This is a genomic window from Streptomyces sp. NPDC018026, assembly GCF_044327745.1.
GTDB lineage: Bacteria > Actinomycetota > Actinomycetes > Streptomycetales > Streptomycetaceae > Streptomyces > Streptomyces rubrogriseus.
Genome location: NZ_JBIRFY010000009.1, coordinates 112,707 through 167,975, shown reverse-complemented (window position 1 = coordinate 167,975; position 55,269 = coordinate 112,707). Strand labels below are relative to the sequence as shown.

50 protein-coding genes, 3 tRNA genes and 2 pseudogenes (2 of these 55 running past the window's edge) are annotated in these 55,269 nt (G+C 70.8%); 29 read left to right on the top strand and 26 right to left on the bottom strand.

All coding sequences use genetic code 11. The features are described from left to right. Together ACH4D3_RS26875 and ACH4D3_RS26870 are read left to right on the top strand one after the other, a co-directional pair. Window positions 1-585, top strand: partial view of an ABC transporter ATP-binding protein gene (locus ACH4D3_RS26875; protein ID WP_398326792.1) — the 3' portion only. The gene continues 327 nt to the left of window position 1, outside the view; the window shows 585 of its 912 coding nt (coding positions 328-912); its start codon lies beyond the left edge, outside the window; its stop codon occupies window positions 583-585. Window positions 586-596: 11 nt separating this feature from the next. After that, a complete protein-coding gene (locus tag ACH4D3_RS26870; protein ID WP_398326789.1) occupies window positions 597-1,316 on the top strand; it encodes an ABC transporter permease subunit in 720 nt (239 codons plus the stop codon). A gap of 219 nt (window positions 1,317-1,535) precedes the next feature. Here ACH4D3_RS26870 and ACH4D3_RS26865 read toward each other — a convergent pair whose 3' ends face one another. The 9 genes from ACH4D3_RS26865 to ACH4D3_RS26825 all read right to left on the bottom strand — a co-directional run bounded on the left by ACH4D3_RS26865 (window position 1,536) and on the right by ACH4D3_RS26825 (window position 11,639). Next, window positions 1,536-2,378: an HAD family hydrolase gene (locus ACH4D3_RS26865; RefSeq protein ID WP_398326786.1), complete on the bottom strand. Its 843-nt coding sequence runs from the start codon at window positions 2,376-2,378 to the stop codon at window positions 1,536-1,538. Further along, on the bottom strand, window positions 2,375-3,652 hold the full coding sequence (gene serS, locus ACH4D3_RS26860) for a serine--tRNA ligase (RefSeq protein WP_398326783.1): 1,278 nt from the start codon (window positions 3,650-3,652) through the stop codon (window positions 2,375-2,377). The genes ACH4D3_RS26865 and serS overlap by 4 nt, the downstream gene beginning before the upstream one ends. A 509-nt stretch (window positions 3,653-4,161) precedes the next feature. Further along, window positions 4,162-5,094: a prephenate dehydratase gene (gene pheA / locus ACH4D3_RS26855; protein WP_121716858.1), complete on the bottom strand. Its 933-nt coding sequence runs from the start codon at window positions 5,092-5,094 to the stop codon at window positions 4,162-4,164. Window positions 5,095-5,174: 80 nt separating this feature from the next. Beyond that, window positions 5,175-6,515 carry an iron uptake transporter deferrochelatase/peroxidase subunit gene (efeB, locus tag ACH4D3_RS26850; RefSeq protein ID WP_398326779.1) on the bottom strand — a complete coding sequence of 447 codons (1,341 nt, stop codon included), beginning with the start codon at window positions 6,513-6,515 and terminating at the stop codon, window positions 5,175-5,177. Between the two features lie 8 nt (window positions 6,516-6,523). Next, the gene (locus tag ACH4D3_RS26845) at window positions 6,524-8,587 is read right to left on the bottom strand and encodes a copper resistance CopC/CopD family protein (protein WP_398326776.1); all 2,064 of its coding nucleotides are present in this window, start codon (window positions 8,585-8,587) and stop codon (window positions 6,524-6,526) included. Between the two features lie 13 nt (window positions 8,588-8,600). Beyond that, a complete protein-coding gene (locus tag ACH4D3_RS26840; protein ID WP_398326773.1) occupies window positions 8,601-9,098 on the bottom strand; it encodes a copper chaperone PCu(A)C in 498 nt (165 codons plus the stop codon). A gap of 20 nt (window positions 9,099-9,118) precedes the next feature. Continuing rightward, complete coding sequence (locus tag ACH4D3_RS26835) at window positions 9,119-9,769, bottom strand: SCO family protein (RefSeq protein ID WP_398326770.1); 651 nt, start codon at window positions 9,767-9,769, stop codon at window positions 9,119-9,121. A gap of 132 nt (window positions 9,770-9,901) precedes the next feature. Further along, window positions 9,902-10,663, bottom strand: coding sequence for a YcnI family protein (locus ACH4D3_RS26830; protein WP_398326767.1), 762 nt, complete (start codon window positions 10,661-10,663; stop codon window positions 9,902-9,904). Between the two features lie 127 nt (window positions 10,664-10,790). Next, window positions 10,791-11,639: a hypothetical protein gene (locus ACH4D3_RS26825; RefSeq protein WP_398326764.1), complete on the bottom strand. Its 849-nt coding sequence runs from the start codon at window positions 11,637-11,639 to the stop codon at window positions 10,791-10,793. 242 nt (window positions 11,640-11,881) lie between these two features. Here ACH4D3_RS26825 and ACH4D3_RS26820 point away from each other — a divergent pair, with 242 nt between their 5' ends. Beyond that, window positions 11,882-12,346, top strand: a complete 465-nt coding sequence (locus ACH4D3_RS26820; protein WP_398326761.1) for an ATP-binding protein — start codon at window positions 11,882-11,884, stop codon at window positions 12,344-12,346. A gap of 85 nt (window positions 12,347-12,431) precedes the next feature. Here the strand turns inward: ACH4D3_RS26820 and ACH4D3_RS26815 are convergent, their stop codons facing one another. Both ACH4D3_RS26815 and ACH4D3_RS26810 read right to left on the bottom strand, forming a co-directional pair. Further along, the gene (locus ACH4D3_RS26815) at window positions 12,432-13,907 is read right to left on the bottom strand and encodes an aminopeptidase P family protein (RefSeq protein WP_398326758.1); all 1,476 of its coding nucleotides are present in this window, start codon (window positions 13,905-13,907) and stop codon (window positions 12,432-12,434) included. Between the two features lie 134 nt (window positions 13,908-14,041). After that, on the bottom strand, window positions 14,042-15,475 hold the full coding sequence (locus ACH4D3_RS26810) for a PP2C family protein-serine/threonine phosphatase (protein ID WP_398326755.1): 1,434 nt from the start codon (window positions 15,473-15,475) through the stop codon (window positions 14,042-14,044). Window positions 15,476-16,134: 659 nt separating this feature from the next. Here ACH4D3_RS26810 and ACH4D3_RS26805 point away from each other — a divergent pair. Both ACH4D3_RS26805 and ACH4D3_RS26800 read left to right on the top strand, forming a co-directional pair. Further along, the gene (locus ACH4D3_RS26805) at window positions 16,135-16,800 is read left to right on the top strand and encodes a bifunctional DNA primase/polymerase (RefSeq protein WP_398326752.1); all 666 of its coding nucleotides are present in this window, start codon (window positions 16,135-16,137) and stop codon (window positions 16,798-16,800) included. A 55-nt stretch (window positions 16,801-16,855) separates the two neighbouring features. Continuing rightward, entirely contained in the window at window positions 16,856-17,539 is a 684-nt protein-coding gene (locus tag ACH4D3_RS26800; RefSeq protein WP_398326749.1) for a hypothetical protein, read from the top strand. A gap of 245 nt (window positions 17,540-17,784) precedes the next feature. On the opposite strand, the gene ACH4D3_RS26795 is transcribed toward ACH4D3_RS26800, so the two are convergent. The 3 genes from ACH4D3_RS26795 to ACH4D3_RS26785 all read right to left on the bottom strand — a co-directional run bounded on the left by ACH4D3_RS26795 (window position 17,785) and on the right by ACH4D3_RS26785 (window position 20,730). Then, window positions 17,785-18,750: a DUF5926 family protein gene (locus ACH4D3_RS26795; protein ID WP_398326746.1), complete on the bottom strand. Its 966-nt coding sequence runs from the start codon at window positions 18,748-18,750 to the stop codon at window positions 17,785-17,787. A gap of 386 nt (window positions 18,751-19,136) precedes the next feature. Beyond that, window positions 19,137-19,775: an ATP-binding protein gene (locus tag ACH4D3_RS26790; protein WP_398326743.1), complete on the bottom strand. Its 639-nt coding sequence runs from the start codon at window positions 19,773-19,775 to the stop codon at window positions 19,137-19,139. 127 nt (window positions 19,776-19,902) lie between these two features. After that, window positions 19,903-20,730 (bottom strand): glycerophosphodiester phosphodiesterase, encoded by an 828-nt coding sequence (locus tag ACH4D3_RS26785; RefSeq protein WP_398326740.1) that lies wholly within the window; start codon window positions 20,728-20,730, stop codon window positions 19,903-19,905. 262 nt (window positions 20,731-20,992) lie between these two features. Between ACH4D3_RS26785 and ACH4D3_RS26780 the strand changes: the two genes are divergently transcribed. Further along, complete coding sequence (locus ACH4D3_RS26780) at window positions 20,993-22,501, top strand: S1C family serine protease (RefSeq protein WP_398326737.1); 1,509 nt, start codon at window positions 20,993-20,995, stop codon at window positions 22,499-22,501. Between the two features lie 132 nt (window positions 22,502-22,633). Here ACH4D3_RS26780 and ACH4D3_RS26775 read toward each other — a convergent pair whose 3' ends face one another. Continuing rightward, window positions 22,634-23,527, bottom strand: a complete 894-nt coding sequence (locus tag ACH4D3_RS26775; RefSeq protein WP_398326734.1) for an NADP-dependent oxidoreductase — start codon at window positions 23,525-23,527, stop codon at window positions 22,634-22,636. A 71-nt stretch (window positions 23,528-23,598) separates the two neighbouring features. Here ACH4D3_RS26775 and ACH4D3_RS26770 point away from each other — a divergent pair, with 71 nt between their 5' ends. Then, window positions 23,599-24,189: a TetR/AcrR family transcriptional regulator gene (locus tag ACH4D3_RS26770; RefSeq protein WP_398326731.1), complete on the top strand. Its 591-nt coding sequence runs from the start codon at window positions 23,599-23,601 to the stop codon at window positions 24,187-24,189. 63 nt (window positions 24,190-24,252) lie between these two features. Continuing rightward, window positions 24,253-24,337, top strand: a tRNA-Ser gene (locus ACH4D3_RS26765). Window positions 24,338-24,492: 155 nt separating this feature from the next. Here ACH4D3_RS26765 and ACH4D3_RS26760 read toward each other — a convergent pair. Further along, window positions 24,493-25,251, bottom strand: a complete 759-nt coding sequence (locus tag ACH4D3_RS26760; protein WP_398326728.1) for a GntR family transcriptional regulator — start codon at window positions 25,249-25,251, stop codon at window positions 24,493-24,495. A 79-nt stretch (window positions 25,252-25,330) separates the two neighbouring features. Here ACH4D3_RS26760 and ACH4D3_RS26755 point away from each other — a divergent pair, with 79 nt between their 5' ends. The 4 genes and pseudogenes from ACH4D3_RS26755 (at window position 25,331) to ACH4D3_RS26740 (ending at window position 27,393) form a co-directional block, all read left to right on the top strand. After that, on the top strand, window positions 25,331-25,612 hold the full coding sequence (locus tag ACH4D3_RS26755; RefSeq protein WP_398326726.1) for a hypothetical protein: 282 nt from the start codon (window positions 25,331-25,333) through the stop codon (window positions 25,610-25,612). Window positions 25,613-26,132: 520 nt separating this feature from the next. Then, window positions 26,133-26,357 (top strand): annotated as a pseudogene (locus ACH4D3_RS26750) (hypothetical protein). Window positions 26,358-26,365: 8 nt separating this feature from the next. Next, window positions 26,366-27,097: a GntR family transcriptional regulator gene (locus ACH4D3_RS26745; RefSeq protein ID WP_398326723.1), complete on the top strand. Its 732-nt coding sequence runs from the start codon at window positions 26,366-26,368 to the stop codon at window positions 27,095-27,097. Continuing rightward, window positions 27,094-27,393 carry a hypothetical protein gene (locus ACH4D3_RS26740; protein WP_398326720.1) on the top strand — a complete coding sequence of 100 codons (300 nt, stop codon included), beginning with the start codon at window positions 27,094-27,096 and terminating at the stop codon, window positions 27,391-27,393. The genes ACH4D3_RS26745 and ACH4D3_RS26740 overlap by 4 nt, the downstream gene beginning before the upstream one ends. Window positions 27,394-27,786: 393 nt before the next feature. Here the strand turns inward: ACH4D3_RS26740 and ACH4D3_RS26735 are convergent, their stop codons facing one another. Beyond that, window positions 27,787-28,143: a hypothetical protein gene (locus ACH4D3_RS26735; RefSeq protein ID WP_398326717.1), complete on the bottom strand. Its 357-nt coding sequence runs from the start codon at window positions 28,141-28,143 to the stop codon at window positions 27,787-27,789. Window positions 28,144-28,427: 284 nt separating this feature from the next. On the opposite strand from ACH4D3_RS26735, the gene ACH4D3_RS26730 reads away from it, so the two are divergent. Both ACH4D3_RS26730 and ACH4D3_RS26725 read left to right on the top strand, forming a co-directional pair. Beyond that, complete coding sequence (locus ACH4D3_RS26730; RefSeq protein WP_398326714.1) at window positions 28,428-29,120, top strand: hypothetical protein; 693 nt, start codon at window positions 28,428-28,430, stop codon at window positions 29,118-29,120. Window positions 29,121-29,592: 472 nt separating this feature from the next. After that, window positions 29,593-31,815 carry a restriction endonuclease gene (locus ACH4D3_RS26725; RefSeq protein ID WP_398326711.1) on the top strand — a complete coding sequence of 741 codons (2,223 nt, stop codon included), beginning with the start codon at window positions 29,593-29,595 and terminating at the stop codon, window positions 31,813-31,815. A gap of 156 nt (window positions 31,816-31,971) precedes the next feature. On the opposite strand, the gene ACH4D3_RS26720 is transcribed toward ACH4D3_RS26725, so the two are convergent. Beyond that, window positions 31,972-32,439: a MarR family winged helix-turn-helix transcriptional regulator gene (locus ACH4D3_RS26720; protein WP_398326708.1), complete on the bottom strand. Its 468-nt coding sequence runs from the start codon at window positions 32,437-32,439 to the stop codon at window positions 31,972-31,974. A 248-nt stretch (window positions 32,440-32,687) separates the two neighbouring features. Here ACH4D3_RS26720 and ACH4D3_RS26715 point away from each other — a divergent pair, with 248 nt between their 5' ends. Next, window positions 32,688-33,455 carry a transposase gene (locus tag ACH4D3_RS26715; protein ID WP_398326704.1) on the top strand — a complete coding sequence of 256 codons (768 nt, stop codon included), beginning with the start codon at window positions 32,688-32,690 and terminating at the stop codon, window positions 33,453-33,455. Window positions 33,456-33,883: 428 nt separating this feature from the next. Here ACH4D3_RS26715 and ACH4D3_RS26710 read toward each other — a convergent pair whose 3' ends face one another. Beyond that, window positions 33,884-34,309, bottom strand: a complete 426-nt coding sequence (locus ACH4D3_RS26710; protein WP_398326701.1) for a hypothetical protein — start codon at window positions 34,307-34,309, stop codon at window positions 33,884-33,886. Window positions 34,310-34,332: 23 nt separating this feature from the next. On the opposite strand from ACH4D3_RS26710, the pseudogene ACH4D3_RS26705 reads away from it, so the two are divergent. The 3 genes and pseudogenes from ACH4D3_RS26705 to ACH4D3_RS26695 all read left to right on the top strand — a co-directional run. Then, window positions 34,333-35,028: pseudogene (locus ACH4D3_RS26705) on the top strand (tyrosine-type recombinase/integrase); the annotation flags it as partial. A 142-nt stretch (window positions 35,029-35,170) separates the two neighbouring features. Then, window positions 35,171-35,656, top strand: a complete 486-nt coding sequence (locus ACH4D3_RS26700; RefSeq protein ID WP_398326698.1) for a hypothetical protein — start codon at window positions 35,171-35,173, stop codon at window positions 35,654-35,656. A gap of 170 nt (window positions 35,657-35,826) precedes the next feature. After that, complete coding sequence (locus ACH4D3_RS26695; protein WP_398326695.1) at window positions 35,827-36,921, top strand: DUF4232 domain-containing protein; 1,095 nt, start codon at window positions 35,827-35,829, stop codon at window positions 36,919-36,921. On the opposite strand, the gene ACH4D3_RS26690 is transcribed toward ACH4D3_RS26695, so the two are convergent. Both ACH4D3_RS26690 and ACH4D3_RS26685 read right to left on the bottom strand, forming a co-directional pair. Next, window positions 36,888-37,367 carry a hypothetical protein gene (locus ACH4D3_RS26690; RefSeq protein ID WP_398326692.1) on the bottom strand — a complete coding sequence of 160 codons (480 nt, stop codon included), beginning with the start codon at window positions 37,365-37,367 and terminating at the stop codon, window positions 36,888-36,890. The genes ACH4D3_RS26695 and ACH4D3_RS26690 overlap by 34 nt on opposite strands. Before the next feature lie 180 nt (window positions 37,368-37,547). Further along, window positions 37,548-38,423 (bottom strand): bifunctional DNA primase/polymerase, encoded by an 876-nt coding sequence (locus ACH4D3_RS26685; RefSeq protein ID WP_398326689.1) that lies wholly within the window; start codon window positions 38,421-38,423, stop codon window positions 37,548-37,550. Window positions 38,424-38,787: 364 nt separating this feature from the next. Here ACH4D3_RS26685 and ACH4D3_RS26680 point away from each other — a divergent pair, with 364 nt between their 5' ends. The 3 genes from ACH4D3_RS26680 to ACH4D3_RS26670 all read left to right on the top strand — a co-directional run bounded on the left by ACH4D3_RS26680 (window position 38,788) and on the right by ACH4D3_RS26670 (window position 41,922). Further along, window positions 38,788-39,114 (top strand): hypothetical protein, encoded by a 327-nt coding sequence (locus ACH4D3_RS26680; RefSeq protein ID WP_115743170.1) that lies wholly within the window; start codon window positions 38,788-38,790, stop codon window positions 39,112-39,114. A 397-nt stretch (window positions 39,115-39,511) separates the two neighbouring features. Continuing rightward, window positions 39,512-40,117: a SigE family RNA polymerase sigma factor gene (locus ACH4D3_RS26675; RefSeq protein WP_398326686.1), complete on the top strand. Its 606-nt coding sequence runs from the start codon at window positions 39,512-39,514 to the stop codon at window positions 40,115-40,117. A gap of 128 nt (window positions 40,118-40,245) precedes the next feature. Continuing rightward, window positions 40,246-41,922, top strand: coding sequence for a long-chain fatty acid--CoA ligase (locus tag ACH4D3_RS26670; protein WP_398326683.1), 1,677 nt, complete (start codon window positions 40,246-40,248; stop codon window positions 41,920-41,922). 73 nt (window positions 41,923-41,995) lie between these two features. On the opposite strand, the gene ACH4D3_RS26665 is transcribed toward ACH4D3_RS26670, so the two are convergent. Continuing rightward, the gene (locus ACH4D3_RS26665) at window positions 41,996-43,282 is read right to left on the bottom strand and encodes an MFS transporter (protein WP_398326680.1); all 1,287 of its coding nucleotides are present in this window, start codon (window positions 43,280-43,282) and stop codon (window positions 41,996-41,998) included. Between the two features lie 138 nt (window positions 43,283-43,420). On the opposite strand from ACH4D3_RS26665, the gene ACH4D3_RS26660 reads away from it, so the two are divergent. Beyond that, on the top strand, window positions 43,421-43,999 hold the full coding sequence (locus tag ACH4D3_RS26660; RefSeq protein ID WP_398326677.1) for a TetR family transcriptional regulator: 579 nt from the start codon (window positions 43,421-43,423) through the stop codon (window positions 43,997-43,999). 16 nt (window positions 44,000-44,015) lie between these two features. On the opposite strand, the gene ACH4D3_RS26655 is transcribed toward ACH4D3_RS26660, so the two are convergent. Both ACH4D3_RS26655 and ACH4D3_RS26650 read right to left on the bottom strand, forming a co-directional pair. Beyond that, the gene (locus ACH4D3_RS26655; RefSeq protein ID WP_398326674.1) at window positions 44,016-48,374 is read right to left on the bottom strand and encodes a PAS domain-containing protein; all 4,359 of its coding nucleotides are present in this window, start codon (window positions 48,372-48,374) and stop codon (window positions 44,016-44,018) included. 174 nt (window positions 48,375-48,548) lie between these two features. Further along, window positions 48,549-49,010, bottom strand: a complete 462-nt coding sequence (locus ACH4D3_RS26650; RefSeq protein ID WP_398326672.1) for an SSI family serine proteinase inhibitor — start codon at window positions 49,008-49,010, stop codon at window positions 48,549-48,551. A gap of 181 nt (window positions 49,011-49,191) precedes the next feature. On the opposite strand from ACH4D3_RS26650, the gene ACH4D3_RS26645 reads away from it, so the two are divergent. The 4 genes from ACH4D3_RS26645 to ACH4D3_RS26630 all read left to right on the top strand — a co-directional run bounded on the left by ACH4D3_RS26645 (window position 49,192) and on the right by ACH4D3_RS26630 (window position 50,820). Continuing rightward, a tRNA-Ser gene (locus ACH4D3_RS26645) sits at window positions 49,192-49,282 on the top strand. Window positions 49,283-49,473: 191 nt separating this feature from the next. After that, window positions 49,474-49,546, top strand: a tRNA-Arg gene (locus tag ACH4D3_RS26640). A 483-nt stretch (window positions 49,547-50,029) separates the two neighbouring features. Continuing rightward, complete coding sequence (locus tag ACH4D3_RS26635) at window positions 50,030-50,251, top strand: hypothetical protein (RefSeq protein WP_398326669.1); 222 nt, start codon at window positions 50,030-50,032, stop codon at window positions 50,249-50,251. A 131-nt stretch (window positions 50,252-50,382) separates the two neighbouring features. Next, window positions 50,383-50,820 (top strand): DUF6234 family protein, encoded by a 438-nt coding sequence (locus tag ACH4D3_RS26630; RefSeq protein WP_398326666.1) that lies wholly within the window; start codon window positions 50,383-50,385, stop codon window positions 50,818-50,820. On the opposite strand, the gene ACH4D3_RS26625 is transcribed toward ACH4D3_RS26630, so the two are convergent. After that, the gene (locus ACH4D3_RS26625; protein ID WP_398326663.1) at window positions 50,796-51,245 is read right to left on the bottom strand and encodes a DUF6010 family protein; all 450 of its coding nucleotides are present in this window, start codon (window positions 51,243-51,245) and stop codon (window positions 50,796-50,798) included. The genes ACH4D3_RS26630 and ACH4D3_RS26625 overlap by 25 nt on opposite strands. A gap of 228 nt (window positions 51,246-51,473) precedes the next feature. Here ACH4D3_RS26625 and ACH4D3_RS26620 point away from each other — a divergent pair, with 228 nt between their 5' ends. Further along, window positions 51,474-52,961: a peptidoglycan D,D-transpeptidase FtsI family protein gene (locus tag ACH4D3_RS26620; protein ID WP_398326660.1), complete on the top strand. Its 1,488-nt coding sequence runs from the start codon at window positions 51,474-51,476 to the stop codon at window positions 52,959-52,961. A 22-nt stretch (window positions 52,962-52,983) separates the two neighbouring features. On the opposite strand, the gene ACH4D3_RS26615 is transcribed toward ACH4D3_RS26620, so the two are convergent. After that, window positions 52,984-53,343, bottom strand: coding sequence for a winged helix-turn-helix transcriptional regulator (locus ACH4D3_RS26615; protein ID WP_398326657.1), 360 nt, complete (start codon window positions 53,341-53,343; stop codon window positions 52,984-52,986). Between the two features lie 76 nt (window positions 53,344-53,419). On the opposite strand from ACH4D3_RS26615, the gene ACH4D3_RS26610 reads away from it, so the two are divergent. Together ACH4D3_RS26610 and ACH4D3_RS26605 are read left to right on the top strand one after the other, a co-directional pair. Further along, complete coding sequence (locus ACH4D3_RS26610) at window positions 53,420-54,301, top strand: DUF2797 domain-containing protein (RefSeq protein ID WP_398326654.1); 882 nt, start codon at window positions 53,420-53,422, stop codon at window positions 54,299-54,301. Window positions 54,302-54,426: 125 nt separating this feature from the next. Next, window positions 54,427-55,269: the 5' portion of an amidohydrolase family protein gene (locus ACH4D3_RS26605; protein ID WP_398326651.1), read on the top strand. Its footprint extends 102 nt past the window's final position; 843 of the gene's 945 nt are visible here — the first part of the coding sequence; it begins with the start codon at window positions 54,427-54,429; the stop codon falls past the right edge of the window.

The following is a 55,269-nucleotide window of genomic DNA, read 5'->3' as shown; positions in this document are numbered from 1 at the left end:
GACGAGGCCCTCGCCACCGTGGAGATGGCCTACGCCCAGGACCGGAAGATCGCCACCTACTCCAAGGGCATGCGCCAGCGCGTGAAGATGGCGTCCGCCCTCGTCCACCAGCCGTCGCTGCTCCTGCTCGACGAGCCGTTCAACGGCATGGACCCGCGTCAGCGCATGCAGCTGATGGACCTGCTGCGGCGCATGGGCGACGAGGGCCGCACCGTGCTGTTCTCCTCGCACATCCTGGAAGAGGTCGAACAGCTCGCCTGGCACATCGAGGTCATCGTCGCCGGACGCCACGCGGCCAGCGGCGACTTCCGCAAGATCCGCCGCCTGATGACCGACCGGCCGCACCGCTACCTGGTGCGTTCCAGCGACGACCGGGCCCTCGCGGCCGCGCTGATCGCCGACCCGTCGACCTCCGGCATCGAGGTCGACCTCGCCGAGGGCGCCCTGCGCATCCAGGCCGTCGACTTCGGCCGGTTCACGGTCCTGCTGCCGAAGGTCGCCCGCGACCACGGCATCCGGCTGCTCACGGTCTCGCCGTCCGACGAGTCCCTCGAGTCCGTCTTCTCGTATCTCGTCGCGGCGTAGGAGGCCGAAGAATGTACGACCCCACAGTCGCCCGACTCACCTACCGGGCCCTGCTCGGCCGCCGCCGGGCCCTCATCCTGGGCGTTCTCCCCCTGCTGCTGCTCGTCATCGCCGTCGCGGTGCGCGCCCTCGCCGGAGCCGACGACCAGACCTCGGCCGACGTGCTGGGCGGGTTCGCCCTCGCCACCATGGTGCCGATCATCGGCGTCATCGCCGGTACCGGCGCCATCGGCCCGGAGATCGACGACGGCTCGGTCGTGTACCTGCTGTCCAAGCCGATCAAGCGGCCGACGATCATCTTCACCAAGCTGATCGTCGCCATAGCCGTGACGATGGTCTTCTCCGCCGTGCCCACGCTGCTCGCGGGCCTGATCCTCAACGGCAACGGCCAGCAGGTCGCCATCGCCTACACGATCGCCGCGCTGGTCGCCTCCATCGCCTACGCCGCGCTGTTCCTGCTGCTGGGCACGGTGTCCCGGCACGCGGTGGTCTTCGGGCTCGTCTACGCCCTCGTCTGGGAGGCACTGTTCGGCTCCCTGGTGGCGGGGGCCCGCACGCTGAGCGTCCAGCAGTGGTCGCTGGCGGTGGCCCAGAAGGTCGCCGACGGGAATCTGGTGACCTCCGACGTCGGTCTGCCGACCGCGACGGTGCTGCTCGCCGTGGTGACCGTGCTCGCCACCTGGTACGCCGGCCAGAAGCTGCGGTCGCTGACGCTCGCCGGGGAGGAGTGACCGCGACCCGTCGGGAACGCGGCGTACGTCCGCTTTAATCGGTGGCGCCCGGCTTCCCGTGGCGGCACTGTGGGGGATGCACGAGGACGGACGGCGCCGGCGCAACGGGAGGCCGCTTCGAGCACGCGGGTCACCCCGCGTGGGCCGACCGACGGGGACGCCGGCGCCGTCCGGACCGTGTGCCGGGGCCACGTCGAGGAGACGGGCCCCGCGTCGGCGTCAGGCCGACAGACGCTCCAGCACCACCGCGATGCCGTCCTCGTCGTTGGAGGACGTCACCTCGTCGGCCACCGCCTTCAGCTCCTCGTGCGCGTTGGCCATCGCCACACCCCAGGCCGCCCAGCCGAACATGGGGACGTCGTTGGGCATGTCGCCGAACGCGATCGTGTCCGACGCCTTCAGACCGAGCCGACGGGCCGCCAGCGACAGACCCGTGGCCTTGGACAGGCCCAAAGGCAACAGCTCGACGACGCCCGCCCCGGCCATGACGACCGTGACGAACCCGCCCGCGGCGCGGCGGGCGGTCTCGGCCAGCTCGTCGTCCGACAGGGTCGGATGCTGGATGTAGATCTTGTTCAGCGGCGCCGACCACAGGTCGGAGGCGTCGGTGAAGGGCACGGCCGGCAGGTCGCCCCCGACCGCGTAGCCCGGGCCGACCAGCACGTCGCCCTCCAGTCCGTCCCGGCTCGCCGCCAGGTACAGCGGACCGGTCTCCGCCTCGATCTTGGCCAGCGCCACCCCGGCCAGCTGCCGGTCCAGGGTCACGGAGGTCAGCAGCCGGTGCTCCCCGGCGTGGTAGACCTGCGCGCCCTGGCCGCAGACGGCGAGCCCCTCGTAACCGAGGTCGTCCAGGATGTGCCGGGTCCACGGCACCGCTCGCCCGGTGACCACGATGTGGGCCGCGCCCGCCGCGGTGGCCGCGGCGAGCGCGTCACGGGTGCGCCGCGAGACCGTGTCGTCGCCGCGCAGCAGCGTGCCGTCGAGGTCGGTGGCGATCAGCCGGTAGGGGAAGCCCCCGGTGGAACCGGTGCCGGGGACCGCGGCGGGGCCGGTGTCAGTCACTTGGCCACCGGCTCCAGGACCTCCCGGCCGCCCAGGTACGGGCGCAGCACCTCGGGAACGCGGACCGAGCCGTCGGCCTGCTGGTGGTTCTCCAGGATCGCCACGATGGTGCGCGGAACGGCGCACAGCGTGCCGTTGAGCGTGGCCAGCGGGCGCACCTTCTTGCCCTCGCGGACGCGGATCGACAGCCGGCGGGACTGGAACTCGGTGCAGTCCGAGGTCGAGGTCAGCTCGCGGTACTTGCCCTGGGTCGGGATCCACGCCTCGCAGTCGTACTTGCGCGCGGCCGAGGAGCCCAGGTCGGCCGAGGCCACGTCGATCACCCGGAACGGCAGCTCCAGCGACGTCAGCCACTGCTTCTCCCACTCCAGCAGGCGCTGGTGCTCGGCCTGCGAGTCCTCGGGAAGGACGTAGGAGAACATCTCGACCTTGTCGAACTGGTGCACGCGGAAGATGCCCCGGGTGTCCTTGCCGTGCGAGCCCGCCTCGCGACGGAAGCAGGGCGAGAAGCCGGCGTAGCGCAGCGGCAGGCGCTCGCCGTCCAGAATCTCGTCCATGTGGTACGCGGCGAGCGGCACCTCGGACGTGCCGACCAGGTACAGGTCGTCCTTGTCGAGGTGGTAGACGTCCTGGGCGGCCTGGCCGAGGAAGCCGGTGCCGGCCATCGACTGCGGGCGCACCAGTGCCGGGGTGAGCATCGGCGTGAAGCCGGCCGCCGTGGCCTGCGCGATCGCCGCGTTGACCAGCGCCAGCTCCAGGAGGGCGCCCACGCCGGTCAGGAAGTAGAAGCGCGAGCCGGAGACCTTGGCGCCGCGCTCCACGTCGATGGCGCCGAGCAGCTGGCCCAGCTCCAGGTGGTCCCTGGGCTCGAATCCCTCGGCGGCGAAGTCGCGGTGCGTGCCGTGCGTCTCCAGCGTGACGAAGTCCTCCTCGCCGCCGACGGGCACGTCGGGGTGGACGAGGTTGCCGAGCCGCTGGAGCAGTTCCTGGGTCTCGGCGTCGGCCGCGTCGCGCTCGGCGTCGGCGGCCTTGACGTCGGTCTTGAGCTGCTCGGCCCGCCTGAGCAGCTCGGCCTTCTCGTCTCCGGCGGCCTTGCCGATCAGCTTGCCGAGGCCCTTCTGCTCGGCGCGCAGCTCGTCGAAGCGGACGCCGGACGACCTGCGCCGTTCGTCGGCGGACAGGAGGGAGTCGACGAGCGCGACGTCCTCTCCACGGGCGCGCTGCGAGGCGCGCACACGGTCGGGGTCCTCACGGAGCAGGCGAAGGTCAATCACGCGGTCAAGGCTACCGGTGCGTGGTGTCGGGTCTCGACCCACTATTGCCGTACGCGGGCGGCACATCCCCTGCGGGGGGTCAATGAAGCGCTGCGGACTCCCCGGAACGAGGCGCCGCACGGGCGCCCGGTTGACCGGATTTCCTTGTGGAGAACGGGACTTGGGACGTGATTGTCCACAGGGATCCACAGTCCGGAAAAGTTATCCACAGGCTGTGCGAAAGATCTGTGGATGCACGGAAGTGATCATTCCTCATTCCTGGAGGCGGGCCGTCCAAACCCTCCAGGCCCCCACTTTCGAGTGGAAACGGGGCACCCGGTGTCACTCCGGAGAATGGGGTGCAAGAAACGAGTGGACGAAGGGTGACCTGGACCCCTGTGGGCGAAGCGGGGGACTGTAGGCGGATATGTCGACTGAATGCCGCTTCGTTGTCGACTTGTCCCCAGGTCGAGAAGCGGACCTGTGGATAACTTCTGTGGACAACGAAAATCAGCAGATAGGCCCGGCGGTCAGAACCGGCCGTCCTGGCAGCGCGCCACCCAGTCCGCCGCCGCCACGAACGCCTCGTCCGAGGTGCCCGGACGCAGTGCGTCCACATCCGCGGGCGTGACCTCCGCACGCGGGTACGACCCCAGATAGCGCACCTGGAGGCAGGACCGCTTCAGGCCCATCAGCGCGTCGGCCACCCGCCGGTCGGAGATGTGCCCCTCGGCGTCGATGCAGAAGCAGTAGTTGCCGATGCCCGCACCGGTGGGCCGGGACTGCAGCAGCATCAGGTTGACGCCCCGGGTGGCGAACTCGCCCAGCAGATCGCGCAGGCCGCCGGGGTGGTCGTCGCGCTGCCAGAGCACTACGGACGTCTTGTCCGCCCCGGTCGGTGCCGCGGGCCGGGCGGGCCGGCCCACCAGCACGAAGCGCGTCTGGGCGTTCTCCGCGTCGTGGATGTCGGCCTCCAGCACCTCGAGACCGTAGCGCTCCGCGGCGAACTCACCGGCGAAGGCGGCGTCGTACCGCCCCTCCTGCACCAGCCGGGCGCCGTCCGCGTTGGAGGCGGCCGACTCCCAGGCGACGTCTGGGAGGTGTGCCTTGATCCAGTTGCGGACCTGGGGCTGCGCGGCCGGGTGGGCGGTGACCGTCTTGATGTCCGACAGCTTGGTGCCGGGCCGGACCAGCAGCGCGAAGGTGATGGACAGCAGCACCTCGCGGTAGATCATCAGCGGCTGGCCGGCGACCAGCTCGTCGAGGGTGGTGGTGATGCCGCCCTCGACGGAGTTCTCGATCGGCACGAACGCGGCCTCGGCCTCGCCGGTGCGCACCGCGTCGAGCGCGGACTGCACGGAGACGTACGGGACCAGTTCCCGGGTCGCCGTCTCCGGGAGAGTGCGCAGGGCGACTTCGGTGAAGGTGCCTTCAGGGCCGAGATACGCGTAACTGGCTGGCATGTCCTCACCCTAATGGGCTCCGGGACACCCGGCTCACGCGTTTCGCACAAGCCCCTCCGCGGGGTGATGCGCCCCCGGATTCACCCCTCCAGCAGCAGCTGACCCACGTACTCTCCCTCCGACGCCCCGCCCGGCACCGCGTACAGGCCGCTCGCCTCGTGCCGGATGAACTTCGACAGCGCGTCGCCCCGGTCCAGCTTGCGCTGCACGGGCACGAAGCCCCGCAGCGGATCGGCCTGCCAGCAGATGAAGAGCAGGCCGGCGTCCGGGACGCCGTCGGTGTCGAAGCCGTCGTGGTACGAGAAGGGTCGGCGGACCATCGCCGCGCCGCCGTTCTGGTCGGGGCGGGTGATCCGGGCGTGGGCGTTGATCGGAACGACGAGCTCTCCGGACCCGTCCGTCTTCTCCAGGTCCATCTCCGTCGTCTCGGTGGCCCCGCTCCCTCCGGACAGCGGCGCCCCGTCGGACTTCCGGCGCCCGATGACGTCCTCCTGCGCCTTGAGCGACAGTTCCTCCCAGTCGTCGAGGAGCATGCGGATGCGGCGTACGACGACGTAGGAGCCGTTCGCCATCCAGGCCGGCCCGCGCTTCCCGGACTCGGGTTCCTCGGGAACGAAGATCCGCCGGTCGAAGTCGGTCTCGCCGGGCTTCGGGTTGCGGGTGCCGTCGACCTGGCCCATGAGGTTGCGGGCGGTCATGGGGTGGGCGGTGGCACCGGGGGAACGGTTGAAGCCGTTCATCTGCCAGCGGACGCGGGCGGCCGTCCCGGCGTCCCGCTGGATGGCGCGCAGGGCGTGAAAGGCCACCAGCGCGTCGTCGGCGCCGATCTGCACCCACAGGTCGCCGTTGCTGCGCTTCTTGTCGAGGTGGTCGGAGGAGAAGTCGGGAAGCGGGTCGAGCGCGACCGGGCGCTGCTTCTCCAGACCGGTCCGGCCGAAGAAGCTGTGCCCGAACCCGAAGGTGACGGTCAGCGAGGAGGGCCCCGCGTCCCGGGCCACGTCCGTGTCACGGCTGCCGGCCGGCTCGCCCGCCATCAGCCGCCGGGCCGTGTCGGACCAGCGGCGCAGCAGCGCGGCGGCCTCCTTGCGCCCGGCGCCCGCCGCGAGGTCGAAGGCGACGAGGTGCCCGCGGGCCTGCATGGGAGTGGTGATGCCGGGCTGATGTTTCCCGTGAAACATCGCCCGCTCGCTGCCGAGCGAGGTGAGGGGGGTGGCGGCGGACGAGGGTGCGGCGGCGTAGCCCGCGGCGGCGCCCGCCGCGCCGAGGACGAGCCCGGTGGCACCGGCGGTGGAGAGCAGCCGCCGGCGCGATACGCCCTCGGGGGCGGCGGTGGCGGCCCCGGCGTTGTCGGAGTCGGGCGGTCCGGGCGTCCCACGGGTCGCCTCGGGGTCTCGGGCCTGCGGAGTGGACTGGTCGGGCATGGTGCGGTTCAGCCGATCTGCGTGTTCTTGGAGATGGTGACCTGGTCGATGTCGGAGGTCCGCACGGTGACGGCGACTTCCCAGTCTCCGGCCATCGGGATCTGCACTCCGCTCGCCGACCAGTGGCCGGTGGTGATGTGGTCGGGGGCGACGGGCAGCGGCCCGATGTCCTTGGCCTTCTGGGTGAGGGCCACCTTCACCTCGGGAATGTCGAAGGCGGTCCCGTCCGGGCGCTCGACGTAGAGGTGCATGTCGTTGGCGCCGACCCGGGCGGGGTCGAGTTCGACCCGTACGACTCCCTTGCCGTTCTGGCTGCCGGTGTCGAAGGGGATGTCCAGCGTCACCGCGCCGGTGGAGGGGGCGGAGGCGGCCGCGGAGGATCCGCCGGCGGCCTTGGCCTCCTCCTCGGTGCGGCCCGGTTCGGTCTGGGTCAGGACGGTGGTCACCACCAGCAGGACGACCGCGATGCCCGCCTCGGCGAGCACGGAGCGGCGCAGCCCGAAGCGGTTCGGATCGGCGTCCCGTTGCCGCTTCTGCCGGGCGGCGTCCACGGCCGCGCGCTGCCGGGCGAGCTGTTCGGCACGCTGGGAGCCGCCCGAGCCCTTCGCCGAGCCCGAACCCGAGCCCTTCGCCGAGCCCGAACCCGAGCCCTTCGCCGAGCCCGAGCCCTTAGCTGTGCCGGAGGCCTTCGCCGTGCCGGATGCCTTCTCGGCGACCTTCGCGTTCCCCGACGTCTTCGTGCCCGCCTTCGCGGAGGCGTTCCCGGACCCCTGCGCGGTGCCGGACGTCTTCCCGGCCTCCTTCTCCGCGCGCCGTGCGGCCGGAAGCCCGGCGACGGCGGGTGCCGCCGCCAGCTGTGCCGTCCACCGCCGCGAGAAGTAGGCGACGCCGACGAGTACGGCGACGAGCCCGATCTTCACCAGGAGCAGCTGTCCGTACCGGGTGTCGGTGAAGGCCGTCCAGGAGCCGAGCTGGCGCCAGGACTGGTAGGTGCCGGTCACCACCAGCGCGATCACGCTGCCGAAGGCGACGCGCGAGAACCGGCGTACGGCGAGGGCGGGCACCGGTGTGTCCGCCGGACCGCGGTACAGGGCGACGAGCAGCGCGGTGAGCCCGCCGAGCCAGGTGGCGACGGCGATCAGGTGGACGACGTCGACCGGCATGGCGAGCCCGGCCTGGAGGCCGACCGAGGCGTGTTCGGACATCGCCCAGGTCGCCGCGAGCCCCGCCGCCACGACGCTCCCGCCGACCGCGAGCCCGAAGGTGAGGTCCCGCTTCTCCTCGTCCTCCCGTTTGTCGTACGCGCCGAAGAGCACGGCGATGAACAGCGCGGCCGCCGCGAGCAGCAGCAGCCGGGAGACCAGTGCGGCGCCGGCCTTGGTCTGGAGGACCTCGCCGAGCAGGTTGAGGTCGAAGACGTCGGCGAACTTCCCGGAACCGGTGTACGAGCCGCGCAGCAGGAGGAGCAGGAGGGTGGCGGCGGTCAGCGCGAGCCACCCGGAGACGACGACCCGTTGCAGGATGCGCACCCCGGAGCCGCGCGGCCAGCAGGCGAGGACGAAGGCCGCGCCGCCCACCAGGACCGCGAACCCGGTGTACGACACATACCGTCCGACGCCGTACAACCCGCCGACGAAGCCGCCACCGGCCGACTGCCCAGAGACGGTGACGGAGGTCTCGGAGGGGGCGCCGACGGAGAAGGTGTAGGCGCCGGCGACCGGGTGGCTGTCGGCGGAGACGACCTGGTAGGTCACGGTGTACGTGCCGTCGGGCAGCCCGGCGTGCAGTTTCACGGAGTAGGTGGTGCCGCCCGTGCCGGACGGCTTGCCGTCGTCGACGCGCTTGCCCTTGGGGTCGAGGACGCGCAGTGAGTCGTCGTCCGTGGAGACCGACTCGGAGAAGGTGAGCGACACCTGGGCCGGAGCCGTGTCGACCACCGCCCCCTCCCGGGGGTCGCTGCCGGTCAGCGCGGCGTGCGCGGAGGCCGGTCCGGCGCCGGCCAGCAGCGCGCAGGCCGCGGCCAGGAGCAGCAGCACCAGGGTCCGGAGGCGCGGGGCGATGGTCTGCGTCAAGGTGGTCCCTCCCTCAGTGTCCGGAGTCTTCGGAGTGCCCGGAGTGTCCGTCGGCGGGCTGGTAGGTGGCCGCCTTCACGGGCAGCTTGACCGTGACGGGGTCGGAGTGGGCGAAGTGCAGTTCGACGGCGACGGACTGTCCCTGCTTCGGCTGTTGCTTCAGCTTCTCGAACATCAGGTGGTTTCCGCCGCTCTTGAACACGAGTTGACCGTGTGCGGGGACCTTGAGGCGGTCGACCTCCTTCATGGTCCCGTCGACGGTCTCGTGCACGGTGATCTCCCCGGCCTCGCTGGTGACGGAGGTCAGTTCGTCGGCCGAGTCGCCCTCGTTGGTGATCGTGAGGAATCCGGCCGCCATCGAGTCGGAGACCGGCTGCGGTATGTAGGCGGCGTCGACCGAGAGTTCGGCGCCGGAGGCCGCGGAGTCGGAGCCGGAGTCCGAGCCGCCGCACCCCGCGAGCGTGAGGGCGCCGATCACCGCGACGGCGGCGAGTGCGGGGCGCCGCCCCACGGGACCTCCTGCGGGCCGCCTCACGGGTTCTCCCCCTTGATGAGCTTGGGGAGGTCCTTGGTGTAGTCGTCGACCGTGGCGTCCTCGCCGTACAGGACGTAGCCCGCGTCGGACTTCGGGGAGAAGGCGACGACCTGGGTGCCGTGGGTCGAGACGATCTTGCCGTCCTTGTCCTTGGTCGGCGGGTCGATCGAGATGCCGAGCGTGCGGGCGCCGGCCTGGATGGTGTCGAATTCGCCGGTGAGGCCGACGATCTGCGGGTCGATGCCCTTGAGCCACTTGCCGAGCGCGGCCGGGGTGTCGCGTTCCGGGTCGGTGCTGACGAACACGACGCGGAGCTTGTCCTGCTCCGCCTGGGAGAGCTGCTTCTTGGCCACGGCGATGTTGTTCATGGTCAGCGGGCAGACGTCGGGGCAGTGGGTGTAGCCGAAGTAGATCAGGGTGGGCTTGCCGGCGGTCTGCTCGCGGAGGTCGTACTTCTTGCCCTGGGTGTCGGTGAGGACCAGGTCGGGCTTCTCGAAGGGCTTGTCGAGGACGGTGGCGGCCTGCTGGCTGTTGTCCTCGGAGACCACGGTCACGGGCTTGTCGCTGTCGGTGCCGCTGCCGCAGGCGGACAGCGTCAGGCAGGCGGCGGCGAGCAGGGCGGCCGTGGCGAACGTCTTCTTGCGCATAGAAAAATGTCCCAGATGTGAGGTGCTCCGGTGCGCGCCGGGGCCCGTCGGAGGACCGACGGACGGTGTCCGGCGCGCACCGGACGAGATGATGCGCCGGCGAGGTCACGCCGACGCACCGGCACGGCGCTGTTACGCCGCCGCGCCGGAGTTGCGCCGACGGCCGGCCAGCACGCCGTACGCGACGCCCGCGGCACCGACGACGATGCCGACGATGCCGAGGACCCGGGCGGTGGTGTCACTGCCGTCCCCGGAGCCGGAGTCCGACGACGCGGTGTCGGCGGCGGTGTTCTGTGCGTCCGCCCCGGTGTCGTCGGCCTTGGCGTCCGAGGCACCCGACGCGCCGTGGGCGTCGTCCTCGGCGGCGGACAGCTGGAGCACGGGAGCCGGGCTCTCGGGCTCGTCCTGGCCCTCCTGCGGCACCTCGATCCAGCGCACGACCTCCTTGTTGGAGTACGTCTGGATCGCCTTGAACACCAGTTGGTCGGCGTCCTCGGGCAGCGCGCCGATGGAGACCGGGAACTTCTGGAAGTAGCCCGGCTGGACACCCTCGCCGTCGGCGGTCCAGGTCACCTTGGTGACGACCTCGGTGATCTGCTTGCCGTGCGACTCCAGCGGCTTGGCCGGCTTGGCCCTGGTGACCTCGGCCTTCCAGCCGGGGACCGGCTGCGGCATGACGGACGCCAGCGGGTGGTCGGTGGGGAAGTTGACCTCCAGCTTGGTGGTGGAGGCGTTGTCGCGCTCGTTGGGGACCTTGAAGTCGACGACCGCGTAGCCGCCCTTGGCCGCCGGGCCCTCCGGCTGCACGCTGACGTGCGCGAAGGCGGGGGCGGACAGGGCGAGGACGGCGATGCCGGACACGGCGCCGGCGGCGGCGATACGGGAAGCCTTCATGGACGGAGTACTCCGCTTCGTGGGGACACCGGTACTGGTCCGGTGCCGAGTGACGGGAGGAATGCGCGCACGCGCGCGTGCCGCACGACGGCGGCCCCTCCCGGAGCGGGACGGCGGTCGCGTCGTGTCAGGCGGCGAGGGCGAACGCGTCACTCGGCGGGCCGCGCCTGATGACGGTGTGCTGGAGCGCGGTGGTGCGGGGCCGGGGCGGCACCCACTGGCCGGGGCGCGGCGGACGCGGACCCGTACCGGGGGCGCCGGCCAGCCCGGCGTGCAGGGCGCGCACCAGGGAGAGCGCCGCGCGCAAGGCGCGTACGAAGGCCGCTTCGGCCATGGACTGGGCCGAGTGCGCCGACAGTTCGACGAGCCGGGCCACGGCCAGGTCCCCGCGCCGCAGCAGCCAGCCGGCGGCCAGGGCCGCGAGGACGTGGCCGAGCAGCATCGGCAGGGACGGCAGCAGCGAGGCGGAGGCACTCGCGGTGGACACGGCGTCGGCGGAATGGTGCGCCGCGCCGGTGGGGGCGTCCGGCGCGAGCCGCGCGTCGGTGAGGATCCGCTGGGCCTGGGTCGGGCTGATCGCCGCCGCGGTGGTCCCGCAGACCAGCCGTGCGGCCTGCTGGACCAGGGAGGCGTCGGACAGCGCGCCCGCCCCGCCGCCGGACCCGGTGGCCGCACCGGCGGCCGTGGCCGCGGCGGTGCCGTGCTGGCCCAGGCCGAACAGGGTGTGCAGCGCGGTCTGTCCGACGGTGAGCAGCACCGCGATGCCGGGCAGCGAGCGCCGGCGGCCGGTGAGCGGCACGGCGACCAGGACCACCCCGAGGAACCCCGCGCCCAGCGACCACGGCGGAACGGTGGCGCAGGAGGCGAGGGTGTGCCCCGCCGCGGCCAGCACGACGCAGACCGCGGCGAACACCGCGGCCCGCAGGATCCGGAGATCGTTCCCGGAGCGCGCCGTTGGCGGGTGGGGGGCAGTCATGGCGGGCTCATCATCGCACTCACGGCCCGCACGCCGTACGGCAGGTCCACAAGGTGCCGTACGACCGGAACGCGGGGACAGGCGCGGAAGGTCACGTTCTGTTCCGTCGCCGCCCCGCATACACCGGTCGGCGGCGGCGACGCATCCGCCAGATGAGCGGTGTCACGGGTGCGCCGCGCTTACGCCACGCCGTGAGGGGCAATACGTATCGGTATGTCGAGCCGCGGCCGGGAGGCTGGAGCATGAGCATCTGGTGGTCACTCCATTTGCGGCGCGAGGCTGCGAGCGTGCCCCTGGCCCGCCGCCTGCTGATCGGCACCATGGAGACCGCGGGCGTGGACCCGGACATCTCCTTCGACCTCTCCGTCGCCCTGAGCGAGGCCTGCGCGAACGCCGTCGAGCACGGCGGGGACGACGGGTCCGGCGGCCCTGGTGAGGCGTACCGGGTCACGGCCTATCTGGACGGCGAGCGGTGCCGGATCGAGGTCGCCGACACGGGCCCCGGTTTTCCCGCCCCCGCCCCGGGCGGGCCGCACGGCGTGAGTCGCCCGGTGTCCCCGGAGGCGGAGAGCGGCCGCGGCCTGTGCCTCATCCGGGAGCTCGCCGACCACGTCCACATCGGCAGCGCCCCGGGGCGGGCCGGTGCCGTCGTGAGCTTCGACAAGGTCCTCAAGTGGCGCGAGAACGCCCCGCTGGTCGCGGTGTGACGGCAGGGCCCGGACACGCCGACGGCCGGGCACCCACGCGGATGCCCGGCCGTCGTACGGCGGGTGCGGTCAGACGGTCGGACGGTCAGCCCTTCAGCGCGGCCATCCACTCCTCGACCTCGTCCGACCGGCGCGGCAGCCCGGCGGACAGGTTCCGGTTGCCGTCGGCGGTGACGAGGATGTCGTCCTCGATGCGCACGCCGATGCCCCGGTACTCCTCGGGCACGGTCAGGTCGTCGGCCTGGAAGTACAGGCCCGGCTCGACGGTGAGCACCATGCCGGGCTCCAGCGTGCCGTCGACGTAGGACTCGACGCGCGCGGCGGCGCAGTCGTGGACGTCCATGCCGAGCATGTGGCCGGTGCCGTGCAGCGTCCAGCGGCGCTGCAGGCCCAGCTCGAGGACGCGCTCGACGGGGCCCTCGACCAGGCCCCACTCGACCAGCCGCTCGGCCAGCACGCGCTGGGACGCGTCGTGGAAGTCGCGGTACTTGGCGCCCGGCCGCACCGCCGCGATGCCGGCCTCCTGGGCGTCGTACACGGCGTCGTAGATCTTCTTCTGCAGCTCGCTGTACGTGCCGTTGACCGGCAGCGTGCGCGTCACGTCGGCGGTGTAGTACGTGTGGGTCTCCACGCCCGCGTCGAGCAGCAGCAGGTCGCCGGAGCGGACCGGGCCGTCGTTGCGGACCCAGTGCAGGGTGCAGGCGTGCGGGCCCGCGGCGCAGATGGAGCCGTAGCCGACGTCGTTGCCCTCCACGCGCGCGCGGAGGAAGAAGGTCCCTTCGATGTAGCGCTCGCTGGTCGCCTCGGCCCTGTCGAGGACCTTCACGACGTCCTCGAAGCCGCGCACGGTCGAGTCGACGGCCTTCTGCAGCTCACCGATCTCGAACTCGTCCTTGACCAGGCGGGCCTCGGACAGGAAGACGCGCAGCTCGTCGTCGCGCTCGGCGGTGACCTTGTCCGTCAGGGCCGCCTCGATCCCGGCGTCGAAGCCGCGCACGACGCGCACGGGGCCGGTGGCCTCGCGCAGGCTGCCGGCCAGCTCCCGGACGTCGGAGGCGGGGATGCCGTACAGCTCTGCGGCCTCGGCCAGGGAGTGGCGGCGGCCGACCCACAGCTCGCCCTGCCCGTCCAGCCAGAACTCGCCGTTCTCCCGGTCCGAGCGCGGCAGCAGGTAGATCGTCGCGGTGTGGCCGTCGCCGCGGGGCTCCAGGACCAGGACGCCGTCCTCGGTCTGGTTGCCGGTCAGGTACGCGTACTCGACCGAGGCGCGGAAGGAGTACTCCGTGTCGTTGGAGCGGGTCTTCAGGTTGCCCGCGGGGATCACCAGGCGCTCGCCGGGGAAGCGGGCGGACAGGGCGGCGCGGCGGGCGGCGGTCTCGGCGGCCTGGGCGATCGGCTCCAGGCCGTGCAGCTCCGTGTCGGCCCAGCCGGACTTCATGTTCTCGGCCAGCTCGTCGGACACGCCCGGGTACAGGCCGTTCTTGCGCTGCTTGATGGGCTCCTCGGTCTCCTCCGGGGTCTCCGGGATCTCCGGATTCTCCGGTGTGAGCTCCTCCGCCACGGTCATCCTCCTCGATACGGCACTGGACCACCCCCCATCGTACGGTCGTACGGAAGGGGGCCCAGGGCCGAAGGGCCTGTTACGCCCCGTGCACTACCGTCCGTTATGCGTGGCATGCGGGGCGTCAGTGTCCGCTATTCGAACCTGACGGCCAGCAGGACGACGTCCTCCTCGGAGTCCGCCTCCGCCTTCCCGTCGGGCAGCACCGTGCGCAGCACGTGCTCGACGACCGCGTCCGGGTCCTGCCGGGCGGCCCGGGGGACGCCGGCCGCCGCGGCGTGCAGCCGGGCGAAGGCGCGGTCGGCCGGGTCGCCGGTGCGGTGCAGCAGCCCGTCGGTGTAGAGCAGAACCGTCTCTCCGGGTTCGGCCTGGAGCTCCACGCTGGGCGCCTCCCAGCAGGCGAGCATGCCGAGCGGCGCGGAGAGGGAGGTCTCGACGAACTCGGTGCGCCGCTCCCCGATCAGCAGGGGCGGGCTGTGCCCGGCGCCGGCCAGGGTGATCCGGCGCAGCGCGGGCTCGCAGTAGCCGAACAGTGCGGTGGCCGAGCGGGCGGGCTCGGTGAGCCGCAGCAGCAGCTCCAGGTCGGACAGGACGGCGACCGGGTCCTCGCCCTCCATCACGGCGTACGCCCGCAGCGAGGCGCGCAGCCGGCCCATCGCCGCGACCGCGCTGGGCCCCGACCCGGTGACGGACCCGACGGAGAGGCCGAGCGCCGCGTCCGGCAGCGGCAGCGCGTCGTACCAGTCGCCTCCGCCGAGCGGACCGGTGCGGTGCCGGGCGGCGAGCTGCACGCCGGGCACCCGGGGCAGCCGGGAGGGCAGCAGTTCCTCGGCCATCGTCGCCATGGCCGTGCGGGTGCGCTCGACCTCCAGGAGCTGCGCCAGGTGCGGGGTGGCGTACCGGACGTACAGGCCGGCCAGGTGGCGCTGCCGTTCTCCCGGTTCGGCGGGCTCGTCGTAGAGCCAGACGGCGGCGCCGAGGCGCGGGGTGCCCTCGGCGGAGAGGGGGAGCGCGTAGCTGGCGGCGTAGCCGAGGCGGGCGGCGACCTCGCGGTGGCGGGGGTCGAGGGTCTTCTCGGCGAGCAGGTCGGGTTCGACGATGCCGTCCTCGTCGAGGGGCGGGCCGTCCAGAATCCGCCCGTGGGGCAGGGCACTTCGGGGCACCGTCTCGATGTGGCCGAGATCGGCGCGGGCGAGTCCGAGGCCGACGGTGGTGTCGGGGCCGAGTCCGTCGGCCGGTTCCAGCACGAGGAGCCCGCGCCGGGCGCCGACCAGGGCGGCTCCGGCGCGCAGCACTTCCTGGAGGCCGTCGGCGAGGGTGCCCGTGCGGACCAGCCGTTCGGTCAGTTCGTGCAGGGTCGTGAGGTCCGAGACCCAGCCGGCGAGCCGGTCCTGGAGCAGGGCGCCGGGGGCACAAGGGGTGCCCGAGGCGTCCGTGGCGGCTGCGGCGTCCGCCGTGCGGGACTCGGCCGCCGGGGAGGTGCCCGCGGTGGCGGGCGCGACAGTGTGTGCGGGGGGCGGAACCGTTGAATCGATTCCGGCCACTTTCGCAGGGTGCGGGGCGTTCATGGCGTCCGGCCTCCCGACCGGCGCTTACTGCTCAAAAGCATCGCAAACCCCCATGTCATTCTGCGCCGCCAGCAGTGTCTCCACATGTACACGCACTCGTAAGGGGATGTCCAGCATTGTCCTGCCGGGATTCCTGGTGTCCATGAGGTGTTGGCGGCCTCCTTCTCGACCCCTTGCGGAAAAGCGAAATTGGCTTGAAACTGCCCCAGAGGACGCCTTGTTGCGGTCGACTGGGGGTGCTTCACGGAGCGTCACAGCGGTCGTGATGGGTACGTACTCGGAGAAGGCCGGGGGTGGTTGGGGGCCACCTGGAACCCGGCGACGGACCCGGGCGTCCTATCCACCGACGACCGTGCCCCATCCTCCCGTGGCGGAGGCGGAGAGAAATACGCGCGACGGCAAAACGCCAGACTTCGCCACCCCCGCGCCATGCCCTTGCTCTTGCCAGAGGCAGTGGCCGGTACCGTCACGGACGAAGTCAGTGCTCGACCGTGCTCGACCCACAGGGGTTTCCCTTGCCCTTGGCGGAGGCGTTCCTCGTGGGAACGCCCCTCGGCAGGGGTGTGATGCGCCACCAGCAACGCACAGCGAAGTGATCGACACATGGTGTGAAGTGACCACGGTGTTGCCAGGCGTGCAACGGAAAGGAACGAGCGCTCATGCGCGAGATCCTCGGAAGGCGACGCAGGCTCCTGTCCCAGCACGACGACGGGCAGCCTGAGCTGATCGGCGCGGCCCTGACCTACGCGACACAATGGCAGTGGCCCGTACTCCCGGGCGCCGCGGCGGACCCGCGGTCGCGGTCGCGCTGCGGCTGCCCCGACCCCGAGTGCACGGTGCCGGGCGCTCATCCCTTCGACCCCGGTCTCCTCGCGGCGACCACCGACGCGCGCATGGTGCGCTGGTGGTGGGGCAACCGGCCGACCGCGCCGATCGTCCTGGCCACCGGGGGCAGCGCCCCGTGTGCCGTCTCGCTGCCCGCCCTGCCGGCCGCCCACGCCCTCGCCGCTCTCGACCGCGCCGGGCTGCGGCTCGGCCCGGTCGTCGCCTCGCCCACCCGCTGGGCGCTGCTGGTCAGGCCGTACTCCATGGAGCAGTTGGGGGAGCTGCTCTACGCCAAGGACTTCGTCCCCGGCTCCCTGCGCTTCCACGGCGAGGGCGGCTACCTCGCGCTGCCCCCGTCCGAGACCGGCACCGGTACCGTCCGCTGGGAGCGGGCGCCGCTGCCCGGGTCCGCCTCGCCCTGGGTGCCCGACGTGGAGGCCGTGGTGGACGCGGTGGTCGACGCCCTCACTCGTACGGGTGTGAGCGCGCCCGAGTTGTAGGGGTGTCCGGCGCGCGCCGGGTCCGCGCCCGCCCTCGGTCGTTATCGTCCGCCCCATGCCGCTTCATGCAGGGGAGCACCGCGCCGTCGGACCGCAGCGAGCCGTCGGACCGCACCGCGCCGGAAAGCGCCGCGGCGGGCCGGACCGACGGCGGATCCGTCTGTACGGGCTCGCGGGGATCGTGGCGTGTGCGGTCGTACTGCCGTTCGCGGTGGCGTCCGCCGGGCCTCCGGGCGACGACACGGACGGGAAGGCCGCGGTGACGCTCCCGCTCCTCGCCCGGGGCGGTGACGGCAAGGCGTCCGCGGTCCCGGCCACCGAGGGGGCGGCCCCCACCCGTCCGCCGCTGCCACCCGGTCCCGCGCTGGCCGCGCGCTGCGGCCCCGAACTCACCTCCCCCGCGGGCGTCGAGGCGCAGACCTGTGTCCTGGCCCGGGGTGCGCAGACCTGGGCGCGGACCTACTACCGCAACGCCACCGGGCGCCCGCTCGAGGCCGTACTGAGCCTCATGGCGCCGGACGGGCGCAGCGTGCGGACGCGCTGTGCGGTCGGCGCGGAGGACGCGCCGGGCACCTGCGAGACGCCGCCCCGAAACACCAGTGGCGCGGGCCGCGGCGGGCTGGCGGGGCACTCCGCGGTCGCGGAGTTCGCGCACCGGGCCGGGTACGGGCCGCTCCTGCTGCGTGCCGGGAGCGGTGCGGAGGGTGAGGGCAATCGCCCTGCGGAAACGGGGAGTTGACCGGCGACTGCGGTACGTGTGCGACCGGGGGCATGGAAAGACCCGGTTGCTGGCGACGGGGGATGCACCAGCAACCGGGCTACTGAAACGGTAACAAGAGATCGGCGGTTAGCAAATTCGATCTCCTGTTTTCCGGTCACCGACTGGCCTGTCTCCACCGGGAGTTATGACCGGCGTCACCGGTCCACGGACCGCCGCTCCGGCTGACCGGTCGGTCAGCCGGGGGCGGGCGGTGCGGCTGTGCGTCAGCTGAGCGTGACCTGTCGGTTGGTCAGTCCGCCGCGTGCCCGGCGCTCGTCGTGCGTGAGCGGAGCGTCCGTGGCCAGCGCCTCGGCGAGCCGCTCGGCGAACTCCGCGGCCGGCTTCTCGATGTCCTGCGCGGTGACCTCGCTCGGCAGGTCCCACACCGGCACGGTAAGGCCGTGGGCGCGGAAGGAGCCGACGAGGCGGGTGCCCTCGCCGAGGGACGACCGCCCCGCCGCGTGCAGCCGGGCCAGAGCGTCCAGAAGCCGCTCCTCCTCGTGCGGCATGACCCAGCGCAGGTGGTTCTTGTCCGGGGTCTCGCACCAGTAGGCGGCGTCGACCCCTTGCAGCCGGACGGTCGGGATGGCCGCGGCGTTGGCCCGCTCCAGGGAGGCGGTGACGTCCGGCGTGGCGTTCTCCGGGTCCGGCACCCAGAACTCGAAGCCCGAGTGCACCTCGGGCTCGAATGCGCCCTCGGGCGCGAGCAGGTCCTGCAGCCGCGGACCGTCGGCCGGCGCGCGGCGACCCTGCACCGGGGTGCCGGGGCCCGCGGTCAGAGCACGCGCGAGGGTGTCGGCGAGGTCGCGGCTGATGTCGCCGGACGCCGTGTCGTTCTGCAGGCCGAGCAGGACCGAGCCGTCGTCGCGGCGCAGGGCCGGCCAGGCCATCGGCAGCACCGTGGCCAGCGTGACGGAGGGGACGCCCCCGGGCAGCCCGTTCCGCAGGGTCAGCTCGACCGTGGCCGCCGGCACCAGCTCCCGCAGCGCCACCCAGTCGCACTCACCGGCCAGCCCTTCGAACGGGCGCTGCACCAGCGCGGTCGTGGCCTGCGCGGCGGTCCGGCCGTGACAGGCCTTGTACCGGCGGCCGCTGCCGCAGGGGCAGGGCTCACGGGCACCGACGACCGGGACCTCGGCATCGTCGAGCTGGGGCCGCTTGGCCTTGGTCTGGGGTCGCTTCTTGGCCATCGTGGGTGTCTCCCGGTTACGGCTCTACTCGTACGGGCGCGAGCCTAGCCGTTCCCACACCGGCCCACGGGACCCTGTGGACGACGGGTCGCCTGTGGACAACTCGCCCCGCCCCGCACGGAACGCGGGCGGCCGCCGGGCCGGCCCGGGGCGTCGAACGGCGGGTTCGCTCAGGCTCCTGGGCAGCCCGTCACCCTTGGTCGTCGTATGGCGGGTCGTCTTCGGCCGGCGAACGGCGGGTGGGCCCACCGGCCGTCGGGAGGCGGGTTGTCCCCAGCCGTCCCGGTCGGGAGGTGGGTCGTCCGAGGTCGTCCCGTCGGGAGGTGGGTCGTCCCAGGCCGTCCCGTCGGGAGGCGGGCCACCAGGCCGTCCCGTCGGGAGGCCGTTCATCCCAGGTCGTCGAAGGCGTCGGCGAAGTCCAGGCCGGGGATCTGCGACACCGCCGGTGCCGAGATGCGGGCGGCGAAGTCGTCGCGCCGGTGACCTGCGTCGGGGTCGTGCACGTCGTCGTGGACGACGACCCAGACCGTGACCTCCCCGCGGGCGTCGTCCCGTACGCCCCAGTCGTCGGCGAGCGCCGTGATGATGTTCAGCCCCCGGCCGCCGTGCGCGGTGACCGACGGGGTCGCCGGAGCCGGGCGGGTCGGGCCGCCGCCGTCCGTGACCTCCACGAGGAGCCGCCCGTCCGCGTCCACCTGCCACGCGGCCCGGACGTCGCCGTCCCCGGCCAGGGCGTCGCCCAGCGGGCGGCCGTGCTTGCACGCATTGCTCAGCAGTTCGGAAAGGACCAGTACGGCGTCGTCGATGACCGATTCCGCCACGCCACCACTGCGCAACTGATCACGCATACGGTGTCTCGCTTCCCCCACGCCCGCAGGGCCATGGGGCACGGCCATGCTCGACGACGTGGGCACTTCCTGTGCCACCACCAACGCCACCCCCGAGACCTCCTTCGCCCCACGCCACGGTGTGGATGCCCCATCGCCCTGAGCCGGAAACCGGCCGAACCCCGCACGGTGACGCATTCGACACGGTCGAACACGTACCGAACGCGCCGGAGCACTCCCCGTAGTCGCCTGGCTGGATTTGATCGGTGTGGCCGAGACCAGAGATTGGGGCAGCCGGGCCGTCGGGTCAAGAGCCGCGGACGAATCAGCGGCCGAGGTGGTCCAGGACCGCGCGCGGCCGGTTGGTGATGATGGCGTCCACGCCCAGGTCGGAGCAGAGATCCACGTCGGCGGTCTCGTTCACCGTCCACACGTGCACCTGGTGACCGGCCCGCTTCAGGCGCTCGATGTAGGCGGGGTGATTGCGCACGATCCGCATCGAGGGGCCCGCGATCCGGACACCCGCGGGCAGCCGCCCGTCGCGCAGCCGGGGTGAGACGAACTGCATCAGATAGACCGTCGGCAGCGTCGGCGACGCGGCCCGCACCCGGTGCAGCGACCGCGCCGAGAAGCTCATCACCCGCACCGGGGAGTCCTCGGCCGAGTCCGGGGCGTCGAGTCCGAACCGCTTCAGGAGCAGCAGCAGCCGCTCCTCCACCTGCCCCGCCCAGCGGGTCGGGTGCTTGGTCTCGACGGCCAGCTCCACGCGCCGCCCCGCGTCGGCGACCAGTTGCAGCAGTCGCTCCAAGGTCAGGACGGAGGTCTCCTCCCGGTCCTCGGGCCGGTGCTCCCAGTCGGGCTGCTCGTCGCGGCTGCGCCAGAACTCCCGCGTCCGGCGGGCGCCGAAGTCCAGGGCGGCGAGGTCGGCGAGCTCCAGCGCGGACACCGCGCCGCGGCCGTTCGACGTACGGTTGACGCGCCAGTCGTGGACGCAGACGAGGTGGCCGTCGGCGGTGAGGCGCACATCGCACTCCAGGGCGTCCGCCCCGTCCTCGATCGCCTTCCGGTACGCGGCCAGCGTGTGCTCGGGCGCCTCCTCGGAGGCACCGCGGTGGGCGACGACCTGAATCCGGTGCTGTCGTGCGTGGGTCACCGCGTCATGGTGCCACCGCGGGCGGGTAGACGTGCCATCGGCGGAAACGGCAACGTGTCCGTTTAGTCTTGGATGACCTTTGTAAAGGACGGTCGGGGACCCACAGCAACCGCTTATGGTGCTCTGACGGCCCGTGGGAAAAGCTGATGGCATACAAAATCACCAGCACATCCGCATCGCGCCGGACCGTGGAGCAGCGCGTGAGCGTGGCTGAGCGCGACCAGGGTGAGCGACCAACAGCCGTGGAACGAGGAGAGAAGCTGTGAGCACCGAGAACGAGGGCACCGCGGTACCCCCCGCCCCGTCCGCACCTCCCGTGCCGGTGGATGCTCCCGCTGCCTCCGCCCAGCCCCCCGCGCCGCACGCCCCGCACCAGCCCCCCGCCGCCACACCCGAGGCCCCGGCGGCTCCCCCCGCCCAGGCCCCGGACCCGGCGCCCCACGGCTCCACGGCTCCCGACGCCTCATGGCCCCCGCCCCAGCCGCCCGGCACCCCGGCGCAGCCTGCCGGCACCCCGGCGCCGACCCCGACGTACGGCGCGGGCGGAGACAACGGCTTCGGCGAAGGCCCCGGTGAAGGGGCCGGCGGCGGAGCGGGCGGCTGGGGTGCCGGCGGCTGGGGCTCCTCGTACCAGCAGCCCGCACCGAAGCCGGGCCGCGGACGCGGCGGTGTGCTCGCCGGTGTCCTGATCGCCGCGCTGGTGGCGGGCGGTCTGGGCGGCGGCCTCGGCTACACCCTGGCCAAGAACAACGACGAGGACGGCTCCACGACGGTCTCCGCCTCCGACACCGGCGGCTCCGTCAAGCGCGACGCGGGCACCGTCGCCGGCGTGGCCGCCAAGGCGCTGCCCAGCACGGTCACCATCCAGGCCGAGGGAAACAACGGCGAGGGCGGCACCGGCACCGGCTTCGTCTTCGACAAGGAAGGCCACATCGTCACCAACAACCACGTGGTGGCGGAGGCGGTCGACGGCGGCAAGCTCAGCGCGACCTTCCCCAACGGCAAGAAGTACGAGGCCGAGGTGGTCGGCCACGCCCAGGGCTACGACGTCGCCGTCATCAAACTGGAGAACGCCCCCTCCGACCTGAACCCGCTCCCCCTCGGCGACTCCGACAAGGTGGCCGTCGGCGACTCGACGATCGCCATCGGCGCCCCCTTCGGCCTGTCCAACACGGTGACGACGGGCATCATCAGCGCCAAGAACCGTCCCGTGGCCTCCAGCGACGGCAGCGCGGACAGCAAGGCGTCGTACATGAGCGCCCTGCAGACCGACGCGTCGATCAACCCGGGCAACTCCGGCGGCCCGCTGCTGGACGCGCAGGGCAACGTCATCGGCATCAACTCCGCGATCCAGTCGACCGGCAACGGCGGCTTCGGCACCGGCCAGGCAGGCTCCATCGGCCTGGGCTTCGCGATCCCGGTCAACCAGGCGAAGTTCGTCGCCCAGCAGCTGATCAAGAGCGGCAAGCCGGTCTACGCGAAGATCGGTGCCTCCGTCTCCCTGGAGGAGACGACGAACGGCGCCAAGCTCACCGAGCAGGGCGTGGGCGGCTCCGACCCGGTCGAGAAGGGCGGCCCCGCCGACGACGCGGGCCTCAAGCCCGGTGACATCATCACCAAGCTCGACGACCGGGTGATCGACAGCGGTCCGACCCTGATCGGCGAGATCTGGACCCACAAGCCCGGCGACGAGGTCACCGTCACCTACGAGCGCGGCGGCAAGCAGCACACCGCCGAGGTCACCCTGGGTTCGAAGCTCGGCGACGACTGACGCCGCTTTCCGCACAGCACGATCATCCACTCCGCCACCGGGGCCGCGCCTCCGGTGGCGAAGTGCGTTCAGTGAGGCGGCAGTCGGCAGGCGGCCGGGGCCGCGGGACCGGACACCGCGCTCCGGGCAGGCTCAGATGACAATGACCCGGCGCCCACGGGTATGACCGGCCTGGCTGTCGACGTGCGCCGCGGCGGCCTCGGCGAGCGCGTACGACTTCTCGACCGGGATGTGGAGCCTCCCGCGCGAGATCAAATCGACGGCCTCGGCGAGCGCCGCCGGCACGCTACCGGCCACACCGGAGAACCGGACGCCGAACTCGGGCGCCCCGAGATCGGCGATGCTGACGACCCGCTCCGGACTCCCGGTCAGCTCGACCAGTTCGCGGATCACCCCCGACCCGGCCAGGTCGAGAGCGGCGTCGACATCGCCGAGCGCCCGCACCCGCTCGACCCAGCCCGCGCCGTACGTCGTGGCGACGGCACCGAGGCCGCGCAGGTACTCCTGGTTGGCGGCACCGGCCGTACCGATCACCCTGACGCCGCGCTCGCGGGCGATCTGCAGCACCGCGGACCCGACTCCCCCCGAAGCCCCGCTGACCAGCAGCGTCTGCCCGGGCCGGACACCGACCTCCCGAAGGACGCGCAGCGCCGTCTCCACCACGGAGGGGTACCCGGCCGCCTCTTCGAAGGCCAGCCCCTCCGGCATCCGCGCCCAGGCCCCGAGCACGGCGAACTCGGCGTAGGTGTCGGCGCCCTCCCCGAACACCCGGTCCCCGACCTCGACCCCGGTGACCCCCTCGCCGACCTCGTCGACGACACCGGCGGCGTCCAGCCCGACTCCGGAGGGCAACTCGATCGGATGGGCCCCCAGCACCTGCCCTTCCCTGACCCGCCAGTCGACGGGATTCACGCCCGCCGCCCGCACGGCGATGCGTATCCGGCCAGGCCCCGCGTGGGGCTCCTCGGCGTCGACCAGCTGCAGGACGTCCGGACCGCCGAACTCGGCGAAGCTCACTTTCCTCATGCCGCCGAACGTAGCACTAACGGATAGCTTTTCATAACGGTTTTGATTTCCTACCTGCTAGCCTGCGCGTCATGACCGTGCAGCAGTCGGGCCGCCGTGAGCGCAAGAAGGCCGCGACCCGCCAGAAGATCGCCGACACCGCGCTGCGGCTCTTCCTGGAACGCGGGTACGACGCGGTGGGCATCCGTGACGTGGCCGCCGAGGCCGACGTGGCCGTCACCACGCTCTTCTCCCACTTCGCCTCGAAGGAGGCCCTGGTCTTCGAGCAGGACGAGGACTTCGAGCACCGCCTCACGCGAGCGGTCACCGACCGGGCCCCGCACGAGCCGCTGATCCCCGCTCTGCGCCGCGAGATCCTGGCCCTGGTCCGGCACTGCACCGCGGACGACGCGGCCCCGATCTGGCGCATGATCGACGCGTCCCCCGCCCTGCGGAAGTACGACGAGTCGGTCCGCCTGCGCCACGCGGAAGCCCTGGCCACGGCCATCGCCGCCGACGCAGCCCTCACCCGGAGCGAAACCGCCGCCCGCACCCTCGCGCGGTTCGTGATCGACGCCTACTCACTGTCCCGCGAGGCCCCCGATCCCGAGGCCGCCCTCGACGAGATCTTCCCGATGATCGAGGCCGCCTGGGCAGCGGCCCGCCCTCCACACCCCACGTGACCCCCGCCCGCCGGACGGGGCCGGTAGGCTGTACCCGCTCCGCCCCGGGCGGGACGGCGCGCGGGTGGGTTGCCCGAGCGGCCTAAGGGAACGGTCTTGAAAACCGTCGTGGCGCAAGTCACCGTGGGTTCAAATCCCACACCCACCGCGGTGTTTGACGGCCCCTGACCAGGCGTTACGGTCGGGGGCCGTCGCCGTGCGCGCTACCCGCCGAGCACTGCGGTTCCCCGCGATTTCCCGACCGATCGGGCACGGAAGGGACACGGCTGGGGCATGCCGTGAGGGGCCTTGCAGCCTGGTCGCCTACGCCCGGCTGATCGGAATCTCGTACACGATCTCGCAGTGCGCGGCGGGCACCACGATGTCCGCCGTCTCGACCGGCCGTCCTTGGTCGCTGTAGTACGTCCGTCGGATGTGCGTGACGAGCGCGGCCTTCTGAATCCCGAGGAGTGACGCCTCCTCGGCGGTCGCCTGCCTGGGCTCGGGCTGCTCCACGGCGTGGCTGACGGTGATCCCGATGGCGGCCATCCGATTCACGACGCCTGCCCCGGCGTGCGGCCCTCCCTCGGGGAGCACGACGAGAGTGCCGGCGGTGAGGTCGTACGGCTCCCAACTGGTCGACAGCTGCACGGGCCTGCCGTCGGCGAGGAACTCGTACGCGGTCCGGACACACAGCTCGCCCTCGGCTATACCGAGCCGGGCGGCGATCTCCACCGGGGCCGGCACCTTGGCGTCGGTCCTGCTCTCCCAGTCGCCCTGCCTGCCGACGGCCTTCATGTCCGCCCGGAACGGCGACCCTTCGGGCTGCTCGCGCGCGGACGACCGCACGACGCGCACGCGTTGCCGGGGCTCGGCGACGTAGGTGCCCGAACCGGCACGGCCCTCCAGCACGCCTTGGGAGATCAGCAGCTCCTGCGCCCTGCGGACGACGTTCTCGCCTACGCCGCACTCCTGGCCGATCTGCGCGCGGGAGGGAAGCCGGTCCCCCGGTTCCCACACATGCTCCGCGATCCGCCGCCGTAGCTCGTCGGCGATGCGGAGATAGGGCGGCTGCTCAGGCATATGGAAAATCTAGTCCACTAGCTCTGATCTAGTTAACTAGCTTCACTCAAAGTGATCGTCGAGTGACGGAGGCTTCCCTGTGCCCGCTTCGCGAATGAGCGCGGAGGCCATCGCCGCCCGGTTATCGGCGGTCGGACTCACCACGCGTGTGGAGGAGCGCGACCGGTGCACGTCGTCGGTCGAGGCGGAGGTACCGCAATCGCTCTCCGTCGAGTCATGGCGGGAGGTCCTGGAAGTCGTGGCGGAGGCCGATCGATTCGGGCTCCACGCCACCAGCTTGAACGGCCGCACCCTTTGGGCGGTCGTACGCAAAGCGGCCCCCACGACGGGCGATGTCGGGGGACCGAGCCATCAGCGATAGGAGCTGAGCAGCGTGCTCAACCGTATCCGCCGTGCCCTCTCGCTCACCAGAGCGCGGCACTTCCCCAAGGGCAGGCACCGCCGAGCCTTAACGCCGTCCCGAACGGCCGCGGCGCCCCCTCCCGTGATCGCCGTAGAACCGCCGGCCCTCCCGGAATGGATGCCGGACACCACTGACCGCCTTCACCTGCTCCTGGGCGAGGACAACGCACTCGTCCGCCCGTACGTGGCCTGGGAACGGCAGCGTGCACGCCAGCGCTCAGTGGTCGTGGTTCCGCGACTGACGGCTGAGGCGTTCTCGGCCCTGGCAGGTGTTCGCTGATGCCTCCACGTCAACACCTCCACGTTTCGGAAGCCGCTGCTGCTGCCTACCGGTCGACTGCATGCCGGGTTGGCACTCACGCAGCCTGCGCGGAAGCGTCGCCCTCTCCGGCGCCGGTCGACCTGCCGGTGATCTACGAGACGTGCGCCTGCCCCTGCCACCCCGCGCCGGACCACTCCACGCGACCGGCGGTGAAGCGGTGAGCGGCTGGGCCCCTGGGGGTGCGTTGGCATCCAACGTCGAGATCACGGCGGCCACCGTTCTACGGGGCGACATCGTCCAAGTTGGTGGTCGGGCTTGCCGGGTGAGCGACCTCTTCTAGCTACCCCAGGGCGCGAAACAACTCCCGTTCGAGTCGGGGGAGCTGCTGACCATAAACCGGCAGACCCGGCTCTTCGCCGTGCGGATGACGAGAAGGCGGTGACACAGTCCATGACGTCTCGCCGCCTCGTCGTCGCCGACGACCTGAGACGCCAGATCACAACCGGCCGCATCGGACCCGGTGAACGGCTCCCGTCTGAGTCCGCCCTGGCCGACCGGTACAAGGTCAGCACGGCCACACTGCGGAGCGCCCTCGCAGTACTCCAGGGAGAAGGCCTCGTCGAGAAGATCCACAGCAAGGGCAACTTCGTCCGCCGCCCGCTACGCAAGATCACGTACGTCGGTGGATGGGGCACGCTGGATCCTCGGACTGCCGCAGACGTGGACCTGCGCGTGACAGTCCGCACTACGGCACTGCCCGCGCGGGGCCACCTGACAGCGCTTCTGAAGGTGGACGACGGAAGCCCACTGACCGAATTCCTCCGCCTCAGCTACGAGGGAGAGTCCCCACACAGCCTGGCCCGCGTCTACGTACCGCGAGACCTGACACCGACCACGGCGCTCAGCGACCGGCCCTCAAGTGCGTGGGCGGAAGCCAGCTTCTCTGTGCCGGACCCGCCGCCGGCCGAGGTGCACGAGACGGTGTCCGCCCGTCTCCCAACGCCGGATGAGGCGTCGACCCTGCGGATCAACACAGCCTTGGCCGTCCTCGCGATCACCCGCGTTGCGGCAGACAACACCGGGCGAATCGTTGAAGCGGCTCTGCTGGTGTTCCCTGGGAATTGTGTCGACGCCGTCTTCAGCACCCACCACGTGCTCGAAGAAAGGCAGGCGCACAGATGACGCCGCACAACGAACTGCGACTCCTCCCATGGTCGGGCCCGGACGGCAAGCCCTGCTACCTGAGCACCGGTGACAGCGGCGGCTACATGTCCCGCCTGGCGGCCAACATCGAAGCGATACAGCTCGGGACGGCAACCGATCTTCTGGAGCGGGCCGCGCGAGTCCTCGGCGACCAGGACGCCGGCCGCGATGACCTGCGCCTCATGCTGACCGAAGTGACCCGAGCCCTACGAGACGTGGTCCGCGTGGCAACCAGCCGCGGTCACCTCCTGGCGGTGCGCGAACTCCAGTCTTAAAGGACACGGTCAAGGCGGCGTCCCTGAGGGGGCCCTCCTTCCAGTGCTCAGAAGCCCGTCTACTGATCACCGGCTCCGCTGACCAGCGGGACTGAAGAAGCCCACGGCTCTGACCAGTTCAGATGCCGTGGGCTTCTGCCGTTGCCGGTCAGTGTCGGGTGACCGTGGACGGCCGGGACGGCCCAGGATCCGCCCTCGGCTTCCACTAGCCAAAGGACACGACCTCTTCGTCCCGAAGCAACTTAGGGCGCCCGCTGTCCTTGAGCTGCTCTGCTTGTCACCTGCGCTGATGGTCCACTGATGTCCAAGGGTGTTCACGGTTGTGTGTCGTCGTTGTCATGCAGTCAGACACGCACTGGTTTCGGTGGATTCGCTCTTGAGAGAGTGATGCAGTCACTGACGATCGGGGACGGCGGAGAACAGTGGCTGGGCACCCGTTGTATTGGCCTTCACGCGGCCCGCCTCGACAAGTTCCCACATGCCGAGACCGACAGCGTCATCGTCCACGTCGAAGCCCTGCTCAGTCAGCCACCTGGCCAACCGGTCAACGGTCTTAGCTCGGTGCTGTCCGCCTTGGAGGTAGGAGAGGGCCGCCGCCTGCCAGCTCGGCGAGCTGCCGCCCCTCGGAATGCCAGTGTCCGCTGGGGCGATCGTCTCAGCCAGGTGCAACAAGGCCGCGATGATGCCCCGGGTATCACTGCTACGTGTCGTCTCATACGCCTCAATCGCCTCAGCGCGGAAGTCTGTCACGATTCCCCCAAATCCTCGGTGGCCGACCTCGAAGGTTAGGACCAGTGCCCGGGGAGATCTAGAGCGCCTATGCCTCTTGATCCGTAGCTCATCGTCAGCCGGCCGTGCCCGCTCCGATCAGCCGTCACGACCCGCCGGGCACATCGTAGGGATGTCGCCGATTGTGGCTGCCGACAGACTTCTCAACGGAACCCCGTGACGGCCTGCACACATACGGCTGTGCCGTCTTCGCCCGTGGGCCGGTTACGCTGACGGGCTCAACGAGTACCGGGGGCGGGGCAGCGATGACACTCGGACAGGTAGGGCCCGCACAGAGCGAGTACCTGTACCACTTCACCGGGCGCAACGGTGACCGGCCCGTCTGGGTGCCTGAAGACATACGAGACGCAAGTCCGCAGGAGCGCCTGGACGTCATCCTTCGGGAAGAGCGGTTCCGGGCCTTCGCGCCGTTCGGTGCGGAAGCCGCTGGCGCCGGGGCCAGCGGCGTACCCTGCCTGTGTTTCTCCGAGTGCCCCTTCGAGCACCTCGATCACCTGATTCGGACAGGACGCTTCGAGCCGTGGGGCGTGGTCACGACACGGGAGAAGGTGCATAGGCGGGGCGGCGGGGCGGTGGCATACGTGCCGAGCGATGTTCACGAGGCTTTCGTCAAGGCCAAGTTGGGCCATTGGGCCGTCCGGACCGAGAAGGACTCGTCTTGGCTTCACGAGCGAGAGTGGAGGTTGCCCCTGCCGGCCGGGAGCCACGCTGTCGGCAGTGTCCAGGCGATCATCGTCGCGAATGCCGAATGGCGGCCGTCGAGAGTGGGAACGGGCAGGTGGATAGACGGCGTCACCGGCCTGGAAGAGCCCGGCCCGGTGTCTCCCCACGCGATCGAGTGTGACGACTATCCGCGGCTCTGGCGCGAATCGGCAGTGTGGGTCTGGAACGCGGAGGCCAAGAACGTCACGAGATACGAGCCGGGTGAACTGTGCTGACGTGAGCAGAGTCCCGAAGTAACTTTGGTGAGGCCTCTGCCTTGGGACTGGTGGGCCTCTCACCTGCGCTGATGGTCCGCAGACGTCCGCCGTTATCGTTGGCGTTGTGACGCAATAGACACTCACCCGATGCACGGATCAGTGCACCTCAGCTCAGTTCTCCGGGCTTGGGCATGGTGGTACCAGTGTCGCAGATCGACTTGGGTGACCTGGGGGTGTCGCTCGCTACGACTGTCGGTAGTGGTCGTCAGCGGTCGCCATGGGAGCGGCCTCGGACGGCCCAGAGACGGCCCAGCGGAGATCGCTGGCGGGCTGCCCGCTTCTCTCGAGCGGGTCCCGTGGCACCAGAACGCCCCCGATGCTGCCGTCGGCAGAGCCTGACAAGTTGAGTGAGTCTATTCCCCCACTCGAAGCGGTAGTGAAGGACTACGATCTTCCTTCGCGGCGTGGGACACCTTGGGGGTGGTGAGGCGTGGACTTGCTTGATCTGGCAAAACTGTCTGACCTGGATTTCGAAGGTTTATGCAAAGACATGCTTGAACGCCTACTTGGCGTGAGGCTAGAAATATTTTCTAGCGGCCCAGATGGCGGCATCGACCTCCGATACTACGCCCCGAACCAGACAATCATCATCCAATGCAAGCACTGGATGAAAAGTGGACGCGCCAGACTTATTGCACACCTGTTTGACAGCGAACTCCCCAAGCTGGATCGCATGCACCCAAAGCCGATGCGTTACATCTTGGCAACCTCGGTCGAAATGACACCAGCCGCTAAGGAAAAGATCCTTGACGGATTTCGACCCTACATTCAAAGCACCGGGGATATTTACGGACTAGCTGAGATCACGTCGTTTTTGCAGAACAATCCCGAAGTAGTCCGCAAGAACATGAGGCTATGGCTTAACGACGCCACGATCCTTGAGGCCATGATCTCAAAAAATGTGATCCAGCGCTCACTTCATCTTGCCGACGACATCAAAGAGACGTTGCGTACGTACGTACCGAGTGCCAATCTACACAAGGCAATGAACCTTGTGGAGAAGAATCACGTGCTTTTGGTGTCAGGGCCACCGGGTGTAGGCAAGACGACATTGGGTCAGGTAATTTGCGCCCAATACGCGGATCGCGGATTTGATGTCGTCGAAGTGTCCGAAAACGTGGAAGACGTCTACCGAGTCTGGCACGACGGGGAGCCGCAGATTTTCATCTACGATGACTTTCTCGGCCAGACTTCACTGGACGACAAGTTGCATAAGAATGAAGACAGTAGACTTCTATCATTGATTCGGCGAATCCGTAGGGACTCGACTAAAAGGTTCGTCTGCACAACACGTGAATACGTTCTTCAGCAGGCGAAACAAAGGTACGAGCGCATGGATCGAGGAGATCTCGACCCTCTCACGTTCACAGTCGACATAGACGTTCTCGGACGGGAAGAGAGGGCCCAGATACTCTACAATCATGTCTACTGGTCGGAATGGCCGGCGTCCGCAAAACGGCATTTCTCTCATCCGGACGTCTATCGTCCGATCGTTAGGCATAGGAACTTTAATCCACGGGCCATCGCAGACCTCCTCTCTACCCCATTCGAGCCCGAGCTGGGCGAACCCGGTACTCAAGTCGTAGCAGCCCTTGACGATCCCATGGGGTTGTGGAGGCACGTGTTTGATCACCAGTTGAAGGAGAGCGACAGAGATACCCTTCGCCTTCTCTTCACCTTCGGCGGAAAGGTCGACCTTTCAGTCCTAGGGAAAGCCTATCTAGGGTTCACCAATCGCGGCTTGTCCCATTTCAAAGCAAGTTTGAAGATCATCAATGGCACGCTCGTCCGAGTATTCGACGAGGGACTCCGCAGTTACGTGGAATTCATTAACCCCTCCGTGAACGACTTTATGTTGATGAAGTTCTCGGAAGAGAGCGACCTGATCGTGAGGGTGCTGGAAAATCCCTTCTCTTTCGACCAGATAGCGCTTCTCTACTCCTACCATGATGCACCAATTGATGCGGAGATGCCCGCTCGGTTGAACCTCATCCCTTTCCAGGGGGAAGTAGAGAAAGCAGCTATGGCGACATTGGAGCGTGATGCGACTACTAAGCGCTCCAGGGCAGGCAGGGCGGCGGTCTGCCTGGGCATCGCGGGGTCAATGTACGTCCCGAGCGTCGAGAATTGGGCAGTTCTAAGAATGAAACAGCCAGGATTCGTCTATGGGGGGTCAACTGACGACATAACTGCATTGATTCGAATCACGCACGGATCCACGAATCGCAGGATCAGACAGCTTCATGATTCCGTGAGACTGGAAGGGCTCACTTCCCTGTTCAACAGGGATCGAGGTGACTACGGCCTGTTCATAGCAGCTAGCCATGCCCTGGATCTTGCGGAATTCGTGGACGATGGGATTCGAGAGGCCCTGTGTCAACAAGCCGATGAAATGTTTGAAGGACTGTTGGAGCAATACTCTCGTGATCCTGACGACGTGGATTCGAATATGGTCGATAGCGGCCTTGACTACATACTGCGGTATGGCGAGCTTTGGCAACACAAGTGGCCGAGCGCGGCAACCTTGCTGGAAGGTTGGTTCCCAGACGAGGCGCAGAGCTTCGAAGGGAGCGAAGAAGAGTCTGATGTAGATCCAGAGTATGTTGACGGCGATGCTTATCTGACTATGAATTCCCTCCGTTTTCTGGAGTGATGGGTCGATGCGGTAGTTAACCGACAGGTCGGCGGAGCGGCTTTGGACTGCAGCTGCTTTGGCGCGAGTAATCATGGCCCATTACGCTAAGGCTTGTCCCGCAAAGCTCGGTTTGGGCATGCGGCCCGGGGCGCTTTGCCCCGGGCTTGCGGTCCATCAGACGACCTTCCCACCCGCATTCCTGATCAGCCGCTGAAGCACCTTCACCGTGGTGACATAGTCCGCGTCGTCGATGCCCTCGTGGAGGGCGGCTCGGATCGCGGGGGCGTTGCGGGCCAGGTCGACACGGGCCTGTTCCCCTTCCGGTGTGAGCCACAGCCGGTCCTCGGTGTCCTGGGTCAGCCAGCCGCGTTCAAGGAGGCCCTCAGCCTCCGCCGCCAAGTCGTCCCCGGGACGGATGTAGGAGGCCATGGCCTCCCTCAGCTCAGGCAGGGTCATTCCCTCGCCATTGGACGAGATGTCGTTCACCGATAGGTTGCGCAGCAGCCAGAACTGGGGCTGGGTGTAGCCCTTTTCGGCCTGCTGGGCCCGGGTGTAGGCGATGAGAGCCTCGTATGCGACACCGGTCCAGTACGCGGCGGGCTGTCCGGCGAGTTCGGTGTCGGAGATCTGCTGGGTCGTCATGGGGTGTCCCCTCCGGGTGCTTCAGTGTGGAGCCCGCACACCGTGCAGTTCATGGGGAGACCGTAGAACCTCAAGCGCGGTTGAGGGCAAGCAAGTGATCTTCCGGACGACTGTGGGTGCGGGAAAGAGGGACCTACCTCTTTCCCGCAGCTGAGGGGTACTTCAGGCGTTGACTCCCGTCATGGACCGATCATGGGGTCGCCAGAGGCTTTCCTGTAACACTTGGTCGCAGGTGGGATGATCTTGCGATGGCTGGTGTGATCACGGCGTCGGACCCGTCCTGGATAGCCCCGTTTGCCGGGCTGAGCTCGCGCTGCTTCGGCAAGTTGGTGACTATCGTGCGCCGCAAAGTCGTGGCCGACGGACCCCGCGGCCGACCGTGGAGCCTGCCGCTGGAGGACCGGATCCTGCTGGTGGTTGTGTACTGGCGCACGAACTTGACGATGCGCCAGATCGCCCCGCTGTTCGGTGTCTCCAAGTCGGCGGCGGACCGGATCATCGACCACCTCGGACCGCTACTGGCACTCCAGCCAAGGAAGCGGTTCCGCGAGGACACCGTTCTCATCGTCGACGGCACCCTTGTGCCCACCCGCGACCACACGATCGCCGAGCAATCGAAGAACTACCGCTACTCAACGGCCCATCAGGTGGTTATCGACGCCGACACCCGCCTGGTCGTCGTGGTCGGCCGACCCCTGCCGGGCAACCGGCACGACTCCCGCGGCTGGGAGGAATCCGGTGCCAAGACCGCCGTCGGCAAGACAATGACCATCGCCGACGGCGGCTACCAGGGCACCGGGCTGGTCACCCCGCACCGCCGCCGCATAGGCGAAGAACTCCCGGATTGGAAAAGGGAGCACAACCGCTCGCACAAGCAGGTGAGGGCCCGAGTCGAGCACACCTTCGCCCGCATGAAGGACTGGAAGATCCTGCGCGACTGCCGCCTCAAAGGCGACGGCGTCCACCACGCCATCCTCGGCATCGCCCGCCTGCACAACCTCGCCCTCGCCGGATAGCCCAACGGGCGGCACCGCCGCCGGCCTTGCCCTTACCAGGCCCAAGATCAGTTACGGGACAAGCCTTAGCCCGCGAATCGGGCAGGTTTGTGGACCTGCCCGTTGGTGCCCGATTTGGGCCATGATCTTCGAGGCTCGCGCTGCCTAAATCGGCGCCACGACGGTGCTCTAACCTCGGCGGGGCCGTCTCACCCTTACCCCGGCCTGGTCTTCGCCCCCTTGTGGGCGCGGACGGGCGCCGCCGCGCTGTGCGCGGCACCTCCGATCTGTGATCGGACTGATTCGTAGCTCTAGGCGCACCGATTGGCTGAGGGTCCTAAGGTCCCTCAAGGAAGCTGTCGGACGGGGTGCTGTGGCTCCTGCACAGGGAGATGCCGACGCGGCCAGCCGGCCAGCTGCTGGCCGGCGACGACCCGCCCGGGGCTCAGTTATCGGTTGTCGACGATAACTTCGATGGCCAATAGCCTAAGGAGCTCAATGTCTGGGGATAGCCTCAGCGCCTCATAGCTCAGCGGAAGCAGCACTTTAGATTCGGCATACCGTACGTCATCCTTTGCATGCACGATCCGATTTCGGAGCATATAGATCCTCTTGGCTACCTGAGAAGGAAGCGCTTCACCGCTTTTCAGGTTGATTGCATGAACTCCCGCAATCGGACCATTCTTTTCGAAGTGACCGCCGTGGTCACGTGTGAAAAATTCGCGCAGCTTTTCCTCTGGGGCGGCTTCCGCAATAAGCGCCTCTAGCTGCTCTCCCTCGCTGGCTCCATGTGAACGCTCCACCGAGTTGAGAATTTGCAAGACAGAGGAGTCCTTCTCCTCGTCGAAATCAATCGCCCGCAAGATTCGTCGCACTTTCCTAACGGTATGTGCTCTGCCTCGACAACGACATGATCCCGCAGACACCGTGCAGGGGCGTGAAGCTGCCTCGGATGCCGCAGACCGAGCCGCACATCCTCGCGCCGCTGGAAGCGTCGCGGATCGTCAAGGGCGCGACCAAGCCGCATGACCTGCTGATCGCGCTCCTCGCGTACGCGGGTCTGCGGGTGGGCGAGGCGTTCGCCCTACGGCGCGTGGACATCGACGTGTCCGGAGGGTTCGTCTTGGTCGACGAGAACCTGGCGGAAACGAACGGCACGCTGGTCTTCGACACTCCCAAGTCGCATCAGAAGCGACTGCTCCGCGCGGGCCCGTACCTTGCCAAGCGGCTCGGCCGGCACCTGGAGACTCTGCCCGGAGGGGATGACGCGCTCCTCTTCACGACCCCTGGCGGCAAGCCCCTGCGCTACAACCAGTGGCGCAAGGCGTACTTCGACCCCGCTGTGTCGGCGGCTGGTCTGCTCGACGTCACGCCGCATGATCTGCGTGCCTCACACGGCACGTGGGTTGCTGACCGGTACGGCGTCATGACCGCAGCGCATAGGCTCGTGCACTCGAACGCGAGCGTCACCACCCGGCACTACGCCCGGCCGGTCGCCGGTCGGGACGATCAGGTGGCCGAGGCGGCTGACTCCTGGCTCAGCGGGAGTGACGACGATGATTACGGCACCGCCGGGGAGCGCGTACAAGCGTGAGCGTCGGCCCGTATCACCGTGGGCTCGTTTTGCTGCCTTCGCAGTGATTGAAAGCCTCTGACCAGCAAGATCGGTCGGAGGCTTTCACCGTGTGCGCCTCCTCCATCACCCGCGCGGCCAGGACGCGGCGCATACTGCCGTCATGCTCTCGTCGCAGCGGTTCCGGGACTCCAGGCATACGAAGTACGACTTCGTTGATCACGTGCTCGTGTGCTGCCCGAAGTGCGCCGGCATTGCGCACGTAGCTCCCGCCGCAATCGCTGGGGAAGCGAGCCCCTCGCTGTTCGCGCCGCGACGCCTCGTCTGCCGAGCCTGCGGTTTGACCCGTCATGCCTCTGGCGGTCTGAGCCTCTTTCGAGGCACGGGGGAGGCGGTAGATCCGTACTTCGGTCTGCCGTTGTGGTTGCAGACGGAGACGCGTCACGGCTGGGTGTGGGCTTACAACCCCGAGCATCTGAACCTGATCAGGCAGTTCGTTCAGGCGCCGTTGCGCGAGCGTCCTTCGTGGGACTGGCATGGGCGGAAGATGACGGTCGTTGCCAGACTGCCGACGTGGATCAAAAGCGCCAAGAACCGCGTCGAGGTTCTGCGGGCCATCGATCGCATTCGATCCTCGCTGGTGAATTGAATGCTTCTTGGGGCGCCCTGGCTCAGCGGGCCACACCCACCGCGGTGTTTGACGGCCCCTGACCAGGTGTTGTGGTCAGGGGCCGTCGGTGTTCCGGTTGTGACAGGGCTGTGACCGGAGGTGTGGCTTCCGCCACGGCCGGGGGGCGGTGGGGCTGGTGGGGTGGGGCGATGCGAATTCCCCCGTTCCGCACGGCGTTGGCGGTCTCCGGTGTTCTTGTGGCCGGTCTTGTGTTGGGTGGCTGCGGTACTGAGACCGCCGGCTCCGAGGCAGGGGGTGGTGGGGAGACGAAGGGGCCGTGTGCGGGCGGTGCCGCCGCCGACGACGGGGCTTCCGGCGGCACGAACGGCGCCGGTGCCGAGCGGGACGGGGTTCGGGTCGTCGGGACTGTGGAGCGGGCCGGTGCCGGGGCGAGTGCGTCTCCCAGTGGACGGGCGAGTCGGAGGCCCGGGGTGTCGGTCACGGCGGACAGTTTGCCGGGGGTCGGGGGAGCGGCCGGGCCGTGTGCCGTGCAGTACGACGTGACCAACCCGGAGGATGAGCCCTTCACGTACACCATCACCTTCTCCCTGACGGACGAGCAGGGCCGGGCCATGTCGAACGTCGAGGAGACGGTGGCCTCCGTGGGGGCGGGGAAGACCGTGCGGCGGACCCTCGAACACGGTGGATACCCGGCCGACGGGGTGCTCGACGCCGGGCGGGTGCGGATCCTCGACGTGGAGCGGGTGCCCTCCGACGAGGCGCCGGCGCCCGCGGGTTCCTGTCCGGCGTCCGGACTGCGGCTGACCGCCGACCAGGGCGACGCCGCGATGGGGCTGCGTGTCGTGGGGCTGCACCTGGAGAACTGCGGGAGCCGGCCGTACTCCCTGGAGGGGTACCCGGCACTGCAGTTGCTCGACGCCGGACACCAGCCGGTGGAGGGGATCGAGATCCTGCGCGGCACCGACGGCATCCCGATGGCGGGCGGGGACGAGGGGCCGCCGCGGCCGGTGACGCTGCGGCCCGGTGAGTCCGCCGTGTCGGGGCTGGCGTGGCGCAACACCACCGAGTTCGGCGAGGCCGTGACCGTGCCCTACGTCAGGGTCCGGGCCGAGGCCGGGTCCGACCCGGTGATGGTCGCCCCGCACCTCGACCTCGGCACCACCGGCGAGCTGGGGGTCCGGCCGTGGCGGAAGGACGAGACGGGGCCGGATAAGGGCACGGGGGAGAGCGGGAGCGGGCGGCCGGGGGGTCAAGGTCCGTACGGGAGGCCTTCCAGCTCGTAGTCCTGTGCCAAGGACGTCCAGTCGACCTCCCGCAGGGCGGGGTCCGTGTCGTACGGGTCCGGGACTCGGGTCGTCGGCTGGAACCAGATGACGGTCAGGCCGGAACGGTGGGCGTCCGGGTCCTTGGCCGGGGCCAGGGGCATGGAGGAGAAACGGCCGACGCAGGCCACGCGCGGGAGTGTCTCGACGGGGCCGAAGGCGCCCGCGTACTGGTCCGGGTACTCGCGCGGCGGCGGGATCAGGTGTACCGGCACGCTGGGGGACAACCCGGCGGCGGTGTGCAGGAGCGCCCGGATGCGCCGGTCGTTCACGGGGCGGCACGGGTAGCCCGCGGGCATGTCGCCGTAGGTCGGGGTCAGGCGCAGTTCGGTCAGCTCGACGCTGCGGCCGCAGGACAGGACGAACCGGGTCAGCGACAGGGTCGGCACTCTGGGGCGGTCGTGCATCGGGGTCTTTCGGTTGCGTGCCGGGTGGGACAGATGGGACAGATGAGGCAGGTGGGACAGAAGGTGGGGTGGTGGCGGGGTGGTGTGAGTCGGCGTCGAGGGGCCGGGTGCCGGGGGGCCGGGTGACGGGGATGCGGGTGGGGCGTGTGGCGTGGGGCGGGCGGCGAGGTTCGGGGGCCGTCAGGGGTGGTGGCCCGTCATGCGGGCGGCCGACGCGATCGTCGCGCGGGCCTCGCGTTCGGTCAGGCCGGTGGCCCGCGCGGCGTCCAGCAAGGGGGCGAGGAGGGCCGCGCCGACGCCGTTCTCGTAGGCGCGGCAGGCCGCCCAGAAGAGGCGGGTGTTGCGCTGGCCCTCGTGGGCGGCCAGGACGAACTGGACGAGGCCGCGCCCGTCGCCCGCCGATTCGCCGCCGGCCCGCCGGACGGGGGGCGGGAGCAGCAGGCGCAGGAGCGCCGGCGGGCAGGGAGCGGGCCTGAGGTGGGACGTGCCGGGGGCGATCGTGTAGGCGCCGTGGCGGGTGCGGGAGCCGGGGCCGACGAGGTAGCCGCCGGCCCCCCGGATGTCGATGCCGGGGGCGAGGCGGCCGGCCGAGTTGGGGACGACGTGGTCCGGCGGGCCGGTCAGCCAGAGGTGGCGGCCTCCGCTGGGGGTGAGGACGACGACCGTGGGCGGGATCGTGAACAGGTGGCGCAGGGCCAGTTCGCGCAGGGCGGTGGAGGAGTCCGTCGGCGCCACCGCCGACTTAGTGTCCAGGTCGACGCCGATCAGGTGGTGCGGCGGCAGGCCGCAGGCGATGCCGTAGCCCGTGGCCCACGGCGCGGCGGCGAACAGCGCGCGGACGCGGTCCGGGTCGGTGGAGGCGTCGTGGACACCGTGACCGAAGCGGCCGCACTCGCCGCGGCAGGCGACGGGCTCGGAGGCCGGGGCGTCGCGGTGGGGGGAGCGCAGCGCCGGGAGCTTCGTCCGGGCCAGCGGGATGACGGCCAGTCCGCGTTCCGCGGCTGACAGGGCGTGTGCGAGGGCCAGCGTCGTGGCCCGCCGGTCGGTGGTGGCCATGGGTCTATGCTCGTACGCATGTTCGAGAAAGGGAAGGGCGAGGGGTGCGACACGCCGGGGAGGGAGGGGTGTGGGGAGAAAGTGGCGGAACGCTTCACCTCTTGCGGGGCTTGAGGTGGAGTCGTCCGTGCTGTCCCGATGTGGGGAGGAAGAGAAGCAAAGGGGTTTATCGACTTGTCCTCACGCTTGAGGGCGAATCAGGGCTTCCAGGGTGGTTCGCCGGGGATCCGGTGGGCAATTCTGATCACGCGACGTCGTGCACAGCGTCGAGGCGGTCGGCCAACTGCCTTGACACAAGCCCTAGTTCACGTACTTCTCGCGTTGTCGGCTGGAAGCCGGTGCGCACTTGTTCTGGAGGAACAACATGGCAAGCATCCGTACCGCCCGTGTCGTCGCCGCCGTTGCCGCCCTTCCGCTCGCCGCCGCTCTCTTCGGCGGGGTGGCGACGGCGGACAACGGCGCCTTCGCGGACGACGGATCGAACGCGACCGCCGCCAGCGCCTCCGCGGGCATCATCGGCAGCGGCGTCGGCGACGACAACAACGGCAACTCGTCCACCACGCAGCAGCAGGCGGTCGGCTCGGGGGCCTCGAACCAGAGCAACACCGCGCAGGTCGACGGCTCCGCCTTCACGTCGATCAACCAGGGCAACGACAACGTGGCCGTCACCTTCTCCCCGCTGTGGTGGTGAGCTGAGGGGCCGGCGCGGGTGCGCTGCCGCGCCGGCCCCTCGGTTCTTGTGTGGGTGTGCTTCATGGGGTCGCAGTGCGTCCGGGCGACGGTACTCAGGTACCGTCGCCCGGACGTTTTCGTGCCGGCGTCGACCGTGCCGCGGGTGCCGGAGCGTCCTCGCCGGTGCGTGCCTCGCGCGGGCATCCGGGCCCCTGCCGGAGCGTGCCTCGCGGGTACTCCGGGCCCCCACGGGTGCTCGCCCCGTGGGAACCCTCAGGGGTCAACCCGCAGTACCCCTCCTCCCCCACTCCACCTACAGGAGGTGGGGCCAGCACCACCCCTACAACCTGAGGCGGACTCGGCTTCGGGACCTGCGGCCGATCCGCCGGGTGCCCTCTCGCTCATAGCGTTGAGCCATGACCGCACCCGTCTGCACCAGCGCTTCGAACGCCGCCACAGCCCTGGCGCCGGCCATGGCGAGGACCGCCGCACCGGCCGCCTCCACGGCGAGGACGCAGACCTTCCCGTACCCGTCCTTCTCGTCGTACGTGAAGGCCCGCCAGCCGGTGCTGCTGCGTACCGCCCGATCGCTCACCGCGAACCCGAGCGACGCGGAGGACCTGCTGCAGACCGCGCTCACCAAGACGTACGTGGCCTGGGAGCGCATCGAGGACCATCGCGCCCTGGACGGCTACGTGCGCCGGGCGCTGCTGAACACCCGGACGTCGCAGTGGCGCAAGCGCAAGGTCGACGAGTTCGCCTGCGACGAGCTGCCCGAGCCGGAGCCCGTCTCCGGGGGCGACGACCCGGCGGAGCGGCAGGCCCTGCACGACGCGATGTGGCGGGCGATCATGAAGCTGCCCGCCCGGCAGCGCGCGATGGTCGTCCTCAGGTACTACGAGGACCTCAGCGAGGCCCGTACGGCCGAAGTGCTCGGAGTTTCCGTGGGTACCGTGAAGTCGGCCGTCTCCCGGGCCCTCGGCAAGCTCCGCGAGGACCCTGAGCTGGGGTTCGTACGGTAATGGGCCGGTATGTGAACACCCGGTGGGATCGCGTATTCGGCGCCGCCCACTGATCGATCACCCGGGACTAGTGACATACCGCGCGGTATGTGCGCAGAATCAGCGCAACCCTTACCGCCGCGTAGGCAATGTCGCCCCGGGAGGACACCGTGCTGAGCACGATGCAGGACGTACCGCTGCTGATATCGAGGATCCTGACCCACGGGTCGACCATCCACGGCAGCTCGCAGGTGATCACCTGGACCGGTGAGGACGAGCCGCACCGCCGCTCCTTCGCCGAGATCGGTGCCCGCGCCGCACAGCTGGCGCACGCCCTGCGCGAGGACCTCGCCGTCGGCGACGACGAACGCGTGGCGACCCTCATGTGGAACAACGCCGAGCACGTCGAGGCCTACTTCGCGATCCCCTCCATGGGCGCGGTCCTCCACACCCTCAATCTCCGCCTCCCGCCCGAGCAGCTGGCCTGGATCGTGAACCACGCCGCAGACCGGGTCGTGCTCGCCAACGGTTCGCTGCTGCCGCTGCTCGCCCCGCTGCTGCCGCACCTGAAGACGGTCGAGCACGTCGTCGTCACCGGGCCGGGCGACCGCTCCCTGCTGGAGGGGGCCGCCGTCCGGGTGCACGAGTACGAGGAGCTGATCGCCGACAGGCCCACCACGTACGACTGGCCCGAGCTGGACGAGCGGGCCGCGGCCGCCATGTGCTACACCTCCGGCACCACCGGCGACCCCAAGGGCGTGGTCTACAGCCACCGCTCCATCTACCTGCACTCCATGCAGGTCAACATGGCCCAGTCGATGGGCCTGACCGACCAGGACACCTCGCTGGTCGTGGTCCCGCAGTTCCACGTCAACGCCTGGGGACTGCCGCACGCCACCTTCATGACCGGCGTGAACATGCTGATGCCGGACCGCTTCCTGCAGCCCGCGCCCCTCGCCGCGATGATCGAGAGCGAGCGGCCGACGCACGCCGCCGCCGTCCCCACCATCTGGCAGGGCCTGCTGGCCGAGCTGACGGCCAGGCCCCGCGACGTCTCCTCCCTCACCCAGGTCACCATCGGCGGCTCGGCCTGTCCCCCCTCCCTCATGGAGGCGTTCGACGCGCTCGGCATGCGGGTCTGCCACGCCTGGGGCATGACGGAGACCTCGCCGCTCGGCACCATCGCCCGGCCGCCGGCCCACGTGGTGGGGACGCCGGAGGAGTTCGCCTACCGCCTCACCCAGGGGCGTTTCCCGGCCGGCGTCGAGGCGCGGCTCACCGGTCCCGGCGGCGAGCGCCTGCCCTGGGACGGCGCGTCCGCCGGTGAGCTGGAGGTGCGCGGGAACTGGATCGCCGGTGCCTACTACAACGGCCCCGGGGCCGAGCCGCTGCGTCCCGACGACAAGTTCAGCGAGGACGGCTGGCTGAAGACCGGCGACGTCGGCACGATCTCCCCGGACGGCTTCCTCACCCTCACCGACCGGGCCAAGGACGTCATCAAGTCCGGCGGCGAGTGGATCTCCTCGGTCGAGCTGGAGAACGCGCTGATGGCCCACCCGGACGTCGCCGAGGCCGCCGTCGTCGCCGTACCGGACGAGAGGTGGGGCGAGCGCCCGCTGGCCACCGTCGTCCTCAGGGAGGGCGCCAGCACCGACTTCGCCGCCCTGCGCACCTTCCTCGCCGAGGACGGCAAGATCGCCAAGTGGCAGCTCCCGGAACGCTGGACGGTCATCGAGACGGTGCCGAAGACGAGCGTCGGCAAGTTCGACAAGAAGGTGCTGCGCCGGCAGTACGCCGACGGCGGTCTCGACGTCACCCGGCTCTGACCCCCGCCGGTACTCTCCCCGCCGGGCGGGCCCCCACGGTTCCGCGCCCGCCCGGCGTCCGTCCTCAAGGCGCCTACCGCGCGGACCGCGTGGGGCGTACCGCCGTGGCCGTCCACCCCAGCACCAGCCACGCGCCCGCCACCGCGCACACGCCGCCCCAGCCCCAGTGGCCGAACGCGGGCCCCGCGAGCGCCGAGGCCAGCGCGCCGCCCGCGAAACCGGCGACGACGTACGCCGTGTTGGCCGGGGCCGGGGCCGAGGTCGTGGTGAGTGCCAGGGTCTGGTTGGCGACGTGCGAGGCGACCAGGGCGGCGTGCACCAGGACGGCGGCCGCACACAGTGCCGCCATCACCTGACCGCCCAGCCAGAACAGCGGCACCGAGAGGGCGGCCAGCACGTACGCGGACCGTACGACCCTGGCGGCGCCGAACCGGTCGACCAGACCCCCGGCGAGCGGCGCGACGACACTCGCCGCCAGCCCGAACAGGCCGAACAGTCCGGCCGCGGCGGTGGTCATGCCGTACCCCTCGTCCTCCGTGAGCAGCAGGGCGAGCGAGGTCCACAGGGCGCTCCAGGCGCCGTACATCCCCGCCTGGCGCACGCACGCCCGCCACAGGTCGGGCGAGCGGCGCACCAGTCCCGGTATCGCGACGAGCCCCGCGAACAGCGGTCCCCGCCGCTGCCGCCGCTCCACGGGCAGGATGTAGGCGGTCGCCAGTCCCAGTACGGCGGTGAGTACGGCCGCGCCCACGAACACCGCACGCCAGCCGAAGGCCTGCCCGGCGAGACCGCCGAGCACCCGGGCCGCGACGACGCCGGTGAACAGACCCGCGATGACGGCCGCGACGTGCCGGGCCCGGCGGTCGGCGGGGGCGCGCTCGGCGACCAGCGGGACGAGGAGCTGCGGTACGACGGTGGCGGCCGAGGCGACCAGGACGGCGCCCGCGAGTGCCCCGGTTCCGGCGGACGCGGCGGCGGCGAGCAGGGCGGCGGTGGCGACCAGCGAGAGGGCGGCGACCAGGCGGCGCCGGTTCACGCTGTCCCCGAGCGGGGCGAAGAAGAGCAGGCCGGCCGCGTAGCCCAGCTGTGCGACCGAGGCGAGCCAGGCGACCGCCGACGGGGTGGAGCCCATGTCGTGGGCGATGAGGGGGAGCAGCGGCGCCGCGAGGTAGATGTTGGCGGCCGTCACGGCGGTGCACAGGGCGATCAGGGGGAGGAAGAGCCGGGCGGCGGCGCCGGACTGCCCCTTCCCGGAGGGCCCCCTCCCGGCCGACGCGGACGCGGACGTGGGGACGGGAGCGGGGGCGGGCGCGGGAGCGGTGGAGGAGGGCGATGACGGCGATGACGGCGATGACGGCATGGGCGGAGCGACTCCTTCGAGCGCACACTAGCTAGTAACTAACTGGTTGGTTGGAAGTAACTCGGAGAGTCTGGCCCGCATTCCCGAGAATGGCAACCAAATAGTTGGTTACTTCGTCCGCCCCGTTACCCTTGGCCCATGGCAGCAAGGGACCCCGAGGCCACCAAGGCCCGGATCTTCGAGGCAGCGGTGGCGGAGTTCGCCCGCCACGGCATCGCCGGCGCGCGCATCGACCGCATCGCGGCCGAGGCCAGGGCCAACAAGCAGCTGATCTACGCCTACTACGGGAACAAGGGCGAGCTGTTCGCGTCCGTCCTCGAGAAGAAGATGCTCGACCTCGCGATCTCCGTCCCCGTGGACCCGGACGACATCGAGGCCTGGATCGACCGCCTCCTCGACTACCACGCCGCCCACCCCGAGCTGCTGCGCCTGCTCTTCTGGGAGGGCATGGAGTACGGCACCGCCGAGCTGCCGCACGAGGCCGAACGCCAGGCCCACTACGCCCGCAAGGTCGCCGCCGTGCGGGACGGCCAGGAGCGCGGCGTGATCACCGATGCCATCCCGGCGCCCGACCTCCTGTTCCTGCTGGTCGCGATGGCCAACTGGGCGGTCGTGGTGCCGCAGATGAAACGCATCCTGGTCGGCGGCGGGGACGCCGACGCCGACCGCCTGCGCGACTCGATCAAGAAGGCGGCCCGCCGCGTCGTCGAGCGGTGACCCGGCGGGAAGGGCGTCAGTTGGTCCCGATCCGCGAGAGCAGCTCGACGATCCGGGACTGCACCTCACCGCTGGTGGAACGCTCCGCCAGGAACAGCACCGTCTCGCCGGAGGCCAGCCGAGGCAGGTCGTCCTGGTCGACGGCGGCGGTGTAGACGACCAGCGGGGTGCGGTTGAGCTGCCCGTTGGCACGCAGCCAGTCGAGGATCCCGGCGGACCCCTCCTGCCGCCGCTGCACCCGCATCAGGTCCATCACGACCAGGTTCGGCCGGAACTGCCCCGCCAGCGTCACCGCGTCGGCGTCGCTCGCCGCCCGCGCCACCTGCATCCCGCGCCGCTCCAGCGTCGAGGTCAGCGCCAGCGCGATCTCCGCGTGCTCCTCGATCAGCAGGACGCGTGGCGGATGCTGCTCGCTGTCCCGGGGCGCGAGCGCCTTCAGCAGGACGGCCGGATCGGCACCGTAGGCGGCGTCCCGCGAGGCCTGTCCGAGCCCGGCCGTGACCAGCACCGGCACCTCGGCCGCCACCGCCGCCTGCCGCAGCGACTGGAGCGCCGTACGCGTGATCGGCCCGGTCAGCGGGTCCACGAACAGCGCGGCCGGGAACGCCGCGATCTGCGCGTCGACCTCCTCGCGTGAGTTCACGATCACCGGCCGGTAGCCGCGGTCGCTGAGCGCCTGCTGCGTGGAGACGTCGGGGGCGGGCCACACCAGCAGCCGGCGCGGGTTGTCCAGCGGCTCCGGCGGGAGCTCGTCGTCCATCGGCTGCGGGCGCGGCGGGTCGGCCACCTCGACGGCCCCGCCGGGTCCGTCCAGTGGTTCGGGTCCCTCGGCGGCGTTCCGGTCCGGCGCCCCTATGGCGTACGACCGTCCGGCGCCCTCGGTGACCGGCGCGAGCCGTCCCTGACCGCCGGTCGGCGACGGCTGGTCCGGGGACTGCCTCGGGGGCTGCGGCTGGGCCTGCTTCTTCGGCTGCGCGCCCGGCGGCTGCTCGGCGGGCGCGTGCGGGCGGGCCGACGGCGCCGTCCCGCCGGCGGCCGGGTCGGGCGGCGTGCCCAGCTTGCGGCGCCGGCCTCCACTGCCCGGCTGGTGCGGGGCGGGGGTGGCCGACGGCTGCTGCACCTGGACCGCCTGCCGGTTGAACGGCACTCCCTGGCCCAGGGTCCGCACGCTGATCGCCCGTCCCTGCGTCGAGTTCGGGTCGACGGGCGCGGAAGCCTCGGCGGGCAGCGGCTGCGCCGCGCGAGGGGCGGGCGCGTTCTCCGGCGGCAGCGGGGTGCCCCGGCTCGGCGTGGAGGCGGGAACGCCCTGCGGGGCGGCGGGGGCGGCAGGTGCCGCAGGCGCCGGTGCCGCGCCGGGCGGTACGGGGGAGCCGGGCGGTACGGGGGTGCCGGCACCCTGGGTGTCCGCGGCGGCGGGCCACGGCTGCGGCGCGGGCGCGGGCTGTCCCGGGGCGGCGGGCGCCGCGGTGTCGGCACCGGACCCGGCGGGCCGGGCCGGCTGTGCCTCGGGGTGGGCGGCGGCCGGGGCGGGCAGGGGGGCTCCTTGCACCGGCGGCGCTCCTTGCACCGGGATGCTCTGCGCGGGCGCCGTCCGGTCCTGGCCCGGCACCGGTTCGTCGGCCGGGCGGGCGGCCCTGGCCCGTCGGCGGCGTCCCGTGGGTGCCTCGGCCGGGTGGGGCTGCGGCGGCGTGTGGTCCTCGGACTGGTCGTGCGGTACGGCGTCGTGACGGCCCTCGTCGGTCACGTCGGTCACGTCGGTCACGTCGGTCACGTCGGTCACGGCGTCACCGGGAGCGGCGGGTCCCGGCACCCGGACCCGACCGGGCTGAACCTGCCCCGGCTCCTGAACCTGTCCCAGAGCCTCCGCGGCCCCCTCGTAAGGCCGGTCGGCGTCGGCGGGCGGCAGGGCGAACACCTGGCGCGGAGCGGCCTCCTGCGCCGCGGCGCGCTCGTTGGCCGAGGCCAGGGCACGGCGTCGGCGCCCCGTCGGCCGGTCGGAGGCCGCCGGGTCTGCCGGGTCTGTCAGGTCTGCCGGGTCCGCCGGGTTGGACTCGCCGGCCTGCGCGGGCAGGGCCGGGGGCAGCGCGTGCTGCTCACCGCCGTCCTGCCCGGCCCGGCGTCCGGTGGGCGCGGGCACGCCCTGCGGCGGCACGGTCCCGCCCAGACCGGTGTTGGACGCCGCGGCCCCTCCGCCGTGCTCGCCGGCCATGACGACGGCACCCTCGGACACCCCGCCGAGCGCGGCCTGGGGCACCCCGGCGGCCTCGGCGCCGGAACCCTCCGCGGGCCGTCCACGCCGACGCCCGGTACCGCCGGCCCCGGCACTCGCGCCGGGCCCCGCCTGCGCGGGCACGGGCAGCGGAGCCGGTACGTCGCCGCCCTGCTCCTGTCCCGGCACCTGAGCGCTGTTCTCGGCTCCGGCCCCGGCCCCGGCTCCGGCCTGGGCAGCGGCGCGCCTCCTGCGCCGCCCGGTCGGTGCGGAGTTCCCCGACTCGGGCCCGGCTCCGGCGCCGCCCGTCGCCCCGGCGACCTCGCTCTCCAGGAACGCGTCGACGGAGGCCCGGCGCGCCCGCCGCCGCCCGCCCCCGGGAGCCGGTTCGCGAACGGCCACGGTGCCCTGCGCACCCACGCCACCGGCCGGGTCGGCAGGGGCGTCCGGCACGGCGGGGGCGATCTGCGCGAGCTCGGCGCCCTGGGCGGTGACGGCACCCGCCCCGCCGCCGATCGGCACCTCCAGCACGAACGCGCTGCCGCTCATGCCCGGCACGTCGTGCGTCTGCAGCACACCACCGTGCGCCCGCACGATCCCGCGCACGATCGGCTCGTGCACCGGGTCTCCCCCGGCGTACGGCCCGCGTACCTCGATGCGCACGACCTCGCCGCGCTGCGCCGCCGCCACCACGACGGTGTTGTCCAGGTAGCCGCCCGTCGCCGAGACGGGCGAGTTGCCGGTGGCGTCGACACCGGCGACGTCCGCGACGAGGTGCGCGAGCGCGGTGGCCAGCAGCCGGGCATCGACCTCGGCCTCGATCGGAGGCGCGTGCACGGCGAACTGCACCCGCCCCGGGCCGATCAGCTCCACGGCCCCGTCGACGCCCGCGGCGACGACGGCGTCGAGCATCACCTTTGTACGGGCGACCTGTTCGTTGCCCACGTCCAGGCGCTGGTAGCCGAGGACGTTGTCGATGAGGGTGGTGATGCGCGAGTAGCCGGCCGACAGGTGGTGCAGCACCTGGTTGGCCTCGGGCCACAACTGCCCGGCGTCGTCCGAAGCCAGCGCGGCCAGCTCCCGGCGCAGTTCGTCCAGGGGGCCGCGCAGGGAGTCGCCGAGGAGGGTGAGCAGCTGCTCGTGCCGCCCGGCGATCGCCTCGTAGCGGTCCTTCTCCCGCTCACCGAGGGCGGCGTAGCGGTCCGCGTCGGCGGCGATCTCCTCCGCGTGCTGCTCCTTGAGCTCTTCCAGCTCGGCGAGGTGCCGCTGCCGCAGCGCGGTCAGCTCGGCGGCGTGCTCCTCGGCGAGCCGCTCCAGTTCCTCGGCGTGCCGCCGCTCCGCCTCCTCGTGCTCCTTGACGAGGGCGTCGTAGGGGCGCCGGTCGGTGAAGGTCAGCACGGCGCCGACGAGCTGGTCGCCGTCGCGCACCGGCGCGGTCGTCAGGTCGACCGGCAGCTGATCCCCGCTCTTGGCGAACAGCACCTGCCCGCGCACCCGGTGCTTGCGCCCGGAGCGCAGGGTGTCGGCGAGCGGCGACTCGTCGTACGGGAAGGGCGAGCCGTCGGCGCGCGAGTGCAGGACCAGGGTGTGCAGCTCGCGCCCGCCGAGTTCACCGGCCCGGTAGCCCAGGATCTGGGCGGCGGCCGGGTTGACGAGGACGATCCGCCCGTCGGTGTCGGTGCCGACGACGCCCTCGGAGGCGGCCCGCAGGATCATCTCGGTCTGCCGCTGCGAACGGGCCAGCTCGGCCTCGGTGTCGACGGTGCCGGAGAGGTCGCGGACGACGAGCATCAGCAGCTCGTCGCCGGTGTAGCCGTAGGTGTCGTAGGCCTGCTGGCCGGTCTCCAGGTTGGCGCTGGTGACCTCGACCGGGAACTCGGAGCCGTCGGTGCGCCGCGCGACCATCCGCGTCGGCTTGGTGCGCGCCCGCGGGTCGATGTGGTCGGGGCGCCGCATGGAGCCCGGGATCAGCCGCGAGTCGAACTGCGGCAGCAGATCGAGCAGCCCCCGCCCGACCAGCGCGGTGCCCGGCGTCTCGAACGCCTCCAGCGCGATGGTGTTCGCGTTGACCACGGTGCCGTTGGCGTTGACCAGGACCAACGCGTCCGGCAGCGCGTCCAGTATGGCTGCGAGGCGAGCAGCGCCTCGGGATGGCCTGCTGCTCACGAGACGCTTCCCTCCTGTTACCGCACTTGCCGACCGCCTGGGCCATCTTGCCAATCGGCCCGCAGCGTGTCACGCGAGGGAGTCTAAGGGTTGGGGCCCCTCGGGCGGCGTGGGATGGGACGGAGGTCGCACGAGGAAGTGACGTAGAACGTGTGACCGGTGACCGTCCGGGCCCTACGACCGGGCCGGGGCCCCCACCTCGGGCAGCAGCGGCACCATGCGGTCCCACCGGGAGATCTCGCAGCCGTCGCGCCGGTCGTACGTCGTGTCGACGGGGCGTCCGGCCCACGTGCCGGTGACGCGCGCGGTGGCGGGGCCGCCGTACTGCATGGTGCAGACGGTGCCCTCGGGTACCGGCGCGAAGACCTCCTGGCCCCACCGGGTGTCGCGGTCGACGACGGCACAGGCGCCCGCCGCGTCGGGATGGTCACCGGCGGCGGGGTGGCAGTACAGCTCGTACGTGCCGTCCAGGCCGGCGCCGGCGTCGCGGACGGTGACCGTGAGGTGGTCACCCTCCGGAGCGGCGGGACCGGGGGCCGCGGCCGAGGGCGCGGCGCAGACGGAGGCGAGGGCGGCGGCGGACAGGGCGGCGGCGCCGAGGAGGCGGGCGGCGGGGGTGCGGGTCACCTGGAACATGACCTGACCAACGCGCCGGCCGCCCGGACGTTGCGCGACGGCCCGGTGGACTACGCCGTAAGGGCTTTGCTCTGCGGCCTGCCCGCCTAGTACCGTAGGGGTCGATTGGTGACAGCGCGCTCAACTGTGTCATCATCGGCACGCGCCACTCGCGCTCGCCCGCGAGACGGTGATGTTGTCTGGAGGCGTCGCCTAGTCCGGTCTATGGCGCCGCACTGCTAATGCGGTTTGGGTCTTAAAGCCCATCGAGGGTTCAAATCCCTCCGCCTCCGCACGATCACCGAAGCCCCGGCCCACACGGCCGGGGCTTCTGTGTAGTCGGCCGCCCGCAACCGGCATTTGTCCAGGTCACAAGGGGTGCGGCCAATGGATTTCACATGACGGCGGCAGTCATGTAATGTTCTTCCTGTCGCCGCGAACGGGCCGGAAGGAACGGAAGCGGCGGTAAAACTGAACAAGCCAAGCACTCGTAGCTTAACGGATAGAGCATCTGACTACGGATCAGAAGGTTGCAGGTTCGAATCCTGCCGAGTGCACACAGATCAAAGGCCCCGCCGGGAAATCCGGCGGGGCTTTTGACATCAGCAGGCGACATCAGTGTGCCTGGCCTGCCTGGGCTGAGGGCAGCGCGCGTGCGTGAGGGCAGCCCGCACTCCCCGATCGCACTGGCGTCGGCAGGAGCCGTCCAACCTGGCGCCAACCCGAGTCGGGTTGGTCACGGGGAAGCCCCAGGAGTAACCATATTTTTGTGACTTGCGCCACTTCGTTGTGTGGCGCTATGTGCCGAATTCTCCCCCGCTGCGGCTCGTCGCCGCGGCGGCGGCCTGACTGGCGAACTTCTGAGCACTGGCTTTGTCGTGGAGAGAGGTTGCTGCCCACCTATCGACAGTTGGCGGACAACTTGCCCTGCTGAGGCTGTCGTTCACAAGATGCTGATGAGCGCAAGGAAGCCCACCTCCACTGCTCAGGCTTGCCGGCGAGGCGGCGGAGATGGGCCACGAACCCATAGGAGGCTCATCATGAGTGTGACCCCCATCAGGCGGTCCCTGTCAAACCCGGACCCTCAGCCGTGGTGGATCACCGTGATCGTCGTAGTGGTGATCTTCTGGCGCCCGTTCGGGGAGGCGGTCGGTGCAATCGCCGATGCCGTCGCAGTGGCAGGGCTGCTGACGGTTGGTTGCGGTACAGCAGTGAAGTACAGCCGCTGCAGCGACCGGCACCGCCCGGTGGCGTCCTCGTAGAGCCGTCGCCCAACGGGTGCACAGAACGTCGGAAGCCCCGTGGCTCACTCCACGGGGCTTCCGCCTTCTCCTGGGGTGGCTGAGTAGGCGTACTCATGCGTCCGTTCCGCGTGCGGGCCAGGGTGGCGGGCATGGACCTGCCTGTCGCTCCGCCGGCGTTCGATGCCACCACCGGCACCGGACGTCGGCGTCGTGCGGACCTGGGCGCCGACATCGGGGCCGGGTGCGGTCTGGTGCTTCTGGAGCTGATCGCCTTGGCGGTGATCTTCGGGCTCTGGTTCCTGTCCGGGTTCGACTTCGACCCGGCGGAGAGCGCCGCGCCCGACCCTCTGGGGAACTACCTGGCCGCCGTCGGAGGAGTGGGGGTCCTCGCCGGGGTGGCGGCCGCGGTCGCCGCGCGGGCCGGGGCCGTGGTGACGGTGGTCGGTCAGGCCGTCATGGTCGGCCTGGTCTGTGTCGTCGTCTTCGGCGGTGTGGCGCTTCAGTCCCATCAGGAACAGCGGTGCCGTGACATGCCGTCGGCGGTGGGCTGTACGAGGGGCGATCAGGGCGTGCGGCTCGGCAGGTGAGCGTCGCGTCCGCCCGGAACGCGGCGCACCCGGAGGAGTTCGCGCAGGGAGGGGCCGCCGCGCAGGCACCACAGGGCGATGACCGGGTCGCAGATCGCGCAGCCCAGGGACGAGTCGTGGGCGAAGGGGAGGATCGGGTTGCCCTTCAGGTGGTGGACGACGTCCCACGCGGTGTGCAGCAGCCAGCCGATGCCGATGAACGTCCAGGACGTGAGGCCCCGGTAGGCGACGTAGAGCATGAGCGCGCCGAAGGGGAGCTCCCAGGCGCCCAGCCCGCCGCCCGAGAAGTAGACGCCCCCGGCACCGGCGACCCCGAGGGCGTTCAGGGGGCGGCGGTGCGGGTCCGGGACGAGGGACAGCAGCAGGACGACGAGGAGGCCGATGCCGATCGGCATGACGTACGGGAGGAGGCCGGCGGGGTTCATGCGGGCACGCTATGCAGGGCTCGCAGGGTGTCCCAGTGGCGTGAGTGACAAGTTCCGACGGATTGTCGCCGACGGGTCTCCACGGCCGCGGGCCCCGGGTGTTGGGCGACACGGCGGGTGCGGCGGCCGACCGGAGGTGAGTACGGTCCGCAACTGTGTCTAGGGTGTGCGCATGTTGAGAGGACCAGTCTTCATATCCGACCGGACGAGCCTCGACGGAGGCCGACGGTGAACAAGCCGCTGAGGGCCGTGGCGATCTTCTGCGGTCTGCTGGTGCTCGGCCTGCTGATCCGCGCGAACTGGCTGCAGTACGTCCGGGCCCCGGAGCTGGCCTCCGACACGAAGAACAGACGGGTGCAGATCGAGCAGTTCGCCACCCCGCGCGGCGACATCATCGTCGGCGGCCGGGCCGTCACCGGGTCCAAGGAGACCGAGAGCACCGACCTCAAGTACAAGCGCACCTACGCCGACGGTCCGATGTACGCGCCGGTGACCGGGTACGCGTCGCAGGCCCAGGGCATGACGCTGCTGGAGAAGACCTACGACTCCATCCTCACCGGCAAGGACGACCGGCTGGCCTTCCAGCGTTTCGCCGACGTGGTCAGCGGTGAGGGACGACGGGCCGGCTCGGTGGTCACCACCATCGACCCGAAGGCGCAGAAGGCCGCCTGGGACGGGCTGACCGACCTGAAGGGCGCCCGGGGGGCCGTGGTCGCGCTCGACCCGCAGACCGGGAAGGTGCTGGCGATGGTCTCGGCGCCCTCCTACGACCCCTCCACGTTCGCGGGCAGCACCTTCAAGGAGTCCGACCGCTTCGTCGCGCTGGACAAGAAGAAGAACAAGCCGCTGGCCAACCGGGCACTGCGGGAGACCTACCCGCCAGGCTCCACCTTCAAGATCCTCACCGCGGCCGCCGCGCTGGAGCACGGCATCGTCACCGACGTCGACGCCCGCACGGACGCCGTCTCCCCGTACCCGCTGCCGCAGTCCACCAACAAGATCGGCAGCGAGGCCGGTGACGCGGTCTGCAACAAGGCCTCGATGAAGACCGCCATGCAGTACTCCTGCAACAACGTCTTCCTCGACGCCGCCTCCCGGCTGGGGCAGGACAAGATGCGCGAGACGGCCGAGAAGTTCGGCTTCAACGAGGACGTCTACTCCGAGGACTTCGGCGACCTGCTCGCCACCAAGAGCCTCTACCCGGAGGACCTCGACAAGCCCGGCACCGCGCTCACCGGCATGGGACAGGGCAGCCTCACCAGTACGCCGATGCAGATGGCCCTGGTCACCGCCGGGATCGCCAACGACGGAAAGGTGATGCAGCCCTACGTCGTCGACGAGGTCAAGGGCCCGGACCTGGACACCCTGGAGAAGACCGAGCCCGCGGTGATGAGCGAGGCGGTCTCCGCCGAGACCGCGCAGAAGGTCCAGGAGATGATGGAGTTCACCGCCAAGGAGGGCAGCGCCCGCCGCGCCCAGATCGACGGCGTCACGGTCGGCGGCAAGACCGGTACCGCGCAGCGCGGTGTCGACGTGAACGAGAAGGTGCCCTACGGCTGGTTCGTCTCCTACGGCAAGAAGGACGACGGGTCCTCCGTCGCGGTGGCCGTGTTCATCGACCCGACCGACATGGACATCTCCCGCGAGGACATCTCCGGTGGCGGGCTCGGCGCGCCCATCGCCAAGAGCGTCATGAAGGCCGTCCTGAAGTCATGACCCCGCCGGGGGCGGCGACGCGTCACGTCCTGTCCGCGTCGTACGCCCCCCGGGCCCGCTCGACCGCCGCCATCCGCCGCTCCGTCCAGAGCGCGAGGTCCCGGACCTGTTCGGCGGCCTCGCGGCCGAGGCCGGTGAGGGAGTAGTCCACGCGGGGCGGGATCACCGGCTGGGCATCCCGGTGGACCAGGCCGTCGCGCTCCAGCGTTCGCAGGGTCTGGGCCAGCATCTTCTCGCTGACCGAGCCGATCTCCCGGCGCAGTTCGCTGAAGCGGTGGGGGCGGTCGAGCAGAGTGATCAGGGCCAGGGTGCCCCAGCGGCTGGTGACGTGCTCCAGGAGCAGGCGCTCGGGGCACATCGCTTCACTTTCTGCCATGGTCATACGGTACGTCCGGGCGGGCACTCACCATGAGTGAGTGCCCGCCCGTTGTCAGTGCCGGCCTCTACTGTCGGTGGGGATGGCACAGGCATGGAAGTGCGCGGGGCTGCGGTGGGCGGCGGACGGTCCCGTGCTGACGTGGGTCGGGGGTCGGCGCAGTGCGCTGGTCCGGGGGAAGCGGGTGGCCTTCGGGGTCGCCGAGGGGGGTGTGCGGACGTGTGTGGGAGCGCGAGGACACGCGTGTCCGGTGCGGGCCGGTGTGTCGGGGCGCAGTACGGGGGCGCGGTGCGAGGAGTGCGCACGGCTGGACCGGGCCCACTCCGTGGCCGCCGACACCATGGCGGACGATCCGCGGCCGTACCGGGTCTATCTGGCGTGGTTCGGCCCCGGCCTCGTCAAGGTGGGGATCACCGCGTACGAACGGGGGTCCGCCCGGCTGCTCGAGCAGGGGGCCGTGTGCTTCGGCTGGCTGGGGTGCGGTCCGCTGATGGCCGCGCGCCGGACCGAGGAGCTGCTGCGGGCCGCGCTGGGCGTGCCCGACCGCGTCCCGTACGCCCACAAGCGCGCGGTGCGGGCCGCCCTGCCCGAGTCGGAGGCGGAGCGGGCGGCCGAGATCGCCGGGCTGCACGCGCAGGCGGTGGCGCTCGGCGGCTGGCCCGAGGCGCTGACGCCGGAGCCGTTCCGGGGCGTCGACCACGCGGGCGTCTTCGGGATCACGGGCGCGGAGCGCGGGCCGGCCGCCGTGGCGGAGGTCGCCGAGCTGGTGGCGGGCGGCGCGATCGGGGGTGAGCTGGTGGCGGCCGCCGGGCCGGATCTGCATCTGGCGACGGAGCGCGGGGTCGTCGTGCTCGACACCCGGCTGATGACGGGGTGGGAGCTGGTGTCCGCCGAGGGCGAGCCGTGCGCCGTGCCCCTGCGGGAGCTCAGGCGGGCGGCGGGGGTGCAGGACGGGCTGTTCTGACCTCGTCGGCTTCCGGGCATCCCCCGCTTCCTCCTTCTCTCCCCCTTCCCCTTCTCCTTCCCCTCTCCCCCTGTCTCCTGCCTCTCCCCCTTGTCCACGGGAGCGCGGGGCGCGATCGTGGCCGCATGAGTGATCACGAAGTCGGGCAGGTCCGCCGGTTCTGGGAGGGGCTCGGGCTGCCCGGGCTGGTCGACGTGCACACGCACTTCATGCCCGAGCGGGTGCTGCGCAAGGTCTGGGCCTACTTCGACGCCCTGGGGCCGCTGACCGGCGGGGTCGAGTGGCCGATCACCTACCGGCAGGAGGAGGACGAACGCGCGGAGCTGCTGCGCCGGTTCGGGGTACGGGCCTTCACCGCCATGCTCTACCCGCACAAGGCCGGCATGGCCCAGTGGCTGAACGACTGGGCGGTGGACTTCGCCCGCCGCACGCCCGACTGCCTGCACACCTCCACCCTCTTCCCCGAACCGGGCGTCGAGACGTACGTGCGCCGGGCCGTCGAGGCGGGGGCGCGGGTCTTCAAGGCGCACGTGCAGGTGGGGGCGTACGACCCGGCCGACGAGCTGCTCGACCCGGCGTGGGGCGTGCTCGCCGAGGCGGGCGTGCCGGTCGTCGTCCACTGCGGTTCGGGCCCGGCGCCCGGCAAGCACACCGGGCCCGAGCCGATCGCCCGGGTCCTGGCGCGCCACCCGCGGCTGCGGCTGGTCGTCGCACACCTCGGCATGCCCGAGTACGAGGACTTCCTGGACCTCGCCGAGCGGTACGGAGAGGTGCGGCTGGACACGACCATGGCGTTCACCGACTTCAGTGAGCGTCTCGCGCCCTTTCCGCGCCGGGCGCTGCCCCGGCTGGCGGACCTCGGCGACCGCGTCCTGCTCGGCACCGACTTCCCCAACATCCCGTATCCCTATCTGCACCAACTGCACGCCCTGGAGCGGCTGGAGCTGGGGGACGCGTGGCTGCGCGGG

Excerpts from the sequence above, each read along its gene's own strand:
- ACH4D3_RS26870 (WP_398326789.1), top strand. The coding sequence starts at position 597 with ATGTACGACCCCACAGTCGCCCGACTCACCTACCGGGCCCTGCTCGGC.
- pheA (WP_121716858.1), bottom strand. The coding sequence starts at position 5,094 with ATGCCAGCCAGTTACGCGTATCTCGGCCCTGAAGGCACCTTCACCGAA.
- efeB (WP_398326779.1), bottom strand. The coding sequence starts at position 6,515 with ATGCCCGACCAGTCCACTCCGCAGGCCCGAGACCCCGAGGCGACCCGT.
- ACH4D3_RS26835 (WP_398326770.1), bottom strand. The coding sequence starts at position 9,769 with ATGCGCAAGAAGACGTTCGCCACGGCCGCCCTGCTCGCCGCCGCCTGC.
- ACH4D3_RS26830 (WP_398326767.1), bottom strand. The coding sequence starts at position 10,663 with ATGAAGGCTTCCCGTATCGCCGCCGCCGGCGCCGTGTCCGGCATCGCC.
- ACH4D3_RS26825 (WP_398326764.1), bottom strand. The coding sequence starts at position 11,639 with ATGACTGCCCCCCACCCGCCAACGGCGCGCTCCGGGAACGATCTCCGG.
- ACH4D3_RS26820 (WP_398326761.1), top strand. The coding sequence starts at position 11,882 with ATGAGCATCTGGTGGTCACTCCATTTGCGGCGCGAGGCTGCGAGCGTG.
- ACH4D3_RS26810 (WP_398326755.1), bottom strand. The coding sequence starts at position 15,475 with ATGAACGCCCCGCACCCTGCGAAAGTGGCCGGAATCGATTCAACGGTT.
- ACH4D3_RS26805 (WP_398326752.1), top strand. The coding sequence starts at position 16,135 with ATGCGCGAGATCCTCGGAAGGCGACGCAGGCTCCTGTCCCAGCACGAC.
- ACH4D3_RS26800 (WP_398326749.1), top strand. The coding sequence starts at position 16,856 with ATGCCGCTTCATGCAGGGGAGCACCGCGCCGTCGGACCGCAGCGAGCC.
- ACH4D3_RS26795 (WP_398326746.1), bottom strand. The coding sequence starts at position 18,750 with ATGGCCAAGAAGCGACCCCAGACCAAGGCCAAGCGGCCCCAGCTCGAC.
- ACH4D3_RS26790 (WP_398326743.1), bottom strand. The coding sequence starts at position 19,775 with ATGCGTCACCGTGCGGGGTTCGGCCGGTTTCCGGCTCAGGGCGATGGG.
- ACH4D3_RS26775 (WP_398326734.1), bottom strand. The coding sequence starts at position 23,527 with ATGAGGAAAGTGAGCTTCGCCGAGTTCGGCGGTCCGGACGTCCTGCAG.
- ACH4D3_RS26770 (WP_398326731.1), top strand. The coding sequence starts at position 23,599 with ATGACCGTGCAGCAGTCGGGCCGCCGTGAGCGCAAGAAGGCCGCGACC.
- ACH4D3_RS26760 (WP_398326728.1), bottom strand. The coding sequence starts at position 25,251 with ATGCCTGAGCAGCCGCCCTATCTCCGCATCGCCGACGAGCTACGGCGG.
- ACH4D3_RS26745 (WP_398326723.1), top strand. The coding sequence starts at position 26,366 with ATGACGTCTCGCCGCCTCGTCGTCGCCGACGACCTGAGACGCCAGATC.
- ACH4D3_RS26740 (WP_398326720.1), top strand. The coding sequence starts at position 27,094 with ATGACGCCGCACAACGAACTGCGACTCCTCCCATGGTCGGGCCCGGAC.
- ACH4D3_RS26730 (WP_398326714.1), top strand. The coding sequence starts at position 28,428 with ATGACACTCGGACAGGTAGGGCCCGCACAGAGCGAGTACCTGTACCAC.
- ACH4D3_RS26720 (WP_398326708.1), bottom strand. The coding sequence starts at position 32,439 with ATGACGACCCAGCAGATCTCCGACACCGAACTCGCCGGACAGCCCGCC.
- ACH4D3_RS26715 (WP_398326704.1), top strand. The coding sequence starts at position 32,688 with ATGGCTGGTGTGATCACGGCGTCGGACCCGTCCTGGATAGCCCCGTTT.
- ACH4D3_RS26700 (WP_398326698.1), top strand. The coding sequence starts at position 35,171 with ATGCTCTCGTCGCAGCGGTTCCGGGACTCCAGGCATACGAAGTACGAC.
- ACH4D3_RS26695 (WP_398326695.1), top strand. The coding sequence starts at position 35,827 with ATGCGAATTCCCCCGTTCCGCACGGCGTTGGCGGTCTCCGGTGTTCTT.
- ACH4D3_RS26690 (WP_398326692.1), bottom strand. The coding sequence starts at position 37,367 with ATGCACGACCGCCCCAGAGTGCCGACCCTGTCGCTGACCCGGTTCGTC.
- ACH4D3_RS26685 (WP_398326689.1), bottom strand. The coding sequence starts at position 38,423 with ATGGCCACCACCGACCGGCGGGCCACGACGCTGGCCCTCGCACACGCC.
- ACH4D3_RS26680 (WP_115743170.1), top strand. The coding sequence starts at position 38,788 with ATGGCAAGCATCCGTACCGCCCGTGTCGTCGCCGCCGTTGCCGCCCTT.
- ACH4D3_RS26675 (WP_398326686.1), top strand. The coding sequence starts at position 39,512 with ATGACCGCACCCGTCTGCACCAGCGCTTCGAACGCCGCCACAGCCCTG.
- ACH4D3_RS26670 (WP_398326683.1), top strand. The coding sequence starts at position 40,246 with ATGTCGCCCCGGGAGGACACCGTGCTGAGCACGATGCAGGACGTACCG.
- ACH4D3_RS26665 (WP_398326680.1), bottom strand. The coding sequence starts at position 43,282 with ATGCCGTCATCGCCGTCATCGCCGTCATCGCCCTCCTCCACCGCTCCC.
- ACH4D3_RS26660 (WP_398326677.1), top strand. The coding sequence starts at position 43,421 with ATGGCAGCAAGGGACCCCGAGGCCACCAAGGCCCGGATCTTCGAGGCA.
- ACH4D3_RS26650 (WP_398326672.1), bottom strand. The coding sequence starts at position 49,010 with ATGTTCCAGGTGACCCGCACCCCCGCCGCCCGCCTCCTCGGCGCCGCC.
- ACH4D3_RS26635 (WP_398326669.1), top strand. The coding sequence starts at position 50,030 with ATGAGTGTGACCCCCATCAGGCGGTCCCTGTCAAACCCGGACCCTCAG.
- ACH4D3_RS26630 (WP_398326666.1), top strand. The coding sequence starts at position 50,383 with ATGGACCTGCCTGTCGCTCCGCCGGCGTTCGATGCCACCACCGGCACC.
- ACH4D3_RS26625 (WP_398326663.1), bottom strand. The coding sequence starts at position 51,245 with ATGAACCCCGCCGGCCTCCTCCCGTACGTCATGCCGATCGGCATCGGC.
- ACH4D3_RS26615 (WP_398326657.1), bottom strand. The coding sequence starts at position 53,343 with ATGACCATGGCAGAAAGTGAAGCGATGTGCCCCGAGCGCCTGCTCCTG.
- ACH4D3_RS26610 (WP_398326654.1), top strand. The coding sequence starts at position 53,420 with ATGGCACAGGCATGGAAGTGCGCGGGGCTGCGGTGGGCGGCGGACGGT.